At 66.4% G+C, this 57,671-nt stretch carries 33 protein-coding genes and 3 pseudogenes (1 of these 36 running past the window's edge); 26 read left to right on the top strand and 10 right to left on the bottom strand.

The window, feature by feature from the left end; translation table 11 throughout:
* Positions 1-902 carry the 5' portion of a hypothetical protein gene (locus tag EET13_RS16130; protein ID WP_211189083.1) on the bottom strand. The gene continues 286 nt to the left of window position 1, outside the view, so only the first 902 of its 1,188 coding nucleotides appear in the window; it begins with the start codon at positions 900-902; the stop codon falls past the left edge of the window.
* Between the two features lie 77 nt (positions 903-979).
* Positions 980-2,257 (bottom strand): DUF2314 domain-containing protein, encoded by a 1,278-nt coding sequence (locus EET13_RS16125; RefSeq protein ID WP_122443254.1) that lies wholly within the window; start codon positions 2,255-2,257, stop codon positions 980-982.
* A 546-nt stretch (positions 2,258-2,803) separates the two neighbouring features.
* Between EET13_RS16125 and dop the strand changes: the two genes are divergently transcribed.
* From dop to prcA, 4 genes are all read left to right on the top strand, one after another.
* Positions 2,804-4,300: a pup deamidase/depupylase gene (dop, locus tag EET13_RS16120; protein ID WP_122443228.1), complete on the top strand. Its 1,497-nt coding sequence runs from the start codon at positions 2,804-2,806 to the stop codon at positions 4,298-4,300.
* Between the two features lie 133 nt (positions 4,301-4,433).
* Positions 4,434-4,628, top strand: coding sequence for a ubiquitin-like protein Pup (locus EET13_RS16115; RefSeq protein WP_023364687.1), 195 nt, complete (start codon positions 4,434-4,436; stop codon positions 4,626-4,628).
* Entirely contained in the window at positions 4,625-5,491 is an 867-nt protein-coding gene (gene prcB, locus EET13_RS16110) for a proteasome subunit beta (RefSeq protein WP_122443227.1), read from the top strand. The genes EET13_RS16115 and prcB overlap by 4 nt, the downstream gene beginning before the upstream one ends.
* Positions 5,488-6,303, top strand: coding sequence for a proteasome subunit alpha (prcA, locus tag EET13_RS16105; RefSeq protein ID WP_122443226.1), 816 nt, complete (start codon positions 5,488-5,490; stop codon positions 6,301-6,303). The genes prcB and prcA overlap by 4 nt, the downstream gene beginning before the upstream one ends.
* A gap of 53 nt (positions 6,304-6,356) precedes the next feature.
* On the opposite strand, the gene EET13_RS16100 is transcribed toward prcA, so the two are convergent.
* Positions 6,357-7,649, bottom strand: coding sequence for a cation:proton antiporter domain-containing protein (locus EET13_RS16100; RefSeq protein WP_122443225.1), 1,293 nt, complete (start codon positions 7,647-7,649; stop codon positions 6,357-6,359).
* Positions 7,650-8,010: 361 nt separating this feature from the next.
* Between EET13_RS16100 and EET13_RS16095 the strand changes: the two genes are divergently transcribed.
* The 8 genes from EET13_RS16095 to EET13_RS16060 are packed head-to-tail and all read left to right on the top strand — an operon-like array spanning position 8,011 to position 30,876.
* A complete protein-coding gene (locus EET13_RS16095; RefSeq protein WP_122443224.1) occupies positions 8,011-16,305 on the top strand; it encodes a MupA/Atu3671 family FMN-dependent luciferase-like monooxygenase in 8,295 nt (2,764 codons plus the stop codon).
* 12 nt (positions 16,306-16,317) lie between these two features.
* Positions 16,318-17,376 (top strand): phytanoyl-CoA dioxygenase family protein, encoded by a 1,059-nt coding sequence (locus EET13_RS16090; RefSeq protein ID WP_122443223.1) that lies wholly within the window; start codon positions 16,318-16,320, stop codon positions 17,374-17,376.
* Positions 17,360-18,652: an ATP-grasp domain-containing protein gene (locus EET13_RS16085; RefSeq protein ID WP_211189082.1), complete on the top strand. Its 1,293-nt coding sequence runs from the start codon at positions 17,360-17,362 to the stop codon at positions 18,650-18,652. The genes EET13_RS16090 and EET13_RS16085 overlap by 17 nt, the downstream gene beginning before the upstream one ends.
* Positions 18,649-22,503, top strand: coding sequence for an SDR family NAD(P)-dependent oxidoreductase (locus tag EET13_RS16080; protein WP_122443221.1), 3,855 nt, complete (start codon positions 18,649-18,651; stop codon positions 22,501-22,503). Before EET13_RS16085 ends, EET13_RS16080 begins: the two co-directional genes overlap by 4 nt.
* Positions 22,503-26,951: a type I polyketide synthase gene (locus EET13_RS16075; RefSeq protein ID WP_122443220.1), complete on the top strand. Its 4,449-nt coding sequence runs from the start codon at positions 22,503-22,505 to the stop codon at positions 26,949-26,951. The genes EET13_RS16080 and EET13_RS16075 overlap by 1 nt, the downstream gene beginning before the upstream one ends.
* Positions 26,948-27,886 carry a chlorinating enzyme gene (locus EET13_RS16070; RefSeq protein WP_122443219.1) on the top strand — a complete coding sequence of 313 codons (939 nt, stop codon included), beginning with the start codon at positions 26,948-26,950 and terminating at the stop codon, positions 27,884-27,886. The genes EET13_RS16075 and EET13_RS16070 overlap by 4 nt, the downstream gene beginning before the upstream one ends.
* Before the next feature lie 3 nt (positions 27,887-27,889).
* On the top strand, positions 27,890-29,671 hold the full coding sequence (locus EET13_RS16065; RefSeq protein WP_122443218.1) for an alpha/beta fold hydrolase: 1,782 nt from the start codon (positions 27,890-27,892) through the stop codon (positions 29,669-29,671).
* Between the two features lie 2 nt (positions 29,672-29,673).
* On the top strand, positions 29,674-30,876 hold the full coding sequence (locus EET13_RS16060; protein WP_122443217.1) for a condensation domain-containing protein: 1,203 nt from the start codon (positions 29,674-29,676) through the stop codon (positions 30,874-30,876).
* 17 nt (positions 30,877-30,893) lie between these two features.
* Here the strand turns inward: EET13_RS16060 and EET13_RS16055 are convergent, their stop codons facing one another.
* Positions 30,894-32,267, bottom strand: a complete 1,374-nt coding sequence (locus EET13_RS16055; protein ID WP_122443216.1) for an MFS transporter — start codon at positions 32,265-32,267, stop codon at positions 30,894-30,896.
* Positions 32,268-32,627: 360 nt separating this feature from the next.
* Between EET13_RS16055 and EET13_RS16050 the strand changes: the two are divergent.
* From EET13_RS16050 to EET13_RS16015, 8 genes and pseudogenes are all read left to right on the top strand, one after another.
* Positions 32,628-36,575, top strand: a pseudogene (locus tag EET13_RS16050) (non-ribosomal peptide synthetase); the annotation flags it as partial.
* Positions 36,576-37,450: 875 nt separating this feature from the next.
* Positions 37,451-38,809, top strand: coding sequence for a Pup--protein ligase (gene pafA / locus EET13_RS16045; protein ID WP_122443214.1), 1,359 nt, complete (start codon positions 37,451-37,453; stop codon positions 38,807-38,809).
* Between the two features lie 150 nt (positions 38,810-38,959).
* The gene (locus tag EET13_RS16040; protein WP_122443213.1) at positions 38,960-39,958 is read left to right on the top strand and encodes a helix-turn-helix transcriptional regulator; all 999 of its coding nucleotides are present in this window, start codon (positions 38,960-38,962) and stop codon (positions 39,956-39,958) included.
* The gene (locus EET13_RS16035) at positions 39,955-40,923 is read left to right on the top strand and encodes a helix-turn-helix transcriptional regulator (protein WP_122443212.1); all 969 of its coding nucleotides are present in this window, start codon (positions 39,955-39,957) and stop codon (positions 40,921-40,923) included. The genes EET13_RS16040 and EET13_RS16035 overlap by 4 nt, the downstream gene beginning before the upstream one ends.
* Before the next feature lie 67 nt (positions 40,924-40,990).
* On the top strand, positions 40,991-41,257 hold the full coding sequence (gene tatA / locus EET13_RS16030) for a Sec-independent protein translocase subunit TatA (RefSeq protein WP_122443211.1): 267 nt from the start codon (positions 40,991-40,993) through the stop codon (positions 41,255-41,257).
* A gap of 139 nt (positions 41,258-41,396) precedes the next feature.
* Positions 41,397-42,254, top strand: coding sequence for a twin-arginine translocase subunit TatC (tatC, locus tag EET13_RS16025; RefSeq protein WP_244603940.1), 858 nt, complete (start codon positions 41,397-41,399; stop codon positions 42,252-42,254).
* A 21-nt stretch (positions 42,255-42,275) separates the two neighbouring features.
* On the top strand, positions 42,276-45,002 hold the full coding sequence (locus EET13_RS16020) for a DEAD/DEAH box helicase (protein ID WP_122443209.1): 2,727 nt from the start codon (positions 42,276-42,278) through the stop codon (positions 45,000-45,002).
* 58 nt (positions 45,003-45,060) lie between these two features.
* Positions 45,061-45,843, top strand: a complete 783-nt coding sequence (locus EET13_RS16015) for a DUF4333 domain-containing protein (protein ID WP_122443208.1) — start codon at positions 45,061-45,063, stop codon at positions 45,841-45,843.
* 15 nt (positions 45,844-45,858) lie between these two features.
* On the opposite strand, the gene EET13_RS16010 is transcribed toward EET13_RS16015, so the two are convergent.
* The gene (locus EET13_RS16010; protein WP_122443207.1) at positions 45,859-46,815 is read right to left on the bottom strand and encodes a 5'-3' exonuclease; all 957 of its coding nucleotides are present in this window, start codon (positions 46,813-46,815) and stop codon (positions 45,859-45,861) included.
* A 46-nt stretch (positions 46,816-46,861) separates the two neighbouring features.
* On the opposite strand from EET13_RS16010, the gene EET13_RS16005 reads away from it, so the two are divergent.
* Complete coding sequence (locus EET13_RS16005; protein WP_122443206.1) at positions 46,862-47,983, top strand: M24 family metallopeptidase; 1,122 nt, start codon at positions 46,862-46,864, stop codon at positions 47,981-47,983.
* Between the two features lie 28 nt (positions 47,984-48,011).
* The gene (locus EET13_RS16000) at positions 48,012-50,252 is read left to right on the top strand and encodes an alpha/beta hydrolase-fold protein (RefSeq protein ID WP_122443205.1); all 2,241 of its coding nucleotides are present in this window, start codon (positions 48,012-48,014) and stop codon (positions 50,250-50,252) included.
* 27 nt (positions 50,253-50,279) lie between these two features.
* Here EET13_RS16000 and EET13_RS31575 read toward each other — a convergent pair whose 3' ends face one another.
* The 5 genes and pseudogenes from EET13_RS31575 to EET13_RS15980 all read right to left on the bottom strand — a co-directional run bounded on the left by EET13_RS31575 (position 50,280) and on the right by EET13_RS15980 (position 54,455).
* Positions 50,280-50,555 carry a hypothetical protein gene (locus tag EET13_RS31575; protein ID WP_244603939.1) on the bottom strand — a complete coding sequence of 92 codons (276 nt, stop codon included), beginning with the start codon at positions 50,553-50,555 and terminating at the stop codon, positions 50,280-50,282.
* 270 nt (positions 50,556-50,825) lie between these two features.
* Positions 50,826-51,633, bottom strand: a pseudogene (locus EET13_RS15990) (alpha/beta hydrolase); the annotation flags it as partial.
* Positions 51,634-51,700: 67 nt separating this feature from the next.
* Positions 51,701-51,865, bottom strand: a complete 165-nt coding sequence (locus EET13_RS30415) for a hypothetical protein (protein ID WP_168990798.1) — start codon at positions 51,863-51,865, stop codon at positions 51,701-51,703.
* 72 nt (positions 51,866-51,937) lie between these two features.
* Complete coding sequence (locus tag EET13_RS15985; RefSeq protein ID WP_122443204.1) at positions 51,938-52,396, bottom strand: hypothetical protein; 459 nt, start codon at positions 52,394-52,396, stop codon at positions 51,938-51,940.
* Between the two features lie 76 nt (positions 52,397-52,472).
* Positions 52,473-54,455: a putative alpha/beta hydrolase gene (locus tag EET13_RS15980; RefSeq protein ID WP_122443203.1), complete on the bottom strand. Its 1,983-nt coding sequence runs from the start codon at positions 54,453-54,455 to the stop codon at positions 52,473-52,475.
* A gap of 459 nt (positions 54,456-54,914) precedes the next feature.
* Here EET13_RS15980 and EET13_RS15975 point away from each other — a divergent pair, with 459 nt between their 5' ends.
* From EET13_RS15975 to EET13_RS15955, 4 genes and pseudogenes are all read left to right on the top strand, one after another.
* Positions 54,915-55,208 (top strand): hypothetical protein, encoded by a 294-nt coding sequence (locus EET13_RS15975; protein WP_122443253.1) that lies wholly within the window; start codon positions 54,915-54,917, stop codon positions 55,206-55,208.
* Positions 55,209-55,664: pseudogene (locus EET13_RS31570) on the top strand (hypothetical protein); the annotation flags it as partial.
* A 627-nt stretch (positions 55,665-56,291) separates the two neighbouring features.
* Positions 56,292-56,894: a hypothetical protein gene (locus EET13_RS29895; protein WP_133163583.1), complete on the top strand. Its 603-nt coding sequence runs from the start codon at positions 56,292-56,294 to the stop codon at positions 56,892-56,894.
* A gap of 198 nt (positions 56,895-57,092) precedes the next feature.
* Positions 57,093-57,506 (top strand): hypothetical protein, encoded by a 414-nt coding sequence (locus tag EET13_RS15955; RefSeq protein WP_122443202.1) that lies wholly within the window; start codon positions 57,093-57,095, stop codon positions 57,504-57,506.
* Positions 57,507-57,671: the final 165 nt, after the last annotated feature.

Below are 57,671 nucleotides of genomic sequence, written 5' to 3'. Positions count from 1 at the left end.
ACGATCAGCCCGAGAATCACATAGATCACCGCGGTCAGCAGTGCCACCACCATGATCTGCACCAGCTGCGAGACGGCCAGCACGAAGACCATGTTGACGCGTTCGGCCCGGGTCAGCGGGGGGCTGCCCGCAGAATCGGGCAACGTCGCAAATGGTGTGTGGGCCAGTCGGTCGCAGTCTTTGGGCATCGCCGCGGCTGACTGCAGCATGGGCCGGACCCGCTCCCTGGTGGCGGAGACGACGAATGCGGCGGCGATGCCGAGCAGAAACGCAATGGCCAGCCCCAGTCGCTCGGCGCCGATCGTGGCGGCCATGAGCCAGACGTTGCCGTTGAAGAACACCAACGTGGTCAGCAGTACTACCGGCAGCGCCCGCACCGCCAGGGCGCCCATCGTCGCAACCTGCGACACGGTGATGCGCAGTGCCCAGCCGACCACCGACCCGATACCACTGGCGGTCACAAGCAACACCAGTGCCGCGAAGATGGCTGCGCCCGGCAGATGGGACGGGTCGGTTTCGACGACGATCACGACGCCCACGATGCTGACCGCTACGGTGGCGGCGATCGCCCGCAGGCGGCTATCCGCCATTCGGGACACCAGCCAGCCGACCCCGACAATTAGAACGGGAGCCAGCGCGACGATCGTCAGAACGACCCAGTCTCGTGCGGTCGGGTTTTCGCCGATGTTGACGTCTTCGCCGTTGGTGATCAGGAACAACGGGAAGGTCCAGCAGTGAAACGCCGCGTATGCGGCCAGCGCGGGTGCCGACCTGGACCACAGCCGTCGCCACCGGGACCGCTTGGTCAGCACAGCCGGCAACCCGCGCTGCAAGAACCAGCTTTCAGCCGCGACAGTCGCCGGCGCCGGGCGCGCCCGCATGCGGCGCGGGGAGAGTTCCATGCCGGCTCACCCTAGTCCCCAGATAAGCGAGCCGGCGCCGTCGCGCCGGTGTGGTGGCGATGAGCATCTTCCGGGGCCTAGTTCAGCCGGCTGCGAATCAGTCTTTCGGTCTCATTGCCCTCGACGACGCCGTCGCTTCGTTTGTGCATGTAGTCGAAGACCGTCGATTCGGCGATCTCGACGGTCTGGCCGGCATGCAGGCCCAGGTTGCTGGCCGGCCCGTTGACGAGGAACCCGGTGATGGCGTCGTCTGTCCAGCTCGTGACCTCCACCCACATCCACTCCCGTACTCCGTCCGCGGCGTCGAACGGGGCCTTCAGTTGCAGCCACTCGCCGGGCGCCAGCCCGTCGTTGAACAGGGCACGCAAGACCGGCAGCTTGGTTCTGGCCTGTTGGCTGGCGGCATTGAGTGCATCGCCATGCGTGGTCGAGACGACCGTCGACCCGGATCCGAACACCGCGGTCAGAACCGCGTGCCGCCGAGTGTGCACATCGTCGCCCGTCCCGCGATCAAAGGTGATTTCGAGCAACCGGTTGTTGGGATCACCGGCTTGGTGCGTACCCATTTTCACTGTCAGCGGCGCCGTACCGGTGGCATCGGGTCTGATGCGGCGAATGTCGAGGTCGAATTCTCCGTGACGCTGGATAGTCAGTCCGTCGGCGATCGCTTGGCAGAACGCACTGACAAGGTTGCCTATCAGGCCGCCCGCCGATCTGGGAAATCCGTTGACGACGACGTCGGGAAGTCCAAATTTCCGCATTCCGAGCGTGACGGCCCGCATCATCTGGCCGCCGGTCTCGTACGCGCGGATGGTCGTATGATCGTCGATTTCGGGGACGACGTCGTTCCATCGATCGATCCTGGTTTCATTCCATGCCGCCGGAGTGAAAAACTCTCGGCTCTCGTCATCCCAAATCACGCCGCTGGTCGCCGCTGCGAGCTGACCCGTTAGCTGCAGCGCAGCGCGCAGGCCATGCCAAGTGTGCTCCGCGGTGTAGATGAAGTCGAGGACTAACGCAGCTTTGGTGTTCTGCAAAGCAGCTGCCTGTTGGGGACTCATTCCGTGATTGACGAGTTGAATGAAATCCGGACTCGGCGGGGGGCAGTCGTTGCGCGGATCAACGGTTAGCCATGGGCGCAATGTCGGAATTTTTTCATCTCCGCTGATGAAATCCGCGACGTGAAGTACTTCGAACTTGTTGGCCAGCAGTACATCCAACGTGCCGATCGGGTCGGTCGATGGCATCGGTAGGTAGTAGATCGCAAATGTGTAGACGATTGGGTCGTCTACGAGAGGCCCGGCGGGGATCAAGTCGGTGGGGATCAGGAAATGCTGAAAGGGATCCGAATTCATCATTGGTCCTCAGGTGTGACGAAAGAACGCAAACCCAGCTGTGTCATCGGAAAAGGCAACGGGTGCAGGTATTTTCGTATCATAGAGACGGCTCCGCATTCGCGCGTGGGGGGTGCAAGCGACCCTACCAACCACGACCGCATGTGGCAATCGACGTCGATTGATAAGGCGCACTGGCGGTTTCGCTAGCAATGAGAATTGGCTGCGGACTAACTCTTCAGTGTCTGTCACGAATAGTGTTGAAGTCGAACGTGTTTGGTTCTTAGCGATCCACGGAATTCCGAGCGGTGCGGAAACGTTGCTGAAAAGGTCTCGGCAAACTTTGCCCGGACACGGGTGGGTTGGGTGTCAGGGGGCCGGTTCATCGGCTCGTCGTTGACAAGTTCTTGTCCCTGCCCCCGGGTCCCCTGGGCTGTGTGCGCGGCTGGGGGCGTCTCCTCAACGGGCCGTGAACGGCCCGCCTCGTCGCCCGGCCTAGCCCGATTGCCCGCCTCCTCAACGGCCCGCTACGCGGGCCGCATCGTCGGCGGGCCTAGGCTCTAAAGCATGCAACGGATTATCGGCACGGAGGTCGAGTACGGCATCTCATCGCCGTCGGACCCGACCGCCAACCCGATTCTCACTTCGACGCAGGCGGTGCTGGCCTATGCCGCTGCCGCGGGTATTCAGCGCGCCAAACGCACCCGCTGGGACTACGAGGTGGAATCGCCGCTGCGGGACGCCCGGGGCTTCGACTTGAGCCGCTCGGCCGGGCCGCCGCCCGTGGTCGACGCGGACGAGGTGGGGGCGGCCAACATGATCTTGACGAACGGCGCGCGCCTCTACGTCGACCACGCGCACCCCGAATACTCCGCACCCGAGTGCACCGACCCGCTCGACGCGGTGATCTGGGACAAGGCCGGTGAACGGGTGATGGAGGCGGCCGCGCGGCACGTCGCCAGCGTCCCCGGCGCCGCGAAACTGCAGCTCTACAAGAACAATGTGGACGGTAAGGGCGCGTCGTACGGGGCGCACGAGAACTACTTGATGTCCCGTCAGACGCCGTTCTCGGCCATCATCGCCGGGCTCACCCCGTTTCTGGTGTCCAGGCAGGTGGTAACGGGCTCCGGCCGCGTCGGCATTGGGCCTTCCGGCGACGAGCCCGGATTCCAGCTGTCGCAGCGCGCCGACTACATCGAGGTCGAGGTGGGGCTGGAGACCACGCTCAAACGCGGCATCATCAACACCCGCGACGAACCGCACGCCGACGCCGACCGATACCGCCGGCTGCACGTCATCATTGGCGATGCCAACCTTGCCGAAACGTCGACCTATCTCAAGCTGGGCGCCACGGCCTTGGTCCTCGATCTCATCGAAGAGGGGGTTGACCTCGCTGATCTGGCGCTGGCCCGGCCGGTACACGCCGTCCATGCGATCAGTCGTGATCCCTCATTGCGGGCCGCGGTGGCCCTGGTCGACGGCCGCGAAATGACCGGCCTGGCGCTGCAACGGGCGTATCTGGACCGGGTGGCCAAGCTCGTCGACAGTCGCGAGCCGGACCCACGAGCATCCGACATCGTGGAAACCTGGGCACACGTGCTCGACCTGCTCGAGCGCGACCCGATGGAATGCGCAGAGCTCTTGGACTGGCCGGCCAAGTTGCGGCTGCTCGACGGATTCCGGCACCGGGAAAATCTGAGCTGGTCGGCGCCGCGGCTGCATCTGGTCGACCTGCAGTATTCCGATGTCCGGCTGGACAAGGGCCTGTACAACCGCCTCGTGGCCCGCGGCTCAATGAAGCGTCTGGTCACCGAACACCAGGTGCTCGAGGCGGTGGACAACCCGCCGACCGACACTCGGGCCTACTTTCGCGGCGAATGCCTGCGCAGGTTCGGCGCCGATATCGCCGCGGCCAGCTGGGACTCGGTCATTTTCGACCTGGGCGGCGACTCGCTGGTGCGCATACCCACGCTGGAGCCGCTGCGGGGCAGCAAAGCCCACGTCGGAGCGCTGCTGGAATCCGTGGACAGCGCCGCCGAACTGGTGGAACAACTCACCAGCTGAGATCCGTTGGTTCGGCAGGGAGCGTAAACCCGGAAACGTCGGCACTGACCGGTACTGTTAGGGAAAGACCAGCGGGCGTGCGACACGGCGCCCGCGGCCTGTAAGCAGGCCATGACGAGAGCAGGAGGCGGCGATGGCTCAGGAGCAGACCAAACGTGGCGGTGGCGGCGGAGACGACGACGACTTCGCCGGCAGCACCGCTGCGGGCCAGGAGCGTCGCGAGAAGCTGGCCGAGGAAACCGACGATCTGCTCGATGAGATTGACGACGTACTCGAGGAGAACGCCGAAGACTTCGTCCGCGCGTACGTCCAAAAGGGCGGACAGTGACCTGGCCGTTGCCTGATCGCTTGTCCCCTAAATCGGCACTTTCCGGATCCGCTGTAGACCTCTCATCGTTTGCTGACTTCCTGCGCCGCCAGGCGCCGCAGTTGTTGCCGGCCGGCGTGGGCGTCGGCGCGCAGCCAAGCGACCAGTTGCCGCACGGCACCACCATCGTCGCGTTGAAATACCCCGGCGGTGTCGTCATCGCCGGGGACCGGCGCTCCACGCAGGGCAACATGATCGCTGGGCGCGACGTGAAAAAGGTGTATATCACCGATGACTACACCGCCACCGGTATTGCCGGCACCGCGGCGGTCGCCGTCGAATTCGCCCGCCTGTACGCCGTTGAACTCGAGCACTACGAGAAGCTCGAAGGGGTGCCGCTCACGTTCGCAGGTAAGGTCAACCGGCTCGCGATCATGGTGCGCGGCAACCTCGCGGCGGCCATGCAGGGGCTTATTGCGCTGCCGTTGCTGGCGGGCTACGACATTCATGCCGCCGACCCGCAGACCGCGGGGCGCATCGTCTCGTTCGACGCCGCGGGTGGCTGGAACATCGAGGAAGAGGGTTACCAGTCGGTGGGCTCGGGATCGATCTTCGCCAAGTCTTCGATGAAGAAGCTGTATTCGCAAGTCGCTGATGGCGATTCGGCGTTACGGGTGGCCGTGGAGGCGCTCTACGACGCCGCTGACGACGACTCGGCCACCGGCGGCCCGGACCTGGTCCGCGGCATTTATCCCACGGCGGTCGCCATCGACGCCGACGGGGCGGTCGAAATCCCGGAGAGTCGCATCGCCGAGCTGGCCCGCGACGTCATCGGAAGCCGTTCGCGCGCTGACACTTTCGGGCCAGACGGCGGTGAGCAGTGAGTTTTCCGTATTTCATCTCGCCCGAGCAGGCGATGCGCGAGCGCAGCGAGCTCGCGCGCAAGGGCATCGCGCGGGGCAAAAGTGTGGTGGCGCTGGCCTACTCGGGCGGCGTGTTGTTCGTCGCGGAGAACCCGTCGCGGTCGCTGCAGAAAATCAGCGAGCTCTACGACCGGGTGGGCTTTGCCGCCGCGGGCAAGTTCAACGAATTCGACAATCTGCGCCGCGGCGGCATCCAGTTCGCCGACACCCGCGGCTACGCCTATGACCGTCGCGACGTCACGGGACGCCAGCTCGCCAACGTTTACGCGCAAACGCTGGGCACTATTTTCACCGAGCAGGCCAAACCCTATGAGGTCGAGCTATGCGTGGCCGAGGTTGCCCATTACGGCGAGACCAAGCCACCCGAGTTGTACCGAATCACCTACGACGGGTCGATCGCCGACGAGCCGCATTTCGTGGTGATGGGCGGCACCACCGAGCCAATCGCCAACGCGCTCAAGGAGTCCTACGCCGAGAACGCCGATCTGCCCAATGCGCTGCGGATTGCGGTGGAGGCGCTGCGGGCGAGCAGCGCCGATACCTCCGGTAATGGGCAGCCCAGTCTCGGTGTGACCAACCTGGAGGTGGCTATTCTCGACGCCAACCGGCCGCGTCGGGCGTTTCGGCGGATCACCGGGGCCCAGCTGGAAACACTGCTGCAGAAGGCGACTTCCCAGGAAGCCGCAGACTCCGAAGAGTCCGAAGAGCCCAAGGACGTCAAGGACTCCGACAAGCCTGAAGACTCGAAAGCCGACGGCGAATCGTCAGAGTAGGACCGCGCGCGCCGGTGGAACTGCCTCGGCTTTGCCCTACGGGGCCGCTTTGGTCACCGTTCTGGCTCTGCTGCCGCGGCGGCGTCGATGTCTTCCTGGAGAACCGGGTCGGGATAGACGATCCGAAGTGCCGGCTGGCAGAAGATCGTGGTGGCCAACGCCATGACCACCATGATGGTGAACACGTCGGTATCGAAAGTGCCGACCTCTTTCCCCACCGTCAGGACCACGAGCTCCGTCAGTCCGCGAGTGTTCATGAGCACGGCGATTGCGGCGCTGTGCCGGACCGTCATTCGCTGCAGGCGGGCACCGGCGAAGGTGCCGCCAAGTTTTCCGACGCCGGCCGCGGTGAGCACCAACAGCAGTTGCAATGCCAGGTCGACGCGGGTGAAACTACGCAGATCTACGTTGAAGCCCGCGATGACAAAAAAGACAGGCAACAGCACCACCGAATTGATGGTGCCAAGTCGGTCGAGGGTCGCTCTTCTGAAATGTCGTGCATCCTGTCTGGGCATGATCGCTCCGAAAAGGAACGCACCGAAGATCTCGTGTATACCAATTCTCGCCGTCATGAATGCCGACAGGAGGACCCCGCCGGCGACGACGGCCAGCATGCAAAGGTTGCGGCCGCCTGTCTTGTTGTGCCACTTGACCATTCGCGTAAGAAACGGTCGCACCACGCCCAGCATCATCGCGGCAAACAGCGCGGATAACAGGAGGGTCCCCAGCACCGTGATGACGCCGTCGCCCTTGACGACGGCACAAACGTACGCCAGCAATATCCATGCGAGCACATCGTCAACCGCGGCCGCCGAAAGTGCCAGAACTCCCACGCCGGTTCGATGCACATTGCGCTCGGCGATAATCCGGGCGAGCACCGGGAATGCGGTGATCGACATGGCGATGCCCACAAAAAGCATTAATGTCGACAACGGCACCTGCTTGCCATCGACCACTCTGTGCAGTGGATGCAGCACCAGCGCCACCAGCAGACCCAGCGCAAAAGGCACGACGAAAGACAACAGCGAGATGCTGGCGACGGCACGCCGACGGCCGCGGATCAGCGTGAAATCCAATTCCAGGCCGACCACGAATACGAACCAGACCAGTCCGAGTTCGGCCACGATCCTGAGGTAGGGCGTTACCTCGCCGGGAAAGAGGCGCGTATCCAGGTGACCCGGTAACAGGCCGAGCAGGCTGGGTCCCAACGCAATCCCAGCCACCACTTGGCCGATCACCGCCGGCTGCCTGAGCCTCGTTGCGAGCTTTCCGAACAATCGGGCGACGACGACGATGACGGCGATATCGACCACGCTGAGGAACACAACCGACAACGTGCGATCCATAGCACCCACCTGTTCGTGTGGCGTCCGCTGGGCCTGGATGGAAACAGCCGCCCGGCATCTTCGTCGCAAGCCCGACGACAATGTCTCACGACGACAGCTTCGGCTCACCTCCAATCCGTGACATCGTGGCGCCCCGGCCGGCGGCTACGTCGCCGCCTGGCCCGGGCTCGACGCCCCTGTCGCCTTGTCTACCTGCGTTTCCCGATACGTTTTCGCCCCTCGCGGAAGTGGATGTTAGCGACTAACGTGACGGGAGGTCGGAAACGTTGGCTCCGATCAGCGCTTCGGCAGGCCGACCAGCCGGCCAGTGACCGCGGTTTAAAACGCCGCCCGTCGTCGATGCTTCGGTGAGGGGTATCGGATGCAGGGACCCGGGTTCGCTTCGCCAGGCGATTCGCTGGGGGAGCCGGTCGACGTCCATGAATTGCTGGCGAAGGCCCGAGAAGCGCTGGCACGACAGCGCGAGACGATCGAAAGACTCAGGGCCGGTCGCCGCGAACCCGTTGCCGTGCTCGGCATGGGATTGCGGCTGCCCGCCGGTATCGAGACGGCCTCGCAGCTGTGGTCGTTTCTGCGGGCCGGCGGCGATGCGATCACGCCCATCAATGACGACGGCTGGAATGTCACGCTCGATCGCGACGGTGCCGGGCGGCGCCACGACGCATCCCCTCAGTGTGCCGCGCTCATTGCCGATCACGATTCATTCGACCCGGGATACTTTTCGATCTCGCCGAAGGAAGCCGCGGGGATGGACCCGCAGCAACGGATGATCCTCGAAGTCACCGACCGGGCATTGGCGGACGCCGGGGTCTCGATCCGCTGCGCGGCGAGTGAACGGACCGGGGCGTTCGTCAGCACGAGCAGCGACGACTATCTCCTGCAAAGCGCCGATCTGTGTCGGCGTGAGCTGTTCGATGCTTACACCGGGACCGGTACGGCTCGCGCCGTTGCGGCCGGCCGGCTGGGCCATGTCTTCGGACTTACCGGGCCGATAATGCACGTCGACACCGCGTGTTCGTCATCGCTGGTGGCTCTGCACTTGGCTTGTCGCAGCCTGCACGACCGCGAGTGCACTCTGGCGGTGGTAGCCGCCGCGAACCTCATCGCCACCCCGCAAAACCTGTTGTTGCGCAAGGCGTTAGACGCGGTGGCGCCTCGTGGCCGGAGCAGACCCTTCGCCGACGACGCCGAGGGCTTCGGGCAGGGGGAAGGGGCGCTGGCATTCGTGCTGCAGCCGCTGTCGGCCGCGTTGGCTGCCGGGAGACGGCCACGCGCGATCATCCGGGGCTCCGCGGTCAACCACAACGGCCGCGGCGCCGGACTTACGGTGCCCCGCAGCAGTGCGCAGCGCGACGTCATGCGCGAGGCATTGACTTCGGCTGGCGTTGACCCCGACGATGTCGATTTGGTGGAGGCCCACGGCACCGGCACCCGGCTGGGAGATCCCATCGAACTTGCCGGTCTTGGCGAGGTGTACGGGTCGACCCGCACGGTTCAGCTTGGCTCGGTCAAGTCGAACTTCGGGCATCTGGAGGCTGCCGCAGGCCTGCTTTCGGTGGCAAAAATCGTGCTGTGCATGCATAACGACGAAATTCCGCCCACCCTGCATGCGGCTCGGCTGAACCCGGAAGTGCCATGGGAATCCATGCGATTCGCGGTCACCACCCGGCCTACTGTCTGGTCCCGCCGGCAACGGGGGCGGCTGGCCGCGATCAGCTCGTTCGGCATGGCCGGAACCAATGCCCACGTCATCCTCGCCGACGCTCCTGACATTGCTCCACCGGAACGTGTTCCGCGTCCGTTGCAGGTAATGCTGGTTTCGGGTCGCAGCGACGCGGCGCTGCATGACCTGGTGGCCAGCTACGCTGAGCTTCTGGACTGCGTTGCGGCCGAAGCGTTCCCCGACGTCTGCGCCAGTTCGGCGGTCGGTCGGGACCACCACCGATTCCGGCTCGTGGTCGTCGCGCCGGACGCGCAGACGGCGCTGGGCGCGCTCAGGTCCTGGCAGTCGGACCAACCGTCGAAGTTGGTGGCCGCCATCGAAGCTGACGCGCCCAATCGGATCGTCGTCGTTCGAGACGATGCCGATGCTGCCACAGTCGATGCCGCGCTCGTGGATCTGCTGCCCGGCCAGCAGTGGGTGGCGTGCACCGCATCAGCCGCTGCCCGTCAGGACGGGGTGCGTGTCGAAGTCGCGGCGGCGTCGCGCTGCGCAGCCGAACCCGGCTGGGCCAGCGCTCAACTCGATGACGAGCAGCGGCTAGCCATCGCGCTGCACCTGGCAGGTGCCCACGTTGACTGGTCACGGGTGTATCCCGTGGCGACCTTCGCGCTGGTGCCGCTTCCGGCGCATCCTTTCCGCCGCAGACGACTCTGGATCAAGCGGCCGCCGAAACCGCTTGACCGCAATGGCGCGATCAACGAAAGGACAGCCACGATGGCGGATATCTCGCTTGCCGGTGCACGCCCGCCACAGCACAGCGCAGTGGTAACCGCGGTGGCAGCTGTCATCACGGGCTGGATCGCCGAGCTACTCGGCATGCAGCCCGACGAGGTGGAGCCGCGCCGCCCACTGCTGGAGCAGGGCGCGGACTCGATGGTCCTGGTCGAGGTGGTGAGCCGGGTCGATACGACCTTCGGGGTGGTGCTGGTGCTGCGCCAGCTTTTCGAGGAGTTGCTTACGGTCGCGGCGATTACCGATTACGTGACTCAACACGGCGGTACGGCGCCATCGACGGCTGACGACCGCGGCGACTACCTGAGCACGCTGACCGATACCTACACCCGCATGACGGCGCGTTCGATCGCCGAATACCGTTCCCAGCTACCGGTGATGTGCAATAACCGGCGTAGCGCTTCGGAAATACGGCCCGAGACAGCGGCTTTCGCAGCGCCGCTTCGGGTGGTCTCCTCCCGGGGCGCGCATATCACCGATGTGGACGGCAACGACTACGTCGACATCGCAATGGGTTTCGGAGTCAACTTCTTTGGTCACCAAGCGCCATTCATCGTCGACGCGCTGCGCGACCAACTCGCCACCGGGATCCAGCTGGGCCCCGAATCGGCCGTTGCCGGCGAAGTCGCCGCGTTGCTGGCCGAACTCACTGGTCAGAATCGAGTATTGTTCTGCAACAGCGGAACCGAGGCTGTGATGACCATGATGCGGCTGGCCCGTGCGCACAGCGGTCGCGACACCATCGCGATGTTCCGCAATGCCTACCACGGTCACTTCGACTCGACTCTGGTCAACCCGACCGGAATCAACGATATTTCAGCAGCCCCGATGGCCATCGGCATTCCTGCCGGCCTTGTTCATGACGTGATCGTGTTGCCCTACGCCGACAACCGGGCGCTAGCCGAAATCCGCAGCCGCGGCTCGCGTTTGGCCGCGGTGCTGGTCGAACCCGTGCAGAACCGCCGCCCCGACCTGCATCCCGTCGAGTTCCTTCGGGAGCTACGCGACATCACCAGGTCGCAGGATGTGCTGCTGGCCTTCGACGAGGTGCTCACCGGGTTCCGCATCCATCCCGGCGGCGCGGCGGCACACTTCGGTGTCACACCCGATATCGTCAGCTACGCCAAGGTCCTTGGCGGCGGCATGCCCATCGGGGTCGTGGCCGGTCGAGCCGATGTGATGAACCGTGTCGACGGGGGAACGACGCCCCCGGGGCCACCGGTCACGTACACCGCCGGCACATTCTGCCGCCATCCGCTGGCGATGGCGGCCGCGCGTGCGGTGCTGCGCAAACTCAGCGACGACGGGCTGCGGCTCACCAGCCGGCTCAATGCGCGCACCGACGACATGCGCACCGAACTGAACGCACGATTCACCGATCTGGGCGTGCCGTTCGCGATGCACAACTTCGGCTCCTTTTTCCGCTTCTCCCTCAACGGCAATCTGAGCTTTGCCTACCAACCGGTGGAGATGGACTACTTCAACGCCGCGATGCTGACCAAGGGCGTCTACATCGCCGAAGGAGGCACCTGCTTCCTCTCTACCGCGCACAGCGATGCCGATATCCAGCGGATAATCGACGCGGCCGGCGGCGCGGCCCGCGAGTTGCGTGATGCCGGCCTGCTCAACCGGTTGACATCAGACGTTCCGGCGGCTCACCGAGCCGCGCGGTTCGTCGAGCCCAAGGAGCCGGTCGTGTCCGGCGGGTTGGCCGGGACCTGCGCGGTCCCAAGGCAATCCGAACCCCATACGCCGCAGGTGCGGACTTCCGGCGGGTCGCCGGCCCCGGTGCTCAGCCTCTCCTTCTTCGGCGACTACCCACGCAACACGCCCGGCATGTTCGACGTGATCCGCAACGCGGCCGCGGCGGCCGACGGGCGCCTCGCGACGTTGTGGATCCCCGAGCGCCATTTCCACTCCTTCGGCGGCCTGTCGCCCAACCCGTCGGTATTGGGGGCGTTCCTCGCCGGGATCACCACGAAGATCAGAATCCACGCCGGCAGCGTCGTCCTCCCGCTGCACGACCCGATTCGGGTGGCCGAGGAGTGGGCCATGATCGACAACTTGTCCGGTGGCCGGATAGGCGTTGCCTTCGCCTCCGGTTGGCAGCGCAACGACTTCATCCTGGCGCGCGAGCCGTTCGACCGGCGCCGGGAAGTGATGTGGCGGGACATCGACACCGTGCATCGGCTGTGGCGCGGCGATCCAATCACCTTCCAGCGCAACGGTATCGAGACCGAAGCCAGCCTGTATCCGCAGCCCCGGCAAACGGACCTGCCGACCTGGATCGCTGCACTGGGCTCCCCGGAAACCTTCCGCACGGCGGGAGAGCGCGGCCTGTCGATTCTGACCAACCTGGTCGGCCAGACCACCGAGCAACTCGCGTCGAATATCGCTCTCTACCGGGATGCCCGGCGCGGCGCCGGTATCACGGGTCCCGGGCATGTCACCGCCTTGGTTCACACGCTGGTCACCTCGGACGACTCCGCGGCCCGCCTGGCCCGCGGCCCGCTGCACCGCTATCTCGGGTCGTCGGTCGACCTGTTCAGCGCGGTCACCGGCAGCCGCGAACAACACGCTTTCGAACGGCTCACCGACAGCGAACGCACCTACCTGCTGGATCGGGCGGTCGATCGTTTCCTGCAGGACAACGCGATAATCGGCGATCTCGACCATGCGCTTGACGTCGCCCGCCGCATCGCCGGTCTGGGGGTCGACGAGATCGCGTGTTTCGTCGACTTCGGCGTCGCCGCAGATGATCTGCTGGGCGGTGTGGACCACCTGGTGCGGCTTGGCGAGCGGCTGCACACCACCGAGCGACCCCCCGCGCCGCAGCCCGCGAAGGTGTCGGGTCGCACCGAGCGAGCGCGGGCGGCCGTTGACCTGACCGCCACCATTGACCCCGACGAGGTCATCCTGGCGGTGAAAGCGGCCGTGTCCGCCCAGCCGCACCTGCAGAAGCTCGTCGAGCCGGCGGGTCCGCCCACCGTGCACCTGGTCGACCTCTCCCTGCTGGACGACGCCGAACAGGACGAGCAAACGGCCCAGTTGTGGGACTACGCCGAAGATTTCGGTGCGCGCGATTGCGGCGAAGTGCTCATGATTCGCCGCTCCGGCGGACGGACCCGGCTGATGGCGAGGCTGCCCGGAACCGCCTCGTCCCTGGACGCCGAGCGACTGCTGGACGCGGTGGTTTCGGTGCTGCGCTCGTCCCGGCCCGACGATACGGGCGGTGTGGAAGCTCAGCTCGCGGCCGCGCCCAACGAGCAACTCATGTGGTGGGCCTGTGAGTCCGACCCCGATACCGCCCGAGCATGCCATGTCCGGACCACGCTGGAGGTGGCGGAACGAGTTGACATCGACGCCCTGCAGGACGCCGTGATCGCCGTCGCGGGGCGCCACCAGGCGCTGCGCTCGACGTTCGGCGCCGAGGGCGAGGTCCTGCTGGTGCACCGGGACTTCGCGCCGGTCGTACACGTCGTCGACTTCACCGCGTTGTCCGACGCCGATCGAGACGAGGAGCTGGCGCGCTGGTACGCCGAAGACGCGGAGCAGCTCATCGACATGGCCGTGGGACCGTTGTGGCGGATCGCTGTGTTGCGGCTCACCGAGCAGCAATGCCGAATTGTGTTGACCGCCCATCACATTGTCTTCGATGGCGTCTCGGAGCGGATAGTCCTCGACGAGCTCGCGGCGGTGTATCGCGGTGCCGCCCAGGAGTTGCCGGAGCCCGTCGACTTCGCCGCTTGGCGGCGCGAGCACGCCGGGCGCGCAACGGCAGCCGATCGCCAATTCTGGCGCACGTGTCTTGCCGCGCGCACCGCGGTCACCCGCCCCACACAGCTGGCCGCCGGCGCGGGTGGCCGGCTGCGCACGATGCTGCCGGCCGAGACCGTGGCCGCGCTGCAGCGCGTCGCCGCCGACATGGGATGCACCCGGTACGTCGCGCTGCTGGCCTGTTACCTGATGCACCGGGCTCGCTCGTGCGCCGGCGCGGACGCGGTGGTCGTCGGCGTCTCGGCCGACCCGCGCGATGCCGCGGCCCGGCACGGATTGGTTGGCTACCTGTCCAACTTGTTGCCGCTGCGGCTACAGCTGGATGCCCAGCTCCATGTCGCCACGGCGTTGCCGGTTGTTCGCGCCGCGCTGTTGGACGCCTACGAGCACCAGGGGTTGCCGTTCGCCGAGATCCTCTCGGAATCACCGGGGACACATGTGTCCACCTGTTTCAACTGGGACCACGTGACCCAACCGAGGTTCGGGTCGGCCTGCGCTCGTGCGCTGCCGGACCCGGCGAGTTTCGTGCGCTTCGAATTGAGCCTCAACGTGGTGGAAACCGCTGAGCCCCAACTGATCTTGGAGTGGGATTACACCCGCGACTCCTACGACGCTGACGCAATTGCCCGGGTGGCGCAGAGTTACGCCGACATCGTCGCCGAGCTGGTCAGCGGCGACGAGCTCGTTACCGCAGAGACCATCCATGGGCGGTTCGCGGCACGGGCCGCCGAGTCCCCGGCAACGGTGGCCGCGTACGACGGCGCTTCGAGCGTCACCTTTGCCGAACTGGATGCGCGCTCGGATCGGATCGCTGCCGGCCTACTGTCCGCCGACCTGCCGGCCGAGGCTGTCGTCACCATCGTCGGATCGCTGTGTGTGCCAATGGTCGCGGCGATGCTCGGCGTCCTCAAGGCCGGCGCGGCCTTCAGTGTTGTCGCGGCCTCAACGTCTGAAGCCGCGCTCGCCGCACACATGCGGGCGTGTGGATCGCAGTTGGTGATCCACACCGGGCAGCAGCGCGGCACACAGCGGCCGGATGGACACCACGATGTGGCGACCCAGGCCGAATCGACGCCAACCGCCCGGATGCCCGTCATCCCGGCCGCGCACGCCGCCTACGTGATCATGACCTCCGGATCGACCGGCGAGTCCAAGCCTGTCGTCGTCTCGCATGCCAACCTGTGGAGCTATCTCGACGCGCTGGCGCAGCGGGTGGACATGACCGGACAACGCTGTCTGGTTGTGGGTTCACCGGCATACGACCTCTGTTACAGCACGCTGTGGTCCGCGCTGACGCGTGGCGGCACCCTGCTGCTGGCCGACGAAGACACCAGCGTCGACGCCCAGGCGCTGGTGGACCTGACGTCACGACAGCCGGCCGACGTGCTCAAAATCGCCCCGACTCATCTGGATGCGTTGTTGAGCACGGGCACGGATGCATTTCTTCCGCACGCACAGCTCATCTTCGGTGGCGAGCCGCTGCGCTGGCCCACGGTGCATCGGGTGCGCGCTGCCCGGCCCGGGCTGACCATCTGGAATCATTACGGCCCAACGGAATCCACCGTGGGCGCCACGATGTACCGCATCGGCGATCCGGATCCGTTCGAGTCGCGGGCCACCGTGCCGATCGGCTCTGCGCTCAACGGACCGGTGCGGGTTGACGGCGACGAATTGCTGGTCGGCGGACCCGGGGTAGCCAACGGCTATCTTGGCTTGCCCGCGGAAACCGCGGAGCGCTTCGTGTGGCGATCCGAGGCCGACGGCGCGCGCAGCCGCTGGTATCGCACCGGGGACGTGGTTGCCGAGGTGGCTGACGGATGTTTGGAGTTCGTCGGGCGCCTGGACGACCAGGTCAAGGTCCGCGGTCACCGGGTTGAACTCGGCGCGGTCGACACGGCCCTGCGGGCGGTGGCCGGGGTGCGGGCGGCCGCCGCCTGCCTGCTGGGTGACGGCGAAGGCTCTTGTCTGGCAGCCGGTTTGGTGCTGACTGAAAACACCACACCGCAGGCCGTGCGTACCGAATTGGCGTCCCTCCTGCCCAGCCATTTGGTACCCACCACGCTGGTGGCGATGCAGCGGCTGCCGCGTACGGGATCGGGCAAACTCGACCGAATCGCGTTGGCCGCCGCCATTGGCGCTGCCTCGCCGCCGCGGCCGGCGAGCAACGCAACCGGTGCCGATCCGGCGGACCCGCTGGACGCGATGACCCAGATCTGGCGAGATGTGCTGGAACGTGACGAGGTCAGCCCCAACGACGACTTGTTCGACCTCGGTGGCCATTCTCTGCACGCCATCAAGATCGCGGCCCGGATACGCAACGTGTTCGGCCGGCGGGTTCGGATCCGGGATGTGTTCGACTCGCAGACGCCCCAAGCGTTGCTCGCGCATATCAGCGAGCTACCGGAAGCCGCTCGGTTGTCCTAAGGAGAGACGGTTATGAGCACGTCAGCCACCGCAGTCCCAGCCACAGTGCTGCGCGCATTCCCCGCGCTGGCCCGCCAGCTCGACGCGAGCCCCGTACACGCCAAAGTGTTGTTCGTCCACGACGACTTTATTGTGCGAGCCGGACCCACCCGGTACAGCCCAGAGATCTTCAGCGACTCCACCACGGCATGGCGCACATTCTGCGCCAACAATTTCCGCGCGGACGACCCGCGGCCGCCGGAAGCGGCCAGCCTGCCGTTGCACGAATGGAACACCGAGTTCAGCTGGCGGCCAATCGAAGGACCGTCGCGGCTGCTCGACGAAGCCCAGCGTCGCCACTACAACGACGACGGCTACTGCGTGCTGCCCGACGTTGTGCCGCCGGATGTCGTCGAGACGCTGATCGCGGAGGTAGACCGGCTGGAACGCATCGGCGAGCAACGGTTGCGAGGAATGCAGGAGGGACGCGCCTTCATCGCCCGCGCCGACGAGATCACCTTTACCACCCACATCGTTCGCAATTCACCGTTCACGCGACGCTTTTATACATCAAAGCTGTTCTGCGACATAGTCTTCGACATCATCGGCCCGGACGTGCGGTTGTATTGGGATCAGGCGGTGTACAAGAAGCCGTTCTCGCCGCTGCCGTTCCCCTGGCATCAGGACAACGGGTACACCTTCGTCGAGCCGCAGCAGTACCTGACGTGTTGGGTGGCACTCAGCGACAGCGACGAGTCCAACGGTGGCCTTCAGATGGTGCCCGGCGTGCACACCCTCGGCACCATCGCGCACCGGCGTACGCCGCTCGGATATGTCTGCTACGACGAGACACCGGCCACCGCACAGTCATTGACGACGAAAGCCGGAACGATTGTGTGCATGAGCGGCACCACGCCACATCAGACCGGACCCAACTCCACCGGGGATATCCGGCGCGCGCTGGTGGCGCAGTTTGTTCCCGAAGGCGCCGTGGCGATCACCAGGGAAGCCGACGGCAACATCGTGCGATTGCCGACCAACGACCCGACGCGCCAGTTCCCGATCATCGCCGCAGGTGCCAGTGTTGGCTGACGAGGACACCGTGACGGCGCTGTCCCCGTATCGATTTGCAGAATCGGCGGCCAGTATCCCGCCGGCAGTGCTCGTCGAACTGGCCGCTACCGCGCGACGACTCGTCGCACTGTCGTTGGCTTTGCCGTCCCGGCTCGCGAACGCGGGCATGCTCGAAGAGGTCTTCGGCGGCGCCGACGAGGACTGGCTGACCTTTGTGCTCGAGCCTCCCGACGGGCTGGACGGATGCCTGTCCAGACCCGATCTCATCTACTCCGACGGCCGGTTTCGCTGCATCGACGTCAACGCGGCCCACGCGGGCGGCTGGCTGATCCACCTGGGTTGGGCCCGGCAGCACGGCTGGTCACCGACGATTGCCGACCCGCTGGCCGCCGTGTGCGATATGGTGCACGCCTGCGCCCGGGAGTCGGGTGTGGCGACAGCGGGAGAATCCGTTGGCCTGGCGGTGATCCGGGCGCCGGGCTCGGCGGAGTTCACCGAATCCGTCCGCCGCGCCTGCCTTCCGGTGTGGCGCGCGGCGGCGGCTCGGGCCCGCGTCACACCCGGCGGGTTGTACTTTGCCGGTTACGCCGACCTCGACCATGGCCCGAATGGCATTTCCTGTGCGGGGAAGCGCGTGCACGCCCTGCTGGAGGGTGACGTGCTCGACGGAGCCCCCCGGATGCGCTGCGTCGCCGCGGCCAAGCGGGGCCTCGTCTCGTTGCATAGCGGCCCGATCGCCGCGGTGGTCAACGACCGCAGGGTGCTCGCCGAACTGAGTCGGCAAGCCGATGAGGCGCAACCGCTGCTGACGCCCGCGGAGCGCCGGCTGGTGTGCGACACCGTCGCATGGACACGAACCATCCGGCCGGGCCCCACCCGCTGGCGTGGGCAGTGGGTGGATCTTCCCGGCCTAGCCGTCTCGCAACAGCCCGGGATGGTGCTCAAGCAGGCCACGTCCGACGGCGGCAAACAGGTTTATCTGGGTCGCTGCACCCCGGCCGCGGCGTGGCGCGACATCGCCGAAACTGCCTGCGACACCGGGGATTGGGTGGTTCAAGAGTATCTGCCACCGCAGTATCCGCCGGGCGCGTGGGATAGCGAGCCCGCGGTCGACCCGATCTGGAGCGCCTTTGTTGTGCGCGGACGGTACGCGGGCGGGCTGGTCCGGCTGCTGGGCGCCGACGACTACCCGGACATCGCCACCGCCACCAGCATGGCCGAAAGCCTAAACGGTGACGACCACGTTCGGCTGGCGCCTATCGCCACGAACTTCGAACTGAAGGAGGCTAAGTGAGCATCGGCAGCCTGGGATCGGACCTGCGGTCCGATATCGCACGGATACTCGCTGCCTCACCAGACACGTTGGACTGCATGGTGATTGAGCGCTGCACCGAGGCGGGTGAGCAACGCCTGGTCGCCTATGTGGTGCCGGCCCAACCGGTGACCAGCCGCGGGGTCCGGGACACGATCACCGCCGGCGCGCCTCAGGCGCCGGTCGACGTGGTGCTGGTCTCGAGCGTGCCCCGCACCGCCAGCGGTGCGGCGGACATCGGGAGCCTGGCGATGCTACCGGTGCTCGACGAAATGACGTTGGCGCGAACCGAAGCGGCCATGCAGTCCGCCTGCGGCGCGGCTGCCGAGGTGACCGTGGCCTTCGCACCGGCGAGCGCGGACGGGTATGCCGGCGCGATCAGCACGGCACAACCGTCGGCCCGGGAACCGGTCCGCGACCCACTGGCGCCGGCTGCCGTCCTCAGCGGCGGGCAGGCCCGCGGTGGCGGCCCGGCGACGCTGGGTGAACTGTTGGTTTCGGCTGCCGCCGAATGCCCGTATCGTGACGCGCTCCGCCTGCTCAGCCGCGACGGGCGACTCACCGTGGCCGGTTATGACGAGCTTCTCGACGAGGCCCAGCGGGTGTGCGGCGGCCTGCAGGAACGCGGGCTTCGACCCGGGGACCGCATGGTGCTGGCATGCGGTGAACCCACCGAGTTTGTGCCCGGCTTCTGGGGCGCGGTGCTGGCCGGGCTGATCGTTGTCCCATCGCCGCTGCCGGACACCGTTGAGCCGCAATCCGCAATACAGGCACTGCAGGCCGTCATGTCGTCGGCCGCGGCGGCTGTGGTGGTGACCGATCTGACCGCGGCGCGAAACACGCCAGGATTTGCCGACATTGATCAGTTGCGCGCGGCCCGGCCCGGCTCGCTGGTGAGCCGATCGCCCAACGACCTGGTTCTCGGATTGCCCACCAGCGGCAGCACCGGCAAGCCGAAACTTGTCGGTCAGACGCACCGCGCGGTCCTGTCCAACGCCGCATCGGCGTGCGCCCACAACGGATTTCGCTCCGACGAAATCTCCCTGAACTGGTTCCCCCTCGACCACGTCGGCGGGCTGGTCATGTTCCACATCCGCGACGTCTGGTTGCGGTGCCGCCAAGTCCAGGTGCCCACCGATAAAGTCTTGCGTGAGCCGTTGACCTGGCTGGAACTGGTTGACCGGTACCGGATCACGGTCACCTGGGCACCCAATTTCGCCTATCAGCTGGTGACGGCGCGGCTGCAAGCGTTGCCGACCAACCAGCGGCCAGCATGGGACTTGTCTTGTCTGACATTCATTCTCAACGGCGGCGAACCCATCATCGCCGATCAATGCTTGAACTTCCTGAGCGCGCTGGCCCCCTACGGCCTGCCGGCCGCAGCGATGCACCCGGCCTGGGGAATGTCGGAAACGTGTTCAGGGGTGGTCTATTCGGCAGCTTTCGCCCCTGGGTTGGTCGATCGGACGAGCACGCATGTGCCGGTGGGACAACCGGTTCCGGGCTGCACGGTACGGGTGGTCGACGACACCGGAGCGGTGCAGCACCACGGACAGCCGGGGCAGCTACAGGTGCGGGGGCCGATGATCACCGCCGGCTACCTCGACGACCACGCGGCCACCGCGGCGGCGCTGGATCCCGACGGGTGGTTGCACACCGGAGATCGCGCGGTGATCGGGCCTGCGGGCCTGACCATCATCGGCAGGGACAAAGACGTCATCATCGTCGGTGGCCGCAACATCACCGCGAGCGAGGTCGAGGCCGTCGTCGACAAGGTGTGTGGGGTCGACCCGTCATGGAGCGTCGCATTCGGTGTCCGTGCCGGCGGCGCCGCAACCGAACAGATCGCGGTCGTTTTCGTGCCGCTGCCCGGGCACCCCGTCGCGGAGGTGGCCGAACGCGTGCGTCGTGCGGTGCTGCGGGAGTTCCACGTCAGCCCCACACCGATCCATTCCGTCACCCGAAACGACGTGGCCAAGACGTCGATCGGCAAACCGAAACGGGCACTGATTCGTGAGCGGCTGCTCGGTTGCGCCCCGGGCGCAGGCATCCGCCCTGCGGTGGTCGAGGTGCTGTGCACACCCACCCTCGAATCAGCGACCCCGGGGCCGGCCCTGCCGGTGTTGTTGCTGAGCGACCGCGAGGAATTCACCGCCGCGCTGGCCCAAGCGTTGCGAAGTCGAGGACATGCGTTGAGCACCAGCGCTTTTGAGCTCACAGATGCCCAGGAACGCAGACGTATCCGGTCGCTGCTCGACGGCGGCCCCGAGCATGTGGTTCATGTGCTGCCGGTGGGGCCGCCGACACCCGACGAGGTTGCCGGGCGATGCGCCGACCTGGCAGCCCTGCTGCGCGTCATGGAGCAAACCGGCGGGTCGCGACTGTCGGTGGTAGCCCCGACGGGCTGCGAATACGGCCAGTCGCTGGCGGCGTTTGCGCACAGCGCCGGGCGCGACCTGCCCCGGCTGAAGGTCCGGTTCATCGGCTCAGCGGTTTCACCCGAAGCGGTAGCCGACGAGTTGTCCCGGGAGGAACCGGCCGAGGTGGACCTTGGGCTGCCGGTGCGGCGGATCCTGACCACTGCGGCAGCGCCGATCCGGGCGGCCGGGGAGTCTGCACTTCAGCGAGCAGGGCGGTACCTCGTCATCGGTGGCCTGGGCGGTGTCGGACGACACGTCTGCGAATACCTGCTCCGCCAATTCGGCGCGCACCTGCTGGTCGTGGGGACATCGGAGCTGGACTGCACCCAGCCCGCCGGGCCGCGCGGGCGCACCCTGCTCGCGCTGCGCGAGATGGGAGACGTGACCTATCTCGCGGTCGATGTCGCCGACGCCATGGCCCTGCGTGCTGCCGTCGAGGTATTCGAGCAGCAGCACGGCGGGCCCATCGACGGAATGTTCGCGCTGGCCGGCGAGCTGGTGCCACGGTCGGCGGTGCAGCTGTCGGCGGCCGACATCGACGACATGCTCTACGCCAAGGGTCGTGGCGCCATCGCCGTCGAGCGGCTCCTGGCCGAGCGTGCCCACGCGATCGAGGTCTATTTCACGTCGGTGCACAGCCTGGTCGGCGCGCCGGAACTGGCCGCTTACGCGGCCGCCAACCGGTTCCAGGACGTGCTGGCCGCCCGGCACCGGGACCGGGGCAGACGCGCCTGGTCGATCGCATGGAGCCGGTGGGCCGGTCCCGGGATGAGCCTAGACGTCGCCGGCGGTGACCTGGCGGCCGAGATGGGGCTGGCCACCATCGACCCGGCCGCGGGGATCGACGCACTCGACGCCGTCCTGCGTTCCCGGCCGGGCTGGTACGCGGTGGGGCTGGACACCGGTAATCGGCGCCTGGCGCACCTGGCCGGAGGCTTGCGGCCGCTGGAACGGATCGAGGTCCGGATGGCCGGGCCCGCAACGGATGTCACGGCAGCGGTCACCGACGCGTTCGGGGTTCCCGTCCCGGCGCACGTGGTGGGACAGCAACCGGCCGGGCCGCCGGCACCGGCCGCGGCGGGCGATCAGGGCTCGGCCATGGCAGTGCTCGCCGGGATCTGGGCCGAACTGCTCAAGTTGCCCGACGTGTCGGCCGCGGACGACTTTTTCGAGTTGGGCGGTCATTCATTGCTGGTGCCGCGGCTGCAGGAACGGGTGCTGCAACTACTGGGTGTGGCGTTGCCCGCGGTGGCGGTGTTCGAGTACCCGACGCTGCGGGAACTGGCCCGGGTGATCGAGGACCGCAGCGCCTGCGAGGTCAGCCGTGCGGACCAGAACCCGCCACCGGCCGATGATCCGCGTGCAAACCTGCGCCGGCGTGCCTCGCTACGCGAGGCATCCAGGACGAGCTGATGAGCGAGTTCGACGTCGCCGTGATCGGGCTCAGCTGCCGGTTTCCCGGTGCTGCCGACCCAGAAGCGTTCTGGCACAACGTGGTTGATGGCGTTTGCGCCATCCGCCGGCACTCGCGCGCCGAGCTGCTACGGTGCGGTGTTCCGGCGGCGTTGGTGGACTCGCCGGAGTATGTGCCCGCCGACGGGTTTCTCGAGGATGCCGACGCTTTCGACGCGGGCTTTTTCGGCATCAGCGATCGCGAGGCGACGCTGACCGATCCGCAGCACCGGCTGTTCCTCGAATGCGCCTGGGCGGCAATGGAAGACGCCGGGTATTCGCCGCAGTCGCCGACGGCGGTCGTAGGCTGCTTCGCCGCCGCCGGGATGAGCCTTTACGCGGGGGCCAGAATGTCGTCGTACCTCACCGAGGCGGTGCTCGCCGACACCGACCTCGTCGAGGGCAGCGCCGTGCCGTTGATATCGGTGGCGAACCGGGGCGACTACCTGGCCACCCGGGTCGCTTTTCAGCTGGGCCTGCGCGGACCGGCGATCAACGTACAGACCGCGTGTTCCAGTGCGCTTGTCGCGACCCACTTGGCGATCCAGAGTCTGTTGTCGGGCGAGTGCGATATGGCGCTTGCCGGCGCCGCCGCGGTGCACGTGCCGCTTGCCTGCGGCTACCTGCACCACAGCGGCGGGATTCTGTCGCCGAGCGGTCGCTGCCTGCCTTTTGACGCCGACGCTGACGGCACGGTGGGCGGCAACGGTGTCGGGGTGGTGGTGCTCAAGCGGTGCGCGGATGCCGTCGCCGCCGGCGACCCCATCCGGGCGGTCATCACCGGATCGGCCATCAACAATGACGGCCGGGACAAGTCCAGCTTTGCTGCACCCGGCATGCGGGGCCAACGCGAGGTGATCGCCGCGGCCCACGCGCTGTCTGGGCGCAGCCCGCAGACCATCGGTCTGGCAGAGACCCACGGAACCGGTACCCGGCTCGGAGATCCCATCGAGATCCGTTGCCTGCGTGCGGTATTAGACGGCGACGGTGGCACCGGCTGCGCCATTGGCGCGGTCAAGGCCAACATCGGACACCTGGACACCGCGGCCGGCGTGGCCGGATTGATCAAGGCGGTGCTGGCCGTGCAGCACGGCGTCATCCCTCCGGTAGCGGGCTTTCGCACGCTCAACCCCGAGATCGATCTGACCGGCAGCCGGCTCTATGTGCCGACCGCGGCCGCGCCGTGGCCCGGACCGGAAGGGGACCGCCGACGCGCCGCCGTCAGCTCATTCGGTGCCGGCGGAACCAACGCGCACCTCGTGGTCGAACAGGCACCGGTCGCAACGGCACGCCAACCCGGCGCGGGCGGGCGGTACCTGATCGCCGTCTCCGCCCACGACGGGTCGGCCCTGCGTGACTCCGCGCTGCGGTTGGCCGACCGACTGCGCGGCACCGAAGACGTCGACCTCGCCGACGTCTCGTTGACCAGCCTGGCCGGCCGCGCGCCGCTTCGCGCCAACCTTTCGGTAGTGGCCGCCACCACCGCAGAGGCTGCCGACAACCTGCGCATTGCGGCCGAATCCGGCGACAAAGCAACGTATTTGACGCCCGCTGCGGCAGGCTCGGTGATATTGCTGTTCCCGGGGCAAGGGGGTGAGGCTTGGTCGGTGCTACAGCGGTGGCTGGAGGTTGACGAGGATTTCCGACGCGAGTTCGACGCGCTTCACCAGCAGGCCCGCCCGCGCCTTGACGCCGACCTCGCCGAGATCATCGCCGGCAGCGACGACCCGCGGCGACGACAGGCCGCCTACCTGCAACCGGCCTTGGTGGCCGCGGCGATCGCGCTGGCCCAGACGCTGATCACGGCGGGAGCGCGGCCCGCCCTGGTGCTCGGGCACAGCCTTGGCGAGCTGGCTGCCGCCGCGATCGCCGGTGTGTTCAGTCCGGTCGAGGCGGTGGTGTTGGCGGGGGTGCGTGGCCGCCTGATGGACCAGCGGTGCGCGGGCGGCGCGATGGCGGTAGCGGTCACCGACGCTCGGCGCGCCGCTGCCGCCATCGATGCGGCCGGCGCCGCCGATGTCGCAGTGGCGGTGATCAATTCCGAGCACAGCGTCGTGTTGTCCGGGCCGGAGAGCCAGCTGGCCGCCGTTAGCCAGGTACTGCGCTCACGCGACGTGAGGCTCACACCGCTGGGTACCACGCACGCCTTCCACAGCCCGATGATGGCGTCGGTCATCGCCGATGTCGCTGCGGCGGCCGCGATGGCCGACCCGCGCCCACCCGACATCCCGATGCTTTCGAGCGTGACTGCGCACACCGGTGACCAGGTCGCCGACCCCGCGTATTGGGGTCGCCAGGTACGCGACCCGGTGTTGTTCGGCGACGCGGTGCGGGCCCCGGTCATCCCGACCGGTGCCGTTTTCGTCGACCTCTCACCCTCCGGCGTTCTTGCGGAGATCGTCGCGGTCAACCGCGCGGCGCTGGCAGAGCATCTGGTCCGGCTGGACCGTCACGACCAGGCACCGCCCAGCGGGCGCCTTCTGCTCGGGCTGCGTGACCGAGGCATTCCGATTGACTGGTCGGGCACCGCACTGCACCGCCGCGCACGCCGGATTGCCCTGCCCACCTACCCATTTCGGCAAACCAGATACTGGCCACGGTTACGCGCCGCCGGCGGCGCTCCGTTCTTAAGCCCGGTCCGGCTTGCCAGTGTGGTGTGGACGCCACTGGACGCCGGCACGTCGGCCATCGCCTGGACACGCCCGGTTGTGCTGGCACCGCAAGCTGCGGCGCCGGTGGTCGAGGCGTTGCGTAATCGGTTGCCGGGCTGTCGGACGGTTCCGGATTGGGACAAGGTGCTACATGCAGACCTCGGCCGGGCGACCCGGTTATTGGAGAGCGCGCTGCAGTCGGCTGAGGCGATCGTCGATCTCACCGGGGTCGGTGGTGCCGGCCCGGCTGATGCGACAGACCCGGCCCGGGACTGGATCTCGCTGCGCTCCGCGATGGCCGTGGCGAGCGCCAGCCGTCAGGTGCCCGTCGTGAGCGTCACCGCCGGGGCTGCCGATGTGCCGGGATCAGCGTTGAACCGCCCCGATCAAGCAGCGGTCTGGGGTTTCGTCCGGTCTGCTCGTGCCGAGGCACCCGGCATCAGCTGGCGGCTGATCGACTGCGACGGCACCGTCGATGCGCAGACGGTGAGCGCGGAGATGCTCCGAAACGATCACTCGGAGATTGCCCTGCGCAGCACGCTGCGGCTCGCCCCGATGCTGATCGACACGCCCGGCACCGCCGGCAAGGCGGGACTGACCGGACTCACCGGACCGCTGGACACCGTCGTGATCGGGGGCGGCACCGGCGGCATCGCCGCCCGGATGATCGAGCGGTGCGCCCGCAACGGTGCGCGGCGCGTGGTGCTCGTCGCCCGCAACCCACCGGTCCAACCCGTCGCCGGCCCGCCCGGCTGCGTCGTCGAATGGGCACAGGCGGATGTGGCTGTGCGTGCCGACGTGGAGCGACTGGCCCGGTCCCTGCCCCAGGGGTCGGTTTCGCTGGTGATCGCGGCCCCCGGGATCCTTCGCGACGCGATAGCCTCCCGGGTCACCGAATCCGACTTGCGGGCGGTGCTGGCGCCCAAAGTGCTTGGCACCACCTTGCTGGCGTGGCTGGCTGCCCAGCATGGCTGTCCGATGTTGGTGATGTCGTCGCTGGCTTCGCTGTTGGGTTCGCCGGGACAGGCCGCCTACGCCGCGGCCAACGCGGCGCTGGAGTCGATCAGCCGGGCCGCCGGTTCGACGGTGACCACAATTGCCTGGGGGCCGTGGGATCAGGTGGGCATGAGTCGGGGCCTGAATTCGGCCTCGGGGCCGCGGGCACTGCCGGCCGACCAATGGCTCGACGCGCTGGCGCGGGTACCGATGGGCGGGGGTACCTGTTACGCGTTGCCAGATCCCGTTGTGGCAGAAGGCGATTCCGGGGTGATGCGGAGGCCCGAAGCGCTGGCCGCGCAGGTTTGGGCCGAGCCGCCGGATCACGACGCGCCTGCTAGCACCGACCGGTGGCGGGCCGCCGTAGCGGGCGGAGAAATCCCCGGGTTCGTTTGCCGTGCGGTTGCGGCACTGCTGCGCAGTGACGTCGTGGCCGTCGATGCTCCGTTGGTAGATCTTGGCTTAGACTCCCTGGCCGGCCTTCGGCTGCGCCGCGACCTGATGGTTGCTACCGGGATCGACCTGCCGCCGACGCTGATCTACGACTATCCCACGTGCGCTGCCCTGGCCGCCCAGCTGGCCTCCCACCTGGTCTCGGACCAGGCCGCCGTGACGGCGCCCGGCGGCGGCCGGCAGCCGCACTCGGGCTCCGTCGGCTCCATCGGCTCGGTCGGCTCCATCGCCGAGCTGAGCGCCGAATTGAAGCGGGAACTCACACGATCCCTCGAAGCTCTAGGTGAACCGGAAAGGACTCTCAGATGAGTGGTGTCGTAAGCGCACACACGATCGACGACCCCGACCTGCGAGCGTTCGAGGAGAGCGGGGTCATCGGACCCTTCACGCTCTACTCGCCCGATGAGGCGAAAGCGATGTTGCGACGCATCCGCATCGCCAACCAGGACCGTAGCCACATCCTGTTCGACAACGAGGTCAACTACGATCGTCACTTCGACATCCCCGAGCTGGCAGCACATATCGGGCATCCGACGATCATCGAGAAGGTCAGCAAGATTCTCGGTCCGGATTTGCTCGCGTGGCGCACTGAGTTCTTTCCGAAATTTCCCGGCACGCCGGGCACCGAGTGGCATCAAGTCCGCAATTACCAATACGCCACCGGAACTGCGATGCTGCAGCACAGCACGCAATCCGATGACCTGCCGCTCGACATCACGGTGTGGACCACCTTCACCGAAGCGACCAAGGAAAACGGCTGTATGAAATTCCTGCCCGGATCACACCGCACCCTCTACTACGACGAAAGCAAGTCGATCACTATGGGCCGCGCCGGCGAGTACAGCTCCGTTGATGCCATGGAGAGCAGCGGATCGTTCTTCGGCTACGACTTCAAGGAATTCCGCGTCGACCCCGCGTGGGTGCCGCCCGAGGAGGAAGCGCTGGCCATGGAAATGGAAGCCGGGCAATGCGTGATCTTCACCGCCAGGTGCGTGCACGCCTCGTACCCGAATACGACCCAACGGTCCACCCGGTTCGCGATCGCGTCCCGATACGTGCCCACGGAAGTCAAGGTCTACCCGGGCTGGCCCTCGTTCGAAGCCCACGGCGGGTACTTCGACCTCACGCACTACGGTGCCGTACTGGTAGCCGGCCAGGACACCTACGGCCACAACAAGATTCGTAGCACCGACAACAGAGGCCAGCATTTTCCGCATCACACCGTGGCCGCGGTAGCGGGGTGATCGGTGGCCGGTTACCAGCGACAGGCCGCCGGCTTCGGCCTGCTCTGCTACGGACCTGCGGACATCACGGATCCGCACCGCTCGCTGCTGGCCTTTCCGCACGGCGGAGGCAGTCCGCACTCGTTTGCCAAGCTTAGCCAGGAGCTCGGTCCGGGCTACCGCGTCACCGCCGTCGATCAGCCCGGACGGCCGCGATCGCGTGGGCCCGTCCTGCGCGAGCTGGGCGAGCTGGTCGAGTTCTATCTTGAGCACCTGCCGGCCCACCTGCTCGGCGGGGTGCTGGTCGGTCACAGTGTCGGTGCCTATGTTGCGTCGGCGCTGGCCGCACGTCTGGAACAGCAGGGCCGGCCGGCACGTGCGGTCGTCATGTCGGCCGTCGTGCCGCCGGCCTACCTGGACCCGGCCCGACCGCTGTCGAAAATGACCGACGCGCAACGGCTTGACTGGTGCCGCACGCTGGGCACCTTTCCGGTCGGCGACAAGGACAGCGCCGCACTTTTCGCGCTGTTCGCCGAGGCGATCCGGGCGGATTGCGAGGTGTACGAGTCGGCGGTGTGCGTATCGCTGGACCATACGACGCCGTTGCTGGTGCTCGTCGGCGAGGCGGACCCGGCGTGTCCGGTTCAACAGGTGGCACACTGGCCAGACACCCACCCGCAGGCGGTGATTCGGACGCTGCCCGGCGGCGGACACATGCTCCCGCAGGATGCCGCGCACAGCTACGCGGCGGAAGTGGCCGGCTTTCTGCGCCACGGCCGCAACGGTTCCATAGCGACACGTCCAGTCGCTGGGCATCGGCGGCCCTGGCGCCGGGAGGATATGTGGTTGCGCGCCCGACAAGGCCGCCGGTGTCTGCCGGTCATCTTTCCCCGCGGCAGGGACACACCGGCGGCGCTGCACCACGTCCTTGTCGAAAACGACTGTTTGGAAACATTTTTGACTGATCATGGAGCGCTATTGGCCCGGGGGTGGAACGTGGCCGACGCTCGCGGGCTGCAGCTCATCGTAGGGTCGACGGGCATTGAACCGACACCCTATGTCGGCGGAAACTCGCCCCGGACCGCGTTGGGAAACGGAATCTATACTTCGACCGAGTATCCGCCCGAAGCACCGATCAGCCCCCACAACGAAATGTCGTATGCGGACCACTGGCCCACGCGGCTGTACTTCTGCTGCCAAGCGCCCGCGGCCCAGGGCGGTGAGACGCTGCTCGCCGACGGTCGCGCCCTGGTTACTCACCCGAGGCTGGAGGAAGTCGTCGATTGCATGCAACGCAAGGGAATTCGTTACCTACGCACCATGCACAGCGGATCGGGGCCGGGCAAGTCATGGCAGCAGACCTTCGAGACTGCCGACCAGGAAACGGTGGCCGGCTTGCTGCGAGATTCGGGCGCAGCCGCGACGTGGCTACCCGGCGGAGCGCTGCGTATCGTCGAGTGCCGGCCGGCATTCATCCATGATTCGAACTCAGGCCGGCAGGTGTGGTTCAACCAGGCCGAGCAGTGGCATCATTCGGCCCTTCCGGTCGAGATTCGCAACGCATTGCTCGATGAGTTCGGCGAAGACGGGCTGCCGCACAATGCGGCCTACGGCGACGGCGAGCCCATACCGGAACGCCATCTCGACGCCATTCGCCATGTCTTGGAAGCCGTTTCGGTGGCACACTCGTGGCGCCACGGTGATGTCCTGGTGGTAGACAACGTGACGACGCTGCACGGCCGAGCGCCCTACCGGGGCCAGCGGCGCGTTCTTGTCACGATGACCGACCAGGTGGCGCGCGGGTGAGCATGCCAGGTTGGCTGATCGGGTTACGTGAGGCTCGCAGTCCGCTCGGAGCCGATTTTGCTCCACTGGTTTTCGAGGCTTCCGCCATTGACCTGGACATGCTGGTTGCGCGACTGGCCGTCTTGGCATCGCGGCACGAGGCCTTGCGGCTGTTGTGGCCCGACCTGTCCGCGGCTGCGCCCGAAACCGTGGTGGACGCCGTTGCCGGGGCCGATACCCATGCCGGCGACATCGGCAGCTTCGCCGCCGAGCTGGCGCTGGCCGGGTATCGACGAGCGGGGAAACCGTTGTGGCGGGCGCGATTGGTCGCAACGGTTCAGCCGCAGCAGCAGTATGTGGTCATGGGCCTGGACCGATTGATCAGCGACCCGTGGTCATTGCATGTGCTGGCCCAGGAACTCTGCATGTTGTGCCAAGCCGGCCCGCCACCGGACTTGGGCCCGGCACCGGCGCAATTCGGCGCGGCGCTGGCTGAGCGGGCCGGCGGGTCGGACGAGTCCGACGCGAGGACCGAGCGGCTGCACTGGCGGCGACAGCTTGCCGGTGCGAATTTTGGCGCCGATCCGCGGGTGCCGCGCGCTGCCGCGACGACGGCACGTATCCGCCGGGTGCCGCTGACGGTCGCCGACGAACACGCCATGGTTTCCCTGGCTTCGGCGTACCGGACCACGCTGCTGGCCCCGGTTGTCGCCGCGGTGCACATGGTTTGGCGTCGGCAGGTCGACGCGGCCGAAACGGTGCTCTTGACCGAGGTCGGTTACCGCGGCACCCAAGCATTGGACGGCACGGTGGCGCCGCTCATGGAGCCGCGTCCGATGCGAATTGTGTCGGATGTAGGTGCGGGGGCGCTGATTTCGCAGGCCCGCGGTGCTCTTCTCGATGTCTTGGACAACAGCTGCGTGTCACTGGCTGCCGATCCCGCCCCGATGCAGCCGTTTTTCGATCACCCCGACCGGATGACGGTGCTGGCTGAGTTCGATACCGCCAACCGACCTACCGTGCACGAGTCCGCGCTGAATCTGCTTGACGAGCCGAGCATCTGGGCGGTAGGCCCGCCGCGCGCCGATATCCACGTGATGGTCCGGGGCGACCATCGCGCGCCGTCGGTGTATGTGGCCGACAACCCGCTTGCGGTGACCGGGCGATTCGCCGATGAGTTCGCCCACCAATTGGTGTGGGCGCTACGCGAGATGTCGGAGGTGTGATGCCCGAGTGCTCGCTGCTACGCCGGGCACGCCGCGGACAGCAACCCGCGGAAGAACCGATGCGCACCAACCGGCCGGCGCGACGCCGCTCCGGCCCGCTCGGCCAGGCAGCGGCCGGCAGCACCTCGCGAGACCACAACGGCGGCGCCGAAGGCCCCCGCCAGCAGCGGCCAGCCGATCAGCCCCACCGGCATCAGCACGGCCATCACGGCAGGACCGATGACCTGTTGACCGGTGTAGGCAAGGCTGAAGGCGCCCAGGTAGCGGCTCGAGGCCACCTCGGGTGACAGCTCTGCGGACAGTTCGTAGGCGGCAACGTTGTGGAGATTTTCGGCGACCGAGAGCAGGATGACCGCCGTCAGCACCGCCACGACCGCGATGGCGGTGGGTGCGGCCTGGCCGATAGCCAAGAAGCCGCAGCAGCTGATCAGCAGCAGACCCGCCAGTCCCAGTACCCGATTCGCGGCCACAGCCCCGTTTGCGAACCGGGCCACGTAGACCTGCAGCACCGCGGTCAGCACCGTGTTGACCGCCATGAAGACCGGCACCCACCCCGCGGGCACCGCGGTGTGCTTGATCACCCAAATCGGCAGCAACACGATCAGCACGCTGTCGTGCAGCCACAACACGCCGTTGCCGATCGTGAAAACCACGAACCATCGGTCGCGAAACGGGGACCGCGGGCATGCGGCGGCCCCAGCCGTCGGACCGGCCGTCGGAGCGGTTGCCGGAGCGGGCGCTGCCACCGCTTCCGTCCGCGAAACCGTCGGCCACACCATGGCGGCCGCCACGAGGAAAGAGACTCCGTTGGCGACAAAGAGCACGGTAAACACCGACATCGCAGCGGTGGCGAACGCCGCCGCGGCCAGCAGGAAGCCCGCGGTCAGGCCCACGTTGCGCACGCCGCGGATTGAGGCCATCGTCCGAGTGCCGTCCTGGTTGCCGATCAACGCCCGGACCACCGACTGCTGCAGCGGTGTGCTCGCCCGGTCGGCGGCGGTCAGGACCATGGTGAGTACCAGGAAACCCTTGAAGCCGGAAACGCCTGCATAGCAGCAGTAGCCGAGACCACGCAGGACCAGCAGGCCGATGTAGAGCCTTCCGGGCCCCAGCCGGTCCGCCAGGCGGCCCAGCGGCACCGGGACGAACAAGGCGAGGATTCCGGCCGCGGTGCTGGCAAGGGCGACTTGGGGCGCACCGATCTTGACGATGCCGACGAAATACAGCGTGAAGGAGGCAAAAAACAGCCCAGTGCCCAGCGAGTCGATTCCTGCACTGATGGCCAGCATGCGACCCGCCGCGCTACCGGGCAGCAGCATCGCACCCAGCCGGTGTATTCCACCGCGTATCGCCGGGCCACTGGAGAATCCCTTGCGGTTGATGCCAACCATTGGTGCTGCTGCTCCCTCTCAAGGGCCGCTATCGCGGCGAGTACGTCGACCAGCACAGCTTCGCCAGAGGCGCTACGCGAATCCTTGGCGAATTCTGAAAACGCAAGAGGCGTTAGGTGAGAGCCGGTTCGAGACGTCCGAGCGACGCACCACCGAGCGATCGGTTATTGCCGCGAACGGGTGTAGGTTGGATATCTCGCCGGAGCCGAGTGCAGGGATTGATCGCGATGCGTGTCTGCCCGTACGTCAGCGTGGAAAGTGCCCGTGGCCCCGGATCGATGCGGCGTCATATGTGCCCTCGTCGACGCACTGTCGGCGCCCGGCCCGGTCGTTCACTTGGGCATGGCCGCTGACGGCGTCCAACCTTTGGCGGCCGCGGCGCCGCCGAAGCTGGTGCCGCTGTCCTATGCGCAGCGTCGGTTGTGGTTCATTGACCAACTGGAAGGGCCCTCGCCGATCTACAACATGGCGCTGGCACTGCGGCTGTGTGGACCGCTGGACGTCGAGGCGCTACGCGTGGCGGTTACCGATGTAGTCGGCCGCCACCGATCACTGCGCACCGTCTTTCCGGCCACCGACGGGATCCCCGAGCAGCGTGTCATCGACGCCACCGCCGCCGATGCGGGCTGGCAAGTCACCGACGCCGTGGCGTGGCCGGCGAGCCGGCTGCCGCAGGCAATTGCCGCGCTGGTTCGCTACCGGTTCGACCTGGCCAACCAAATCCCGCTGCGGACAGAGCTTTTCAGCGTCGGCGCTGACGAACACGTGCTGGTCATCGTCATGCACCACATCGCCGCCGACCGGTGGTCGCTCAGCCCGCTGCTGCGCGATCTGGCCACCGCTTACACCGCCCGTAGCGCCGGAGCAGTTCCGGGCTGGGACGAGTTGACACTGCACTACGTCGATTACTGTCGGTGGCAGCGCGACCAGCTAGGTGAGCTCGACGACACCACCAGCCCCATCTGCGCCGGGCTGGCGCACTGGCAGCAAACCCTGGCCGGGTTGCCAGAACGGCTGGAGCTGCCCGCCGACCGGCACTACCCGCAGGTGGCCCGGCACGAGGGCGCCGGTGTGGCCGTCGACTGGCCGGTGGCCTTGCGCCAGAGCGTCGCCCGGTTGGCGCGCGAGCAGCGCGCCACCAGCTTCATGGTGATCACGGCCGGCGTGGTGGCATTGTTGGCCCGCCTTAGCGGCAACACCGATATCGCCGTGGGCATCCCGGTCGCCGGGCGCACCGAGGCCGCCTTCGAGGAGATGGTCGGGCTGTTCGTCAATACGGTGGTGCTGCGCATCAGCGTGGCCGGTAACCCCAACCTCACCGAGCTGATCACCCGGGTCCGTGAGGCCAGTCTGGACGCCTACGACCACCAAGACGTGCCCTTCGAGGTGGTCGTCGAACGGCTCAACCCCACCCGCAGCCTTACTCATCATCCGCTGATCCAAGTCATGTTGGCCTGGCAAAGCCCGGCTCCAGCCGACGAATTGATGTTGCCCGGGCTATGTGTCAGTTCCATCCCGGCCGATACCTACGCCGCGCCCCTTGACCTGACCCTCACCTTCGGCGACCGCTTCACCCCCAACGGTGCGCACGCCGGCATCGGCGGCGAAATCATCTACCGCACCGACGTTTTCGCTGCTCCCAGCATCGAGAGGTTGCGGGACCGGCTGGAACGGCTGCTGACCGCGATGACTGCCGATCCGAGCGCGCCGTTGTCATCGATCGACGTGCTCGACGCCGCCGAACACGCCCATCTCGATGCAATTGGCAACCGCGCTGCGCTGGGCAAAACCCTTGCACCGGTCTCGATTCCGGAGCTGTTCGGCGCCCAGGTCGCTCGCACGCCCCGGTCGGTGGCGCTGACCGGTGTGGACCGTAAGCTGACCTACGCGCAACTGGAGCGGGCCGCGAACCGGCTGGCCCACGCATTGATCGATGCGGGGGTGGGCTCCGGGGCGGTCGTGGCTCTGCTGCTGGCGCGCTCCGTCCCGGCCACCGTCGCCATCATCGCGGTGCTCAAGACCGGGGCCGCCTATCTACCCATCGATACCCAACACCCAAGTGCGCGTATCGGGTTCATGCTCACCGACGCGTCGCCCAAAGCCGCGATCACCACCACCGACCTCGCCCCGTTGCTCGTTGCCGCCGGGGCGACCGATCTGGCCGTCATCGACATCGACGATCCCCGAATCGATACCTATCCCAGCACCGCGCCGCCGACCCCCGCCGCCGACCACGTCGCCTACATCATGTACACCTCCGGTACTACCGGGACCCCCAAAGGTGTTGCGATTACCCACCGCAATGTCACCCAGCTCTTCGACGTGGTGCCTCCGTTCACCGCCACCGCCGGAAAGACTGGCGCCCAATGCCATTCGTATTCGTTCGACTTCTCGGTGTGGGAGATGTGGGGAGCGCTCCTGCACGGCGGACGGCTGGTGGTGGTGCCGGACGCGGTGGCGCGCTCGGCGTCGGACTTGCATGCCCTGCTGGTGCGGGAACACGTCGACGTGTTGACTCAAACGCCCTCTGCCATCGGGATGTTGCCGCGGCGCGGGCTGGAGTCCGCGGCTGTGGTGCTGCTCGGCGAGGTGTGTCCCGTCGAGCTGGTGGATCGCTGGGCGCCCGGCCGGATGATGATCAACACCTACGGCCCGACTGAGGCGACTGTCTGGGTGTCCACGAGTACGCCGCTGGTTGCCGATTCGGCGCCGCCGCCGATTGGTTCGCCGGTGCCGGGTGCGGCGTTGTTCGTGTTGGACGGCTGGCTGCGCCCAGTGCCCGTGGGGGTGGTGGGGGAGCTGTACGTGGCCGGTGCTGGGGTGGGCTGCGGGTATTGGCGCCGGCCGGCGCTGACCGCGGCCCGGTTTGTGGCGTGTCCCTATGGGGTTGGGCAGCGGATGTATCGCACCGGGGATCTGGTGCGCTGGCGCGCCGATGGGCAGCTGGACTATCTGGGCCGTGCCGACGAGCAGGTGAAGATCCGTGGCTACCGCATTGAGTTGGGTGAGGTGAGCACGGTGCTGTCCGAGGTCGCCGGGGGCCAGCAGGCGGTGGTGATCGCGCGTGAGGACCGTCCCGGTGACCGGCGGCTGGTGGGATATGTAGCCGGGCAGGTGCAGGTTGAGCAGCTCCGCGCGCAGCTATCCGAGCGGCTGCCCGAATATATGCGGCCCGCGGCGGTGGTGAGCGTGGCGACGCTGCCGTTGACAGTCAACGGCAAGCTCGACAAACGCGCCCTGCCGGCCCCCGACTACGCCGACACCACCCGCTACCGCGCGCCGACCACCGCGGTGGAGGAAACCCTCGCCGGCATCTATGCGGAGGTACTGGGTCTACCGCGGGTGGGCATCGACGAATCCTTCTTCGATCTGGGCGGCAACTCGCTGTTGGCCATGCGGGTGGTTGCCGGAGTGCGCAGATCCTTGAACGTCGACCTGACGGTTCGCAGCCTGTTCGACGCACCGTCGGTGGCGAGCCTAAGTCGGCTGCTGCGCCGCCCGACGCGGTCACCGGAGGTGACCCCGGTGGAGGTGCTGCGGCATGCTGGCGGGGTTCCGCTGTTCTGCATTCACACCGCCGTCGGGTTGAGCTGGCCTTATCACGCGCTGGGCGCCTACCTGGACTGCCCGATTATCGGCATTCAGCAGGTTGTCGACGATGACACCAGGCCCGACTCAATTCGTGACATGGCGCAGCACTATGCCGACACCGTTCAATCGTTGTATCCCGGCGGGCCATACCACCTGCTCGGCTGGTCGTTCGGGGGAATTGTGGTGCACGAGCTTGCCGTCGAGCTTCGCCGGCGGGGATGCGTCGTCGGGCGACTCATCGTCCTCGATGCGACTCCGCGCGCCGAGCAAGCGGATGAGGCAACCACTGCCGCAGCGCGGGAAGGTGAAATTCTGAAATATGTACTGCGCGCAAATGGGATCGAGCTGCCGGCCGATGATCGTGAGCCCTTTACCTATCAGCAGGCAGAGGAACTAATCCAGCAACGACCGGATGCGAATTTTGGGCTCCCGTCCGCTCAGCTGCTTCGGATTCTGATCACCAACAGCATCGCCAACGAAAGGTATCGCTCCGAACATGCGCCAGCGGTCTTTGACGGCGACCTAATTTTATTCGCGGCTACCCGCAACGGAAATGGTTCGACGCTGCTCGAGGATTGGCGGCAGTATGTCCGCGGCCATATCGTCGAGTACCCCGTTGACGCCACGCACAACGAAATGTTGAATGCCGAGTCGCTCAGGTTATTTGGTGCACAACTGAATGCTGCATTAGTCAACGGCCGGGTAGTGGGGCGTTAGCCTCGCCGGGGGACTGATTGCCGGTTTTCGTATGCACTGACGGTTTCGACTGTGCCCGCGTGGCGGGCTCACGGCGCGTCGGCCGCCGTGGACGCACGCTCGACGCCGTGGACGCCTCTGCTACGCCCGCCGCGAACTTCGAGTGTGCCCTGACGGCATCGAGTGTGCATTGACGATTTCGACTGTGCCCACGTGGCGAGCTCGCGGCGCGTCTGCCGCCCTGGCTGCACGCTCGACGTCCTGGCTGCACGCTCGACGCCCTGCCTACAACGCTCGACGCCCTGGCTGCACGCTCGACGTCCTGGCTGCCTCTGCTACGCCCGCCGCGAACTTCGAGTGTGCCCTGACGGCGTCGAGTGTGCATTGACGGCTTCGACTGTGCCCGCGTGGCGAGCTCGCGGCGCGTCGGCCGCCCTGGCTGCACGCTCGACGACCTGGACGCCTCCGCTTATGCTCGCAGACGGATTCGAGCGTGCACTTACGTCGTCAACTGTGCGTCCACGGCGGTCAATGGACACGTCGACCGCCGTGGCGAAACCCGGGCACTGCGCCGGTCAAGCAGAGGCCCGGGTGTTCTCGGATACTCGAAGTAACCGCCGATACAGGAACCGCGCCGGCGCCCTAAATTGCACCCCCTAAATTGTCGCTCAAAAGCGGCAAATCGGACACCAACTCCCTCGTGCAATAGGTGCACAGCCACGGCTGCCGCGCAACCGGGACGCCGTGCGCGCCCCCCGCATAGCAACCCGCTCCCGGATCACCGCTATCAGCCCCGGGCAGCAAGGTGGTGCTGCCCACGGGTGAGACCGGGTTGGTCCCGACACTGGGCGCGGCTTGCTCACCACCGCATCAAGACAACCAGTACCCTCGATTACGTGCAGCGACGAATCATGGGCATCGAGACCGAGTTCGGTGTCACCTGCACCTTCCACGGCCATCGTCGGCTCAGCCCCGACGAGGTGGCACGCTACCTGTTTCGCCGGGTGGTGTCCTGGGGGCGCAGCTCCAACGTTTTCCTGCGCAACGGCGCACGCCTCTACCTCGACGTGGGTAGTCACCCCGAATATGCCACCGCCGAATGCGACAGCCTGGTGCAGCTGGTCACCCACGACCGGGCCGGCGAATGGGTGCTCGAGGACCTGCTCATCGACGCCGAACAGCGGCTTGCCGACGAGGGTATCGGCGGGGACATCTACCTGTTCAAGAACAACACCGATTCGGCGGGCAACTCCTACGGTTGCCATGAGAACTACTTGATTGTGCGGGCCGGCGAGTTCTCCCGCATCTCCGACGTGTTGCTACCTTTCCTCGTCACCCGCCAGCTGATCTGCGGGGCCGGCAAGGTGCTGCAGACGCCCAAGGCCGCGACGTTCTGCCTGTCCCAGCGAGCCGAGCACATCTGGGAGGGGGTCTCCAGCGCTACCACCCGATCACGGCCGATCATCAACACCCGCGACGAGCCCCACGCCGACGCCGAGAAATACCGGCGGCTGCACGTCATCGTCGGCGACTCCAACATGTGTGAGACCACCACCATGCTCAAGGTGGGAACCGCCGCGCTGGTGCTCGAAATGATCGAAGCGGGGGTGGCGTTTCGTGACTTCTCCCTGGATAACCCGATCCGCGCCATCCGTGAGGTCAGCCACGACATCACCGGTCGCCGGCCGGTACGGCTGGCCGGGGGACGCCAGGCCAGCGCGCTGGACATCCAACGCGAGTACCACGCCCGCGCCGTCGATCATCTGCAAAACCGCGAGCCGAACCCGCAGATAGAGCAGGTGGTCGACCTGTGGGGACGTCAACTCGACGCGGTCGAGAGCCAGGATTTCGCCAAGGTGGACACTGAGATCGACTGGGTGATCAAGCGCAAGCTGTTCCAGCGCTACCAGGACCGCTACAACATGGAGCTATCCGACCCCAAGATCGCCCAGCTGGACCTGGCCTACCACGACATCAAACGCGGGCGCGGCGTCTTCGACCTGCTGCAGCGCAAGGGGTTGGCGGCGCGCGTCACCACAGACGAGGAAATCGCCGACGCCGTCGACCACCCGCCGCAGACCACTCGCGCCCGATTGCGCGGTGAGTTCATCAGCGCCGCGCAGGCCGCCGGACGCGATTTCACCGTCGACTGGGTACATCTCAAACTCAACGACCAGGCGCAACGCACCGTGCTGTGCAAGGACCCGTTCCGTTCAGTGGACGAGCGGGTCAAACGCCTGATCGCCAGCATGTGACTCGCGGCTCGCGGGTGTCGAACCGCAACCGCGATAGCGCATGTGCTAGCCGATTGAGAAGTTCTCCCGCCCTCCCGCGTGGGATTAATGTGACTATTGAGACGGCACGGCTAATGCAGGCGACGGGTGGGGGCATCTAACCTGGTGTAAATGGCGACCTCGAAAGTCGAACGGCTGGTCAATCTCGTCATCGCGCTGCTGTCCACTCGCGGCTACATCACCGCCGAGAAGATCCGCTCCAGCGTCGCCGGATATTCCGACAGCCCCACCGCAGACGCGTTCTCCCGGATGTTCGAGCGCGACAAGAACGAACTGCGCGACCTGGGCATCCCATTGGAGGTCGGCAGGGCGTCGAACCTGGACCCAACCGAGGGTTACCGCATCAACCGCGACGCCTACGCGCTGCCACCCGTAGACCTGACCCCGGACGAGGCCACCGCCGTCGCCGTCGCCACCCAGCTCTGGGAGTCGCCGGAACTGGTCACCGCCACTCAGGGCGCGTTGCTCAAGCTGCGGGCCGCCGGAGTGGACGTCGACCCCGTAGACACCGAAGCCGCAGTGACCATCGCCTCGCCGGCCGGGCTGACCGGTCTACGCGGGTCCGAGAACGTGCTCGGAATCCTGTTGTCCGCCATTGACTCTCGGCAGGCCGTGCAGTTCCGCCATCGGTCGTCGCGGGCCGAGCCCTACACCACCCGCACCGTCGAGCCGTGGGGCGTGGTCACCGAGAACGGCCGCTGGTACCTCGTCGGCCACGACCGCGACCGCGGTGCCACCCGCGTTTTCCGGCTGTCGCGGATCAGTGGGGAGATCACCCCGATCGGCCCGGCAGGCGCGATCGCCGTGCCCGACGACGTCGATCTGCGCGGCATCGTGGCCGCGAAGGTCACCGAGGCGCCGACCGGTACGCGGGCCACGGTCTGGGTCGCCGGCGGGCGGGCCACCGCGCTGCGCAGAGCCGGGCGACCGGTCGGCCCCCGGAGACTGGCCGGTCGCGACGGCGACGTGATCGAACTCGACATCGGATCCAGTGACCGATTGGCGCGCGAGATCGCCGGCTACGGAGCCGACGCAATTGTCCTGGAGCCGGCCACCCTGCGGGAAGACGTGCTGGCCCGGCTGCACGCCCACGCCGGGGCAGCGCGATGACTCCCGTATCCACCCGGCTGGTGCGGCTGCTCAACATGGTGCCGTACTTCCAAGCCAACCCACGGATAACCCGCGCCAAGGCCGCCACCGACCTCGGAGTGTCGGCCAAGCAGCTCGAGGAGGACCTCAACCAGCTGTGGATGTGCGGACTGCCCGGCTACTACCCCGGGGATCTCATCGATTTCCAATTCGCCGGCGACACCATCGAGGTGACGTTCTCGGCGGGCATGGACCGGCCGCTGAAGCTGACGTCTCCGGAGGCCACCGGGCTACTGGTGGCGCTGCGGGCGCTGGCGGACATTCCGGGCGTCGTCGACCCGCGGGCGGCCCGCAGCGCCATCGCTAAGATCTCGGCGGCGGCAGGGGCGGCCGGCCCCGCCAGCACGGTTTCGGCCGCCGACCAACCGGCGCCGGCCGAGCACGCGGCGGCGGCGACCGTGCGCGCCGCGGTGCGCGACAAACGGGCGCTGAGCATCGACTATTACTCGGCGTCGCACGACACCCTCACCACCCGGACCGTCGATCCCATCCGGGTGCTGCTGATCGGCGGCCACAGCTACCTGGAGGCCTGGTCACGCGAGGCCGAAGGGGTTCGGCTGTTCCGATTCGACCGGATCGTCGAGGCCTCCGAGCTCGACGAGCCGGCCACGCCGCCCGAACCTGCGCTGCAGGCGCCACCGGACACGGCGCTGTTCGACGCCGATCCGTCGCTGCCGTGCGCAACGCTGCGGGTGGCGCCGTCGGCGTCATGGATGCTGGAGTACTACCCGATACGGGACGTGCGTGAGCTGCCCGACGGATCCTGCGAGGTGGCCATGACCTATGCCTCAGAGGGTTGGATGACGCGACTCATGCTCGGCTTCGGCTCCGATGTGCAGGTGCTGGCGCCGGACTCGCTGGCCCGGCGCGTGCGGGCGGCCGCGGAAGCCGCATTGCAGGCCTACCGGGCCGCTGCGCAGGAGTGACGGCGCGGCCGGGCGGCTTGGCAGCTCTGCTGCGGTAACATCGGGTCAACGTCTGGAGGTAATCAAAGTGGGCAGTCTCAGTCCGTGGCACTGGGCGATCCTCGCCGTCGTGGTGATCGTGTTGTTCGGCGCCAAGAAGCTCCCCGATGCGGCGCGGTCGTTGGGCAAGTCGATGCGCATCTTCAAGTCCGAGATGCGGGAAATGCAAAGCGAGACCAAAAACCAGCCGCCCGCCCTCGACACCAACCCGGCCAGCCCAACGCCGGTGCAGTCGCAACGAGTCGAGCCTCCGGTGAGCACTGAGCCGGGTCACACCGAGGCGCGGCCGGCTTAGCCCGGCAACCACCGTTTCGGTGCCCAAGCGTCACTGATCGAACGTGGGGAATGGTTTCCGGGCCTCAGCGCGTGCCGCCACTGTTCTTAAACGGCTGAACCCCCGTAGCAGGCGCAGCCGCGTCAATCCTGACGCAACGATGTCGCTGGTCGACCATCTGACCGAGTTGCGGACCCGGCTGCTGATATCGCTGGCCGCCATCCTGGTCACCACGATTTTCGGGTTCATCTGGTATTCGCATTCGGTGTTCGGGCTGCAGAGCCTGGGCGAGTGGCTGCGCCACCCCTATTGCTCGTTGCCGCAGTCGGCGCGGGCCGATATCAGCGCCGACGGACAATGCCGGCTGCTGGCCACCGCACCGTTCGACCAGTTCATGTTGCGGCTCAAGGTGGGAATGACGGCCGGCGTCGTGCTGGCCTGTCCGGTCTGGTTCTACGAGCTGTGGGCATTCATCACGCCGGGGCTATACAAGAAGGAGCGCCGCTTCGCGGTGGCGTTCGTGATCCCGGCGGCGGTGCTGTTCGTGGCCGGGGCAGTGCTGGCGTACCTGGTGCTGTCGAAAGCGCTGGGCTTCCTGCTGACAGTCGGCAGCGACGTTCAGGTGACCGCGCTGTCGGGCGACCGGTACTTCGGCTTCTTGATCAACCTGCTGGTGGTGTTCGGGGCCAGCTTCGAATTTCCGCTGCTGATCGTGATGCTCAACATGACGGGCATGCTGACCTATGAACGGCTCAAGTCCTGGCGGCGCGGCCTGATCTTCACGATGTTCGTGTTCGCGGCGGTGTTCACGCCCGGATCCGACCCGTTCTCGATGACCGCGCTCGGGGTGGCGCTGACCGTGCTGCTCGAGTTCGCCATCCAGATCGCCCGGCTGCACGACAAACGAAAAGCCAAGCGGGAGGCGCTGATTCCCGATGATGAAGCGTCAGCCATCGATTCCCCCGAGCCGGTACCGGCGCCCTCGGTCATCGGCGGATCACATGACGACGTCACCTAGCGATCGCATCAGGGCGGTGGGGTGACAGATCTGCCCGAGCTGGCACGGTTCACTGCCGAGCTGCCCTTCTCGCTCGATGACTTTCAGCAACGTGCCTGCGCCGCCCTGGAATGCGGCCATGGCGTGCTGGTCTGCGCGCCCACCGGCGCCGGCAAGACGGTGGTCGGCGAGTTCGCCGTGCACCTGGCTCTGGCGGCCGGGGGCAAATGCTTCTACACCACACCTCTGAAAGCCCTGAGCAACCAGAAGCACACCGACCTGACGGCGCGCTACGGCCGCGACCAGATCGGACTGCTGACCGGAGATCTCTCCGTCAGCGCCAACGCGCCCGTCGTGGTGATGACCACCGAGGTGCTGCGCAACATGCTCTACGCCGATTCGCCTGCACTGCAAGGTCTTTCCCACGTCGTGATGGACGAGGTGCATTTCCTGGCCGACCGGATGCGCGGGCCGGTGTGGGAGGAGGTCATCCTGCAACTGCCCGACGAGGTGCGGGTGGTCAGCCTGTCGGCGACGGTCAGCAACGCCGAAGAGTTCGGCGGCTGGATGCAGACCGTGCGGGGTGACACGACGGTCGTGGTCGACGAACACCGGCCGGTGCCGCTGTGGCAGCACATCTTGGTGGGCAAGCGCCTGTTCGACCTGTTCGCCTACGACGCCGACGCCGAACAGCCTCGTGTCAACCCGGACTTGGTGCGTCACATCGCGCATCGCCGCGAGGCCGACCGGATGTCGGACTGGCAGCCGCGCCGGCAGGGGGGAAGAGGAGGCCCGGGGCGGCCGCGCTTCTACCGTCCGCTGCCGCGGCCGGAGGTGATCGCGAAGCTCGACTCCGAGGGGCTGTTGCCGGCGATCACGTTCGTGTTCTCCCGGGCCGGGTGCGACGCCGCCGTCCAGCAGTGCCTGCGCTCGCCGTTGCGGCTGACCGGCGAGGACGAGCGCGCCCGGATTGCCGAGGTGATCGATCACCGCTGCGGCGATCTGGCCGACGCCGACCTGGCGGTACTCGGCTACTACGAGTGGCGCGAGGGCTTGTTGCGCGGTCTGGCCGCCCACCATGCCGGAATGCTGCCGGCATTCCGGCACACCGTCGAGGAGCTTTTCGCCGCCGGCATGATCAAGGCCGTGTTTGCCACCGAAACGTTGGCGCTGGGCATCAACATGCCGGCCCGCACTGTGGTGCTCGAGCGGCTGGTGAAGTTCAACGGTGAGCAGCATCTGCCGCTGACGCCGGGGGAGTACACGCAGCTGACCGGCCGGGCCGGCCGGCGCGGTATCGATGTGGAGGGTCACGCGGTGGTGATCTGGCATCCCTCCGACAACACCAGCGAGCCCGCTGAGGTCGCCGGCCTGGCCTCCACCCGGACCTTCCCGCTGCGCAGCTCGTTTGTCCCGTCGTACAACATGACGATCAACCTGGTACACCGCATGGGCCCGCTACAGGCGCACCGGTTGCTGGAGCAGTCCTTCGCCCAGTACCAGGCCGACCGATCCGTCGTCGGACTGGTCCGCGGCATCGAACGCGGCAAACGGATGCTCGACGAGATCGCCGCCGAACTCGGTGGCCCGAACGCGCCGATCCTGAACTATGCGCGGCTTCGCGCACGGGTGTCGGAGCTGGAGCGTTCGCAGGCCCGGGCGTCGCGCCTGCAGCGCCGCCAGGAGGCCAACGACGCGCTGGCGGCGCTGCGCAAGGGAGACATCATCACCATCACGCATGGCCGGCGCGGGGGGCTGGCGGTGGTGTTGGAGTCCGCCCGCGACAGCGCCGACCCGCGGCCACTGGTGCTGACCGAAAACCGGTGGGCTGGGCGCATCTCGTCGGCCGACTATTCGGGCGGGGCGCCGCCGGTCGGATCGATGGCACTGCCCAAGCGCATCGAATACCGCCAGCCGCGGGTGCGCCGGGATTTGGCGTCGGCGCTACGGTCGGCGGCCGCGGGCCTGCCCGCGCCGGTTGATCGCCGCGGCAGGAAGCGCACGAGTGAGGACCCGGATCTGGAATCGCTGCGCGAGCAGCTGCGCCGCCATCCCTGCCACCACGCTGCCGATGTCGAGGTTCAGGTTCGCCAGGCGGAGCGTTACCTGCGCATCGAACGCGATAACGCGCAGTTGCAGAGCAAGGTTGCCGCGGCCACCAACTCGCTGGCCCGCACCTTCGATCGGATCGTAGGCCTGCTGACCGAGCGGCAGTTCATCCACGGACCGCCGACCGACCCCGAGGTTACCGACGACGGCCGGTTGCTGGCTCGCATCTACAGCGAAAGCGACCTGTTGGTGGCCGAGTGCCTGCGCACCGGCGCCTGGGCGGGTTTGAAGCCGCCCGAGTTGGCGGCGGTGGTTTCGGCGGTGCTCTACGAATCGCGTGGTAGTGACGAACCATCCAGTGTGGAGGCACCCACACCGGGGTTGCGCCAGGCGCTCAGGCAGACCGCGAGGCTGTCGGCGCAATTGCGCGCCGACGAGCAGACGCACCGGATCAGCCAGAGTCGGGAACCCGACGACGGTTTCGTCAACGTCATCTATCGTTGGGCGCGCACCGGTGATCTGGCGGCCGCATTGGCTGCCGCTGATGTCAGCGGCACCGGGTCACCTTTGTCGGCAGGCGATTTCGTGCGCTGGTGCCGGCAGGTGCTCGATCTGCTGGACCAGGTGCGTAACGCCGCTCCGGACCCCGAGGTGCGCGCTGTGGCAAAGCGCGCCATCAACGACATCCGGCGCGGCGTCGTCGCGGTTGACGCCGGGTAGGCTGGCCCGGAGCTACGGTTATGTCCGGAATGTGACCGCAGGAGGACCAGGAGAAGCAATGAGCGGACCGCAGGGATCAGACCCCAGGCAGTCGTGGCAGCCGCCCGGGCAGGGCGATCATTCCTCGGACCCGACGATGGCCGGGTCACCGTGGCAGCAGCAGCCGACTCAGGATGCGACCTGGCAGACTCCCGCCTACACGCCTGCGGAGTACCCGTCGTACCAGCAGCCGGTGGACCCGGCGTATCCGCAGCAGTATCCGCAGTCCGCGCCCGCCTACGGGCAGCCCGATTTCGGTTCGCAGGCGACCCAATTCGGGGCACCTCCGCAGTTCGGCCAGCCCGGGCAGTACGGTCAGGCGGCCCAGCCCGGCCAATACGGCCAGCCGGCACAGTACGGCCAGCCCGGCCAGTACGGGGCGCCCGGCCAGCCCGGCCAATACGGTCAGCCAGGTCAATATCCCGGGCAATACGCTCCCTACGACCAGGCGGCGAAGAGCTCCAAGCGTTCGATGGCGATCATCGGCGGTGTCGTCGGCGTGATCGTCGTGCTGGTCATCGGCATCGTCTTGGTAGTCGGTTTCTGGCAACCAGGGTTCTTTGTCACCACCAAATTGGATGTGAACAAGGCCAACTCGGGCGTCCAGCAGATCCTGACCGACGAGACCAACGGCTACGGGGCCAAGAACGTCAAGGACGTCAAGTGCAACAACGGGGTCAACCCCACCGTCAAGAAGGGCGCCACCTTCGAATGCACCGTCAGCATCGACGGCGCGTCCAAGCACGTGACGGTGACGTTCCAGGACAACAAGGGCACCTACGAGGTCGGCAGGCCGCAGTAACGGTCACGATGCCTGTCATGCTGGCAGTGCGTCCAGTGCTTTCTGTAGCCGGGTAAACGACGACCCGACGCCGTATCGAGTCGCTAGTTCTGCAGTGCGCGCCGGGTCGGCGGCCACCAGCGGTAGGGCATCGGTGGGCGTCGAAAGCTGCACCGGCGAGTCGGTGGCCACCCGCACCACCGAACCGGCGACCTCGATGTAGTCCGATGCGCCAAGCACTTTCGCTCGCAAACCCTTGGCCATCCCCGACTTGGGGTCGTGAGCGGCCGCCATGATCTGATCCAGCGAGCCGTGCGCGGCCAGCAGGGCGGCTGCCGTCTTCTCGCCGACGCCGGGTACCCCGGGCAGCCCGTCGGAGGGATCGCCGCGCAGCAACGCCAGTTCGGCGTAGGCCGATCCGGCCCGATCCGCCGGCAAGCCGTACCGTTCGGCCACCTCCGCGGGCCCGAACAGGGTGGCTTTGGACAGCCCGCGCCCGAGGTAGAGCACCCGAACCGGCACCGGATCGTCGGCCACCACCTGCAGCAGGTCACGGTCGCCGCTGACGACGACCACCGGATCGTGGCGTTCCTGCGCCGCCAGGGTGCCGATCACGTCGTCGGCCTCGAAACCCGGTGCGCCGGCCGTCGGGATCCCGTATGCGTCAAGAAGTTCCATGATCATGTCGACCTGAGGGGTGAGCTCGTCGGGCACCTCTTCGATGTCGGGCCGGCCTTCGGGTTCGGTTTCGGCGACGCGGTGCGCCTTGTAGGACGAGATGAGGTCCACCCGAAACTGTGGCCGCCAGTCCAGATCCAGGCACACCACCAGCCGGCCGGGCCGATGCTGGGTGATCACCACCGCCATCGAGTCGATGAACCCGCGCACGGCGTTGACGGGCCGGCCGTCAGGGGCGGTGATCGATGACGGCACGCCGAAGAACGAGCGAAACCACATGCTGGCGCCGTCCAGCAGCAGCAGGGGAGCGGACATGTGGGCAATCCTGCCAGGCCGCGCGAGCGCGGTTAGCCTGGCTGCCATGAACTCTCGCCGATTCGACTCCGCGGTGTACGAGCGACGGTTGGCTGCGGCGGCCGCCAATACCGCCGATGCCGGTCTGGCCGGCCTGGTGATCACCCCGGGATACGACCTGCGCTACCTCATCGGTTCGCGCGCGGAGACGTTCGAGCGGCTCGCCGCGCTGGTGTTGCCGGCCTCGGGTGAGCCGACTCTCGTCGTGCCGCGGCTAGAGCTCGCCACGTTCAAGGAGTCTGCCGATGCTCTGGGGCTGGGTGTGCGGACCTGGGTCGACGGGGATGATCCCTACCGACTGGTGAGCGCCGCGCTGGGCGGTGGCCCGGTGACGACGGCAGTCAGCGATTCCATGCCGGCTTTGCATCTGCTGCCGCTGGCCGCTGCGTTGGACGTGCTGCCGGTGTTGGCCACCGACGCGCTGCGCGAGCTGCGAATGATCAAGGAGGAAACCGAGATTGACGCGCTGCGCCGGGCGGGTTCGGCCATCGATCGGGTGCACGCCCGGGTTCCGGAGTTGCTGGTGCCGGGCCGTACCGAGGCCGACGTCGCCGCCGATATCGCCGAAGCGATTGTCGCCGAAGGGCATTCGGAGGTGGCGTTCGTCATCGTCGGCTCCGGCCCGCATGGTGCCGACCCGCATCACCGGTTTTCGGACCGCACGCTGCAGGCGGGTGATGTCGTCGTGGTCGACATCGGGGGGACCGTCGAGCCCGGATACCACTCCGACTGCACCCGGACCTACAGCATCGGCGAACCCGAACAAGTTGTGGCGCAGCACTATTCGGTTCTGCAGCGGGCGCAGCGCGCCGCGTTTGAGGCCGTGCGACCCGGTGTAACCGCCGCCCAGGTCGACGCCGCGGCCCGTTGCGTGCTGGCCGAGGCTGGTTTGGCCGACTATTTCGTGCACCGCACCGGGCACGGCATCGGGCTGTGCGTGCACGAAGAGCCCTACATCGTGGCCGGCAATGACGTGGCGTTGGCTGCGGGCATGACGTTTTCCATCGAGCCGGGCATCTACTTCCCGGGCCGGTGGGGGGCCCGCATCGAGGACATCGTGGTGGTAACCGAGAACGGTGCCCTGTCCGTCAACCAACGGCCGCACGAGCTGACCGTGGTGCCGGTTTGATGTCGGCGGTGCCGGGTAGGTTGGCGTCGTGTCGCTGTTGGATCTGACTCTGCTTCCGTTACGTATCGCCCGCCATGTCGCGGATGCGGTGGTGCGCCCCGCGTCGCCAGCACCGCCTGCCGAACTGGTCGTAGTCGACGGGATGCCGGAGGGGGTGCCGCCGGCCGCGCGAAAGCCCGAGCCGAAGCTTCCGGTGCCGTCGGGATGGCCGTTCGGCGAGGAGTTCCCCCGTACCTGCGGGGCGGCTCGGGTGGCCGGCGGGGCGTTGTTCTGGACCGACTTTCTCTACGACGACCACGGTGCGACGGGCCTGCCGGTGGGTGATCTGAAAGTCCAGGCGCCGCCGCGGGGCACCTACGTCTATCCGGCCGGGCCCGCGGCCGGCAACGGCGCCGACATCTTCCGCGTCGCGATCGGGCTCACCGAGACCCACACCTGGTGGCGCGTCGACTGGAACACGCTGGTGGACGCGACCGTGCCGATCGCGCTGTTCACCTTCGACACCGACCGGGGCCGGGCCGCCTCGGCCGACTGGCCGGCCGGGGCGGGGGTGCGTTCGGCGGGCATCGACATGGCCCTGCTGGTGTCGGGCCGCAGCGCCCGGCTGATCGACCTGACCACGCAGGTTGCCACGCCCGTCGAGCACAGCGTCGACCTGCCGGCGCGGTCGTTTCTGGCGCAGGTGCCGCGGTCGGTGCTGGAGCCCACCGGTACCTGGACGGTTCGCTTGGCCGCGGGACTGGCCAACGCCGCAGGCGATGGGTTCGCCGACGTGCCCGCCGAGCACGGCGCGCTGCCCGGTCAGCCCAACGTCTACAACGTCGCGTTTCGTACCCATGATCAGGAGAAGCCGCATCTGAACTTCTGGTCCGACGCGGCCCAGGCCGCCGCGCTGACCAGCGGTGACGTTTCCGAGTTCGCGGTGGCGGTGCAGTGGGACCGGCTGGCGGCCCGCGAGACCGCTGCCGAGCCGGTGATCACCGGACCGTCGACCCGCTGGTACGTGTCCTCGGTGGAGCTGGGTCAGGGCGTTGCCGATGGCACGGTTCTGGACACCGATCCCCAGTTTCTGGGTCGGGTGCAGCCGTATTCGGTGTGCCTGCCGTCGACGTATGCGCCCGGGCAGGCGCTACCGCTGACGCTGTTGCTGCACTCGCTGGCGCTGGGGCAAACGCAGTTCGCCGCGATCGACCCGCGCCTGCTGCACGAGGTGTGCGAGACTCGCGGCTCGGTGGTGGTCACGCCGCTGGGCCGGGGCCCGTCGACGTGGTACTTCGACGCCGGCGAACTCGACGTGTGGGAGGTGTGGGCGCGGGTGGCCGAGCAGTTGGGCACCGATCCCAACCGCACGGTCATCTCGGGATATTCGATGGGCGGTTATGCCGCCTACAAGCTGGGGCTGAGCTATCCGGAGGTGTTCGCCCAGGCCGTGGTGCTGGCCGGGCCGCCGACGTGTGGGGTGCGGCTGCTGCCCAACGTCGACATTCCGGCCGATTTGAACCTCGATTCGCATTGTGCCCGTGAGGGCGACACCTGGGAGCTGCTGGGAAACGCTCGCTGGTTGCCGTTCGTGATCGCCCACGGGTTGATCGACGAGTTGGTTCCGTTCGCCTCGGCCGCCGAGCAGGTGCTGGAACTGGACCGGCTGGGCTATCGCTACCGGTTTACCGTCTATCCGCTCGAGGATCACATCGCCTGGGTGCTTCAGGACAAGTTCGACGATCCGATCGCGCACATGGGAACCGTTCTGCGCCAAGCGGATCCGGGTCACATCACGTTTGCGTGGTATCCGCAATTGGTGCGTGCGGACCTCGGTATCGGGCCGCACCAGGTGTGGTGGTTGTCGGAGTTGACCGCCGATCCCGCCGTGACTGCCAGGCGCGGGGCCACCGCGGAGGTCGATGCCCGCTCGTATGCGCGGCCGGACCCGATGCACAGCATTCGCCGGCACCGTGGCTTTGCCCCGCACTTCGACCCGACACCGGGTCTGTACACCGAATTGGATTGGCGGGTGGACGGTCCGGCTCCGGTGCTGCCGTATCTGACGTTGCGGCTCACCGGGGTGGCCAGCCTGACGGTCGATGTCGAGCGGGCCGGGCTGGCGTCGTTGCCGTCGTCGAGCATCGCGGTTGCGTCTGATACTGCCGCGCAGATCACCCTTGGCGGTTTGGCTGACGGCGTGCAGGTGCGGCTGGATGGTGAGTTGGCCGGGTCGACGGTGGCGATACCTGCTGGGCGGCACCAGGTTTCGCTGGCGCGAACGGGTTAGCGAGTGCGGCGGCAGCTAGGCGCAGCTTCACTGGCCACGAAGCTGGTCTTTGATGCTGAACCCGTTGCTGTCAGTGCGGTGGTTGTTCATATTGCGGCATTCGCCGGAAAGCTCGATCGCCCCGTCGGCGCCGAGAAATGGGCTTACGCCGATAGTTGCCATGACACCATCTTTGTGAATCACCGTTCCGAACAAGTGCTGTCCCGGCGGCACGCCGGATGACCAACCGTGAGCCACCATCGTCGCCGCGACTTGCTCGAAGTAGGCGCTGTGGTCGATTCCAGAGGGAGCGATTGAGGTCATGTCGACTCCGACTGCGGTAGGGGTAGGGTGGGTCGCCCTGATCGTTGCAGGACTCCCCGCTGAATCCTCCTGAAACATCTTGCAGACCAGCTATTTTCGTAAGGTTGTTTGGCCGGCTCGAGCACCTGCGCCATGGCCTGCTCGTCGGAGAGCGGATGCTCGGGGCGATCAGCATCGTGCGCAAACGGATACATAGGAGAACAACCTCCCAACAGGAAAACCATTGTCAGCGCTACTGCCGCAAGCCGGAGCAGGCCTGGCCGGCGGAAGCTACTTGAACTCATGGTCATTGGTGACGGAGTCCCCTGGCCGGTCCCATTCGGGGTCGACAGTAACAGGTGTGGTGATCTCGACGTGCGGTAGCGGAATCGTTCCCAGAGGGGTATGCACCTGGGTCGGGGTAGAGATTCGTTCTTCGGCTCGGGGTGGAGCTAGCATTCCTTTCCCTGCGAGATTGTTTCCATGGCCGACAGTGATTTCGGTGATATTGTGCAGCGCCTCGCTGCCCTTGTTGTAGTAGTGCGAATGGTCGTTGAACCACGGGGTCACGTTGTGCGTGCCGGCGACTTCGGCGCGGAAGCGCACCGACCCGAAACCGTCGTGAGCGGGATCGGTGCCCAGTCCCGCTAATGGCCCGAGAGGGGTGCCGAGTGCGTCGTTGACCCAATTGGGCACCGCACTTCCTGATTCGCCGATCCAGCTGATCGCGTCGGTGGAGGCGGCACCCACATAGACTTGCCCGCTGTTGAGGTGAAAATCAGCGGCGCTGTGCGCAAGATTGGTTCCCGGGCAGCCGATCAACACGGCGTCGTTGGCGCGCATGCCGCTGTTGGCGAACGCATCGGCGACTGTGGTCGATCCGTAGGAGTGCCCGATGACGGTTACGTGCGACGGAGTGCCACCTTCGTGGCTAACTGCTAGGCCGTTGACGTCGGCGGCCAGCACCGCACCCCCCCTGGCGCGCCATCCACGGAGTGCCGGCCTGTTGCAGCTTGGTCGGGTCGGTCACGGCCGCTTCGGGACTTTGGAACTCGAACGCGGGAGCGTCACAGCCCATCCAGGCGATCACTGAGGTGGAATCCAACCGCAACCTCTCGAAACATCCTCCAGCCCAGCAGTTCTGGTAATCTTCTTGGCTGTCTCGACTACTTGACTACTTGATCCATGGCATGTTCGTCGGCGAGCGAACGCTCGGGGTGATCGGGGTCGTTCCCAAACGGATACATCGACGAACAAACTCCGGAGGCGAAGATCGCCGCGGTCAGCGCCGCAAGGCAGACCAGCCATCGTCGACGATGGCTGATTGACATCACTCCACACGAAGAAAAGGGCCGCTCGTCAAGAAAGCAACCAGTACGGGATGCATTGCTGTCGTTCAAACTTCATCCTCCACGTAGCTGGTCGCTGATATTGAGCCAGCGGGCGTGACGATGGTCGCCCATGTTGCGACACTCGCCGGAAAGTTCGACATCGCCATCCGCGCCGAGAAAGGGGCTCACCCCGATGATTGCCATGACGCCATCTTTGTGGATCGCCGTTCCGAACGGGCGCAGCCCAGGTGGGGGGCCGGCCAACCAGCCATGCGCCACCATCGTTGCGGCCACTTGCTCAAAGTAGGCGTTGCGATCCATGCCGGCGGGGACGTTAAACTTGACGTTTACGCGGCTACGGAAGGGCGGATCGCCCTGGTCGTTGCAGGACTCCCACCCAAATTCTCCCGAGACGTCCTGTAGTCCAGCTACTTTGGCGATCTGTTTCGCTGGCTCGATCACCTGCGCCATGGCCTGCTCGTCGGAGAGCGGATGCTCGGGGCGATCAGCATCGTGCGCAAACGGATACATCAGTGAACAACCTCCCAATGGGAAAGCCATTGTCAGCGCTACGGCCGCAAGCCGCAGCAGGCCTGACCGGCGGAAGCTACTTGAACTCATGGTCATTGGTGACGGAGTCCCCTGGCCGGTCCCATTCGGGGTCGACAGTAACAGGTGTGGTGATCTCGACGTGCGGTAGCGGAATCGTTCCCAGAGGGGTATGCACCTGGGTCGGGGTAGAGATTCGTTCTTCGGCTCGGGGTGGAGCTAGCATTCCTTCCCCTGCGAGATTGTTTCCATGGCCGACGGCGATTTCGGTCATGTTGTGCAGCGCCTCGCTGCCCTTGTTGTAGTAGTGCGAATGGTCGTTGAACCAGGGGGTGACGTTGTGCGAGCCGGCGACTTCGGCGCGGAAGCGCACCGACCCGAAACCTTCGTGAGCCGGATCGGTGCCCAGTCCCGCCAATGGCCCGAGAGGGGCGCCGAGTGCGTTGTTGACCCAATTGGGCACCGCGCTACCTGATTCACCGATCCAGCTGATCGCATCGGTGGAGGCGGCACCCACGTAGACCCGTCCGCCGTTGAGGTGAAAATCAGCGGCGCTGGGCGCAAGATCGGTTCCCGGGCAGCCGATGAGCACCGCATCGTTGGCGCGCATGCCGCTGTTGGCGAACGCGTCGGCAACTGTGGTGGACCCATAGGAGTGCCCGATGACGGTCACGTGCGATGGGGTGCCACCTTCGTGAGTAACTGCTAGGCCGTTGACGTCGGCAGCCAGCACCGCGCCACCCTGGCGCGCCATCCACGGTGTGCCGACCTGTTGCAGCTTGGTCGGGTCGGTCACGGCCGCTTCGGGACTTTGGAACTCGAACGCGGGAGCGTCATAGCCCATCCAGGCGATCACTGAGGTGGAATGGGTTGGGTCGGCTTTGGCCGACTGGTCGTAGAGGTTGATGGCGTCGTTATGTGCGTCGTACAACCAGCCTCCTTTCACGCTGCTGTTGGTGCCGGGCACAATGACGGAGGTGTTTTGTGCTCTGTCGGGGTTGCCGATTGCGATTGCCGCTCTGCCTTTGCCGTTGAAGGCGAGTGGATCGTATGCCCACAACATGACAGGCCTCGAGCGGGCATCCGAGCCGGCCTTGTCGTGGTTGAGGCCCTCGTTAGTTTTTACCGCGTTCTGATACCGGGTGATGTCTGCGGCGGTGAGGCCGTACTTGCCGGGGTTGCTGAACACATCGTTGTCCCGGTTGTTGAGCGCGTTGTCCCGAAGGCTCTCTGGCGACAGTCCATGCTGTCCGGCGATCTCCTCGACGCGGCGGAGGTCGTCGTTCATCACCGCGACGTTGACCTGATCGCGTACCTCGGCCGGAATGCCATTGAGGTTGCCTAACTCCTGCGGGTGCTGATCGACCAATAGGCGTCGTTGCTCGTCGCTGAGTGAATCCCACCAGCGCTTGACCTGCTCGGGGTTGGTGTCAGCTGGTGGGATCAAGAGTTCGTCGGCTACTTCTATCTCTGCCGGGTCAACGCCGTCGGCGCGCAGATTGTCGAGCCCGCTTTGCAGGATCGCCGAGTAACTGTCGCGAATGTGGTTGAGCTGGGCCAGCACTGCCCGCGTTTCGGCAACGGCGTCGTCGCACAGCGCATTGGCCTCATCTTGATCATCGTTGGCGAGGGCCTCACCGATCTCGCAGTCGATATCCTCAAGGTCCTGCTCGAGCGCCGAGATGTACCAGCCGGCGGACCGTTGCGCCTCGGCCAGGGCGGCCGCGATGTTCTCTAAATCGACACCGATCCTCGGCAATTGCGCGGCCTGGAGCTTCAGCGACGTGGTTACGCGTTGCACCTCGGCGGAGTCGTTGATTGGGTGATCACCGTTCTCCCGGTTCCAGGCCCATTCGAAACGCTGCCGCGCCTGATTGAATGCTGCGTCGGCCTCGGCCGTCGAGACGCCCGCGTCATGGAAAGCTCTGGCTAGATCGGAAATCTGAGCCGGGTGACCCGCTTGGAGGCTCCTGTTGACCGCCCACGGATCGCCGCCGGCTTCGGCAATCAGGAGGGCGATGCTTATGTAGCGGAGTTCCATTGGATCACCGGATGTATTGCGGCCCAACGTTTCTCGTTCTGCAGCCTATTCTTCCGCGGCGGCTGGCGCGCTATTGTCCAGTTGCGCGTCGGGCGGATGACGCTGCCGGTGTCGACCAACATCACGAACTCATCCTAGCGAGCTGTGCGGTCGCAATGCTTGCAGTGCATCGGCGCCGGCTTGGCACACCCCATCGAGCAGGGCGCCGATAACCTTGTGGCGGCGCGGATCTCGGCAACAATCGCCGAAGCCGTCGCCGGCTGCGCCGCTCGCGCGTGCTCTTGTTTCGATAGCGCTGATTTCCTGGGGGTACTGGTCGACCAACACGGCGTCGCTGCAGATTGCTGGGCGGATCCCGCCAACGCTTGGACTGGTCCTGGCGTCGGGATCAAGAATTCGTCTGGTCGGTCGACCTGCGGTGAATTGCCGACCCTCGCCACATCATTAGACTTCCCGAGGATGGAGACCGGTGAGCTACGCGTCGATGTCTATCAGCTCAGAGCCTCGGCGAGCCAGTGGCGTGAGCTCAGCACTAGGTTCAGCGTCCTGGCATCACCGACACCGGGGCGGCCGTGTCAACCCACGACCGCGGCGGTGGGCGGCGCTCATACGGCGGTCGGCCTCGCCGCAGAAGTATTGATCATCCGGACCCAGGCGACGACCGGTGCGGTGAAGGCAGGTGCCGAGGGGTATGGCAGCAACGAAGTGACGGCGGCGGGGGAGATGGCGGCCGTGCGACCGCGGATGGTGTAGATGCTTCCGACCCTGTCGCAGCTTCAGGCCTGGGATACCGAGCATCTCGTCGATGCGGCCCACTACTGGTCCAGGACCGCCGACCTGTGGGAGGACGTGTTCCTGCAGGTGCGCAACCAATCTCACACCATTGTCTGGGACGGCGCTGGCGGCGAGGCGCTGCGAGCGCGAACCGGCGGTGATTTGGTGATCGTCACCGCCAAGGCCGACCAGCTGCGTCAGGCCGCGGTCATCGCGCGTGAGGGCGCCGGAACCATCGGCGCCGCCCAACGGCGGGTCATCTATGCCGTCCAAGACGCCAACGACGCCGGCTTCAACGTCGGCGAAGACCTCTCGTCGCCGACACCCGAACCAGCCGCACCGCCGCAGAACAGGCATCTCGTCAGGCACAAGCACAAGCTTTCGCCGCCGACATCCGCCAACGCGCCACGCAGCTCATCGGGGCCGAACACGAAGCAGGCGCCAAGGTCACCGCTGCGACGGCCGGAATTGCCACCACTAGCTTTCCGGAGACCCCCCACGACCACAAACCTCGCATCCAGGCCGTCGACCACACCTGGAAACAAGAGCCGCCACCGCCGCAGCCGCCGATGTCGCGTGAGCAAGCTGCCGCTGGGTTGAAGGATGTCAACAAGAGGATATGGGAGCACAACCATATCTATAAGCCTTTTATTGAGTCACTGCCTTCCAGCGATCCACGAAGAGCTGATTTCCATGTCGAAACCCAACTGCTTAACGCCGAAAAGCAACACTACCTAGACGTCTTACCGCAGCAGCACCCGCCCACGAATGTAATCGGCCCGGGCGGAGTCAACCTCCCCGGTGTTCCGCCTGGAGTTATCTCAGACACCCCGGCGAAATCTGGACAAGGTTGGATCTATTCGATAACGCCAAATCAACCAGGCATTGATCCACGCGTCGTATCGATCCGAGTGATGGAACCAACAGCCCAGTACCCGCACGGGTATTTGAATTACCTCAATATCATGGGTCAAGAAGTGGACCCGTTTACTGGTCGGACGGTGTCATCTTCAGATCCCTTTGCGCATATACCCGTGCCAAACTGATGATAGGATCTTTCATATGAACGCTTATTCGATTCGTGAACTTTATGAGTTCGCGCCGGATGTCATGCTGACTACAGTTTCTAAGGCGAACCCATTAATCGAGCAGGGCGCTCTAAATGAAGCCGAGTTTATCGATATGCGCCTTTCGCCGCAGCGCTCGCGCGCCGGAATTATCTTCGATATCCGATGGAGCGGTTTCGAGGATTCAAATACTGCTCTCGTCGTGCTAACGGGTGTCGGGAAGGTCGATTGGTCGAACGATGCCAGTCGCCAGTATCCGTGGTACTCCACACGAGGCTATTGGACACCGACAACGTCTAATATCCCTCCGCTGATCGCACCGAATGGTGGCGACATATGGGCAAGAGACGCGGATCGTCCCGGAACAGTTGCTGATCCAAGGGCGATGCCCGCCATTGAAAAATTGACCGAGTACGTCTTGAAGTTCGATTGGTTGTCCATGTCGGGACTAACCGCTCGGATCTACATCGGACACGTCGATGGCCTAGACGGCGCGCCGCCGGACATGACGGAGTTGTCCGATGCAGAAATAATCGCCGGATTCCCCCAGTGGGAATCAGTGATGGAGGTGCGCGAGCAGTACACGTATTCGCCATGAACGAGGCTCGTACTGCAAGACCCGATGGCTGCCGCCGTCTGGCGAAAGTCTCACGAATCGCCAACATAAACCAAGGCAATCCGACCGTGCCCGGCGGTGGACAGAAGGGGGTGATCACCATGTATCCCCTGGCAGGGGGTAGTGGAGCAGTAGAAATTGGGCCGAACTGGACCTGGACACCACCATGGGTGAACAACTATGTCCCCATCAACTGATCCGGCAGAAGGGCAGCGACAGTTCGCCTCCGATGTGCTGCAAAAGTTGTCGCGGCACATCGTGATTAAGAACGCGGAGAATGCCGGGAGAGAAGCGCCGGGATACTACGTGTTTTTGGTTTCCCATGCGTGGACCGAAGGTCCCCTGATGTACCTGGTGTACCAGGCGTCACCGTCAGAAATTACTTGGGGCCTTGTCCGTGACACCAGGAAGTCCCTCATAGATCCTGGGCCGTGGACCGACTTTGATGATCCGGCGTTGTATTACTACCTCCTCGACCTTGAAGAGGGCTGGTCGGGTCCGGTTTGCGTTGAGCCGCAGGATGATCTAGACACCATCCACTGGCGAGGTGATCAAACCGAAGGCCTCCCCGACCGTGTGTCAGACCTGAGTTAGGACACCTCTGTTGGATTTCGAGCTCAGAATTGCTGTGGCCTGCTGGTTTGTGTGGCGGAGGGCGGGTTTTGGCTTACTAACCGGGTAGGGTCCGGTGAGTGTTTGTGCGCAAGGTGCGCACCGCTTCGGGTGCGGTGGCGGTGCAGGTGATGCGCAAGTCGGGCC

The sequence above is a fragment of the Mycobacterium attenuatum genome (assembly GCF_900566085.1).
GTDB lineage: Bacteria > Actinomycetota > Actinomycetes > Mycobacteriales > Mycobacteriaceae > Mycobacterium > Mycobacterium attenuatum.
The sequence above is the reverse complement of the archived record's forward strand: the minus strand, read 5'-3'. Positions and strand labels throughout refer to the sequence as shown.

Excerpts from the sequence above, each read along its gene's own strand:
- EET13_RS16125 (WP_122443254.1), bottom strand. The coding sequence starts at position 2,257 with ATGAATTCGGATCCCTTTCAGCATTTCCTGATCCCCACCGACTTGATC.
- dop (WP_122443228.1), top strand. The coding sequence starts at position 2,804 with ATGCAACGGATTATCGGCACGGAGGTCGAGTACGGCATCTCATCGCCG.
- EET13_RS16115 (WP_023364687.1), top strand. The coding sequence starts at position 4,434 with ATGGCTCAGGAGCAGACCAAACGTGGCGGTGGCGGCGGAGACGACGAC.
- EET13_RS16100 (WP_122443225.1), bottom strand. The coding sequence starts at position 7,649 with ATGGATCGCACGTTGTCGGTTGTGTTCCTCAGCGTGGTCGATATCGCC.
- EET13_RS16095 (WP_122443224.1), top strand. The coding sequence starts at position 8,011 with ATGCAGGGACCCGGGTTCGCTTCGCCAGGCGATTCGCTGGGGGAGCCG.
- EET13_RS16090 (WP_122443223.1), top strand. The coding sequence starts at position 16,318 with ATGAGCACGTCAGCCACCGCAGTCCCAGCCACAGTGCTGCGCGCATTC.
- EET13_RS16075 (WP_122443220.1), top strand. The coding sequence starts at position 22,503 with ATGAGCGAGTTCGACGTCGCCGTGATCGGGCTCAGCTGCCGGTTTCCC.
- EET13_RS16070 (WP_122443219.1), top strand. The coding sequence starts at position 26,948 with ATGAGTGGTGTCGTAAGCGCACACACGATCGACGACCCCGACCTGCGA.
- EET13_RS16060 (WP_122443217.1), top strand. The coding sequence starts at position 29,674 with ATGCCAGGTTGGCTGATCGGGTTACGTGAGGCTCGCAGTCCGCTCGGA.
- EET13_RS16055 (WP_122443216.1), bottom strand. The coding sequence starts at position 32,267 with ATGGTTGGCATCAACCGCAAGGGATTCTCCAGTGGCCCGGCGATACGC.
- EET13_RS16040 (WP_122443213.1), top strand. The coding sequence starts at position 38,960 with ATGGCGACCTCGAAAGTCGAACGGCTGGTCAATCTCGTCATCGCGCTG.
- EET13_RS16035 (WP_122443212.1), top strand. The coding sequence starts at position 39,955 with ATGACTCCCGTATCCACCCGGCTGGTGCGGCTGCTCAACATGGTGCCG.
- tatC (WP_244603940.1), top strand. The coding sequence starts at position 41,397 with ATGTCGCTGGTCGACCATCTGACCGAGTTGCGGACCCGGCTGCTGATA.
- EET13_RS16015 (WP_122443208.1), top strand. The coding sequence starts at position 45,061 with ATGAGCGGACCGCAGGGATCAGACCCCAGGCAGTCGTGGCAGCCGCCC.
- EET13_RS16010 (WP_122443207.1), bottom strand. The coding sequence starts at position 46,815 with ATGTCCGCTCCCCTGCTGCTGCTGGACGGCGCCAGCATGTGGTTTCGC.
- EET13_RS16005 (WP_122443206.1), top strand. The coding sequence starts at position 46,862 with ATGAACTCTCGCCGATTCGACTCCGCGGTGTACGAGCGACGGTTGGCT.
- EET13_RS31575 (WP_244603939.1), bottom strand. The coding sequence starts at position 50,555 with ATGACCTCAATCGCTCCCTCTGGAATCGACCACAGCGCCTACTTCGAG.
- EET13_RS30415 (WP_168990798.1), bottom strand. The coding sequence starts at position 51,865 with ATGTCAATCAGCCATCGTCGACGATGGCTGGTCTGCCTTGCGGCGCTG.
- EET13_RS15985 (WP_122443204.1), bottom strand. The coding sequence starts at position 52,396 with ATGTATCCGTTTGCGCACGATGCTGATCGCCCCGAGCATCCGCTCTCC.
- EET13_RS15980 (WP_122443203.1), bottom strand. The coding sequence starts at position 54,455 with ATGGAACTCCGCTACATAAGCATCGCCCTCCTGATTGCCGAAGCCGGC.
- EET13_RS15975 (WP_122443253.1), top strand. The coding sequence starts at position 54,915 with ATGGAGACCGGTGAGCTACGCGTCGATGTCTATCAGCTCAGAGCCTCG.
- EET13_RS29895 (WP_133163583.1), top strand. The coding sequence starts at position 56,292 with ATGAACGCTTATTCGATTCGTGAACTTTATGAGTTCGCGCCGGATGTC.
- EET13_RS15955 (WP_122443202.1), top strand. The coding sequence starts at position 57,093 with ATGTCCCCATCAACTGATCCGGCAGAAGGGCAGCGACAGTTCGCCTCC.